Genomic DNA, 56,844 nt, shown 5'->3' with positions numbered 1-56,844 from the left:
GTGGCGCGGCTGTTCGGCCTATCGCTGGACATGCTGCTGGAACACAAGGGCCGTCGTCTGAACATCGATGACGCCCTGGCGCGCTGTGCGGATCGCTCCATCGCCACCCGCGCCGATGCCCTCGAAGCCATCGACACCCTGTGCCTGCGCCTGATGCAGGCCTTGCAGCAACACGACTTCGCGCCCGCGGCGATCGACGGCGTAATCGGCAGCGTCTTTGCTGCGCTGGAGCAAGCCAGTCCCGAGCAAAGGCCGCGCCTGCAACCGGCCATGAGCCAGGCCGCCACCAGCGTGCTGGGCGGCATGCGCGCCATGGCGCGCCCGCAAGCAGCCGCGCCGCGCCGCACTGTGCCTGCCAGCGCGCCAAGCCGCCGCGCTGCAGATACCCGCGCCGTGCGCCGCGTGCTGACCTTCGCCTGCGAAGAGCTGGTGCCGCGCCTGCACCGCACCAGCGAAGAAATCGGCAACCTGCTCAATGGCCTGCGCGGCGGCTATATCCCCGCCGGCCCCAGCGGTTCGCCCACGCGCGGCATGGCGCACATCCTGCCCACCGGACGCAACTTCTATTCGGTCGATCCGCGCAGCGTGCCTTCGCAATCGGCCTGGCGCGTGGGCCAGCAGCTGGCGCGTGAAGTGCTGCAACGCCATCACCGCGAAACCAGCCACTATCCCGAGAGCGTGGCCATCAGCATCTGGGGCACCAGCGCCATGCGCACCCACGGCGATGACGTCGCGCAGATCCTCTGGCTGATGGGGGCACGTCCCCTCTGGCGCGCCGGCAACCGGCAGGTAGCAGGGGTCGAGCTGGTGCCGCTGGAAGAATTGCAACGCCCGCGCATCGACGTCACCACGCGCATCAGCGGTTTCTTCCGCGACGCCTTCCCGCAACTGATCGAACTGATCGACGATGCCGTGCAACTGGCCATCGCCGCCGATGAACCGGAGACCATGAACTTCGTGCGCAAGCACTACCTGCGCGAGCTGGCCCAGGGCATGGGCGCCGGACTGGGTCAGGCCGAGGCGGCCGCGCAGGCCTCCTATCGCGTCTTCGGCGCCAAGCCCGGCAGCTATGGCGCCGGCATCCTGCCCCTGATCCAGGAAAAGAACTGGCAAGACCAGGCCGATTTCGCCGAGGCCTACATCAACTGGGGCGGCTTCGCCTATGGCCGCAAGGTCCAGGGCGCGGACCAGCGCGACGCGTTCCGCCAGCGCCTGGCGGGCGTGCAGGTGGCGCTGCACAACCAGGACAACCACGAGCACGACATCTTCGACAGCGACGACTACCTGCAATACCACGGCGGCATGATCGCCACCATCCGCGCCTTGTCAGGCCAGCAGCCACGGCATTACTTCGGCGACAGCCACGACCCCCAGCGCGCCGCCGTGCGCGACCTGAAGGAAGAGACCCTGCGCGTCTTCCGCGCCCGCGTGGTCAATCCCAAGTGGCTGGCCAGCATCCAGCGTCACGGCTACAAGGGCGGGCTGGAGCTGAGCGCGACTGTCGATTACCTGTTCGGCTATGACGCCACGGCGCAAGTGCTGGATGACTGGATGTACCAGCAACTGGCCGAGACCTACGGCTTTGACCCGGCCATGCGCCAGTTCCTGGAAGAGGCCAATCCCTGGGCCCAGAACGCCATCGCCGAGCGCCTGCTGGAAGCCGCCAGCCGGGGTATGTGGCAAGCGCCCGACGCCCAGACCCTGGAGCGCCTGCGCCAGCTCTACCTGCACAGTGAAACCCTGCTCGAAGCACGCGGCGAGACCGTGCGCGGCAGCGAACATACCAAGGACCTGCAATGACCGCCTCGCTCGTCTATCCCGTCTATCCCTTCTCGGCCATCGTCGGCCAGCCGCTGCTGCAGCAGGCGCTGCTGCTGTGCGCCGTCGATCCCGGCATCGGCGGCGTGCTGGTGCGCGGCGACAAGGGAACCGCCAAGAGCACCGCCGCACGCGGCCTGACCCAGGTGCTGCCACCCATTGCCCGGGTGGCTGGTTGCGCCTTCAACTGCACCCCCGGCCAGCCAGCGGCGGCTTGCGCGCTCTGCAAGGGCGACAACGCGCCCACCGCAGCGCCGGCGGAGTTGCCTTTCGTGACCCTGCCGCTGGGCGCGACCGAAGACCGCGTGCTGGGTTCGCTCGATCTGCAGCAAGCCCTGCAGGGCGGCCAGCGCGCCTTCCAGCCGGGCCTGCTGGCGGCGGCCCATCGCGGCATCCTCTATATCGACGAAGTCAACCTGCTGGCCGACCACCTGGTCGATGTGCTGCTGGACGTGGCCGCCATGGGCGTCAATGCGGTGCAGCGCGAAGGCCTGTCGGTGAGCCATCCGGCGCGCTTCACCCTGATCGGCACGATGAACCTGGAAGAGGGCGACCTGCGCCCGCAACTGCTGGACCGTTTCGGCCTGATGGTGGAGGTCAACGCACCCACCGACAAGACCGTGCGTGCCGAGGTGGTGCGCCGGCGCATTGCCTTCGAAGCCGATCCCGCCGCCTTCGCCGACCAGTGGCAAGACCGCCAGGACGCCTTGCGCAGCCAGGTGGCCCAGGCCCAGCGCCTGCTGCCCGAGGTCGTGCTGGACGACGCCATGCTGGAACTGATCAGCCATCTCTGCTGCGAATTCGAGGTGGCCAGCCTGCGCGCCGACATCGTCATGCACAAGACCGCCCGCGCCATGGCCGCGTTGCAGGCGCGTTCCCGCGTGACGCCCGACGATGTGCGCGAGGCCGCCTTGCTGGTGCTGCCGCATCGCCGCCGCCGCAAGCCCTTCGAGCAGACCGGCATGGACCAGGACAAGCTGGACGACCTGGTCGACCAGGCCCGCGCCCCCGAGCCGCCGGCCCCTGATGCCGGCCAAGGAAGTGGAGAGGCGCCACCGCAGGAAGAATCACCTGAACAAGGACAGCCGGAGCAGGGCGAGCAGGACCAGCAGGACCAGCAAAGCGAAGCAGGCGGCCAGCAGACCTTCGCCATCGCCGCCGCCGGCCAGGCCCGCAAGATCAGCGTGGCTGCGCCCGCTCAAGCCAGCGCGGCCAGCGTGGCCAGCGGCCGGCGCAGCGCGGTAGCCGACGCCAGCCGGGGCAGCGCCGTGCGCGCCGTGCCGGACGCCAATCCGGACCGCTTGGCCATTGGTGCTACACTGCGCAGCGCCGCCGTACGCAGCGCCCTCAGCGGCAATGCCGAGCCCGGCGAGCGGCTTGCCGTCAGCCGCGCCGACCTGCACCGGCAGGTGCGCAGTGGACGCGGCGCCAACCTGATCGTCTTCGTGGTCGATGCCTCGGGCTCCATGGCCGCCCAGCGGCGCATGGAAGCCGTCAAGGGCGCGGTGCTGGCCCTGCTGACCGACGCCTACCAGCGCCGCGACCAGTTGGCCGTGATCGCCTTCCGGGGCGAACAGGCGCAACTGCTGCTGGCGCCCACCCGCAGCGCCGACCTGGCCGAGCAGGGCCTGCGCGAACTGCCCACCGGTGGTCGCACGCCCTTGCCACATGCGCTGCAAATGGCCGCGCAAGTTCTGCAACAGGCCAGCCCGGAAGCGCCGCCGCTGCTGGTGATCCTGTCGGACGGCAAGGCCAATGTCAGCCTGCCCGGCAGCCACGGCGACGCCTGGGCGCAGACCCTGGAAGCGGCGGCCATGCTGGCCGCGCAGGCCGTGCCGGCGCTGGTGCTCGATACCGAATCCGGCTATCTGCGCCTGGGCCGTGCGGCCCAACTGGCCGAGGCGCTGGGTGCGCCTTGCCTGACCCTGGAACAATTGACCGGCGACGCCCTGGCGTTGACCGTGCGCGCGCAACTGGGCGCGCGCTGAAAGGAAAGAACATGATCATCTGCATCGGCGCCGGTCCTGGCGACCATTCCTACCTGACCATGCGCGGCGCGGAACTGATACGCAATGCCGATGTGGTGGCCGGCTTCAATGCCGTGGTGGACGTGGTCAAGGACCTCATCCCGGCCAGCGCCCAGGTGGTGCTGATGGGCTATCGCGACCAGGTCGCCAAGCTCGATGAAGTGGCAGCCTTGCACCACGCCGGCAAGCGCTGCGTGGTGGTCTTCATGGGCGATATCCACTTTAGCGGTTTCCAGTACCTGGAGCGCGTGGAGCGCGCCTGCGGCCATCGGGTGGAAACCCTGCCCGGCATTTCCTCGGCCCAGATCCTGGCGTCCAAGGCACGGGTGTGCTTTGATGAAACCACCTTCATCACCTTCCACCGCCGTGGCGACCTAGAACCCTTCAAGCGCCATCTGGTGCATGTGCTCAATGATGGCCGCAACGCCATCGTCATCCCCTGTCCCTGGGATGCTGCGCGCTCCTTCATGCCGCGCCACATCGCCACCTATCTGCTGCAGCAGGGCGTGAGCCCTGAGCATCCCACCGAGGTCTGGGAAAACCTGACCCGGGGCGACGCCGAGTGGCATGGCAAGCTGGCCGATTGCGCCGATGTCGAATTCAGCGACATGAGCATCATGCTCATCCGCACCCTTACACCCATGGCCAGCCAGATCGAACCGCCGCCTTCGATGGCGGCCAGCGGAGCCTCGGCATGAGCGCTCAGCGCCAGTCGGCGGTGGTCATTGCCGGGCACGGCAGCCGCGATCCGGATTCGCTGCGCGAATTCGAAGCGCTGGTCGAACTGGTGCGCGAGCGCGCCGCCGGGCGCATCGTGCGGCATGGCTATCTGGAGTTTGCCGCGCCCACCATTTCCGAAGCCGCCGCCGCCTGCGTGGCCGCAGGCGCTACCGAAGTCGCGGTGGTGCCGGGCGTGCTCTTGGGAGCGCGCCATGCCAAGAACGACATGCCCGCTGAGCTGCTGGCGCTGGCGCGGGATTATCCGCAGGTCGATTTCCATTTCGGCGCGCCCATGGACCTGCATCCGCTGTTGCTGCAACTGGTGCAGCAGCGCATCGTCGAGGCCGAGGCACAGTCGCCGGACCTCATCGCCCGCCGCGACAGCTGCCTGGTGCTGGTGGGACGCGGCACCACCGACCCCGACGCCAATGGCGAGATCGCCAAGCTGGCGCGCATGGTGCAGGAAGGCATGGGCTTTGGCGGTATCAAGGTGTGCTTCTCGGGCACGGCCACGCCGCTGGTGCGCGATGGACTGGCACAGGCCGCCGCCGAGGGCTGGCAGCGGCTGGTGGTGTTGCCGTTCTTCCTCTTCGATGGCGTGCTGGTCAAGCGCATCTATGCCGCCGCCGACGAACTGGCGCAGCGCGAAGCCGGCGTGGAAGTGCTCAAGGCGGCTTACCTGGGCGTGCACGCCCATGTCGCCGACGTCATGCTGGAGCGCGCTCGCGAGGCCGCCGAAGGCCGCGCTGCGATGAACTGCACCCTGTGCAAGTACCGCGTCCAGATCGTCGGTTTCGAGCAGCAGGTGGGCGAGCCGCAGCGGGCCCATCACCTGCAGGTGCGCGACCTTTCCGCGCGCGAGCAGAGCGCCCCGGCAATCTTGGGCACCGCACCCTACGTGCCTCATCCCATCGAAGCCGAAAGCATGGAGATCATCCAGGCCGGACGCGACTGGAGCGGCTTTCCGCCCGAACACCTGACCGTCCTGCAGCGCCTGGTGCATACCAGCGGCGACTTTGCTGTCGCCGATGAGATCTATTTTTCCGCCGGCGCGGCCCAGGCCGGCATGAAGGCGCTGTTGCGTTGCAAGCGCGTGGTCACCGATGTGACCATGGTGCAGACCGGCTTGAAGCGCGCCGTGCTGGAACAGCTGGGTGTGGAGACCTGGTGCGGCGTACACGATCCCGAATCGCACCTGATGGCGCAGAACCTGGGCATGACGCGCTCGGCGGCAGGCATTCGCCGCGCCTGGCAGAAGTTCGGCAATGACATCGTGCTGGCCATCGGTGACGCGCCCACCGCCATCACCGAAGCCGTGCGCCTGATCCGTGAGCATGGCTGGCGTCCGCAACTGGTCATCGGCCTGCCGGTCGGCTTTGTCGGCACCCGCGAGAGCAAGGACGAGCTGCGCCGCTGCCTGCAGGTGCCGCGCATCACCAACAGCGGCACCCGCGGCGGTTCGCCCTGGGCCGCCAGCGTCGTCAATGCGCTGATGATCGACGCCATCGCCTGGCTGGTGGCGCAGGAAGCGCAAACCGAAGGCGCGCAGTAATGGACGCCGCCAGCGAGCTGCAACGGGCCGAGTATGACCTGGCCGTGCTCGCCCCCAATGGCCTGCGGCGCGGGCGCAGCACCGGCAGCTGCGCCACCGCCGCCGTGCGTGCTGCCTTGTACCGGCTGCTGGCCGGCGTGACGCTGCACGAGACCGAAGTGAGCCTGCCGGACGGACGGCATTACCTCTGTGTGCCGGTGCAGGCGGTTGAGATGATCGCCCCCGACATTGCCCAGGCCGACGTGCTCAAGGATGGCGGCGACGACCCCGACAATACCCATGGCGCGACCATCTTCGCCCAGGTGCGTCGCAACCAGAGCGGTGAAGTGCGTTTCTTCGCCGGCCAGGGCGTGGGTACGGCGACCATGCCCGGCCTCCGCGTGGCGGTGGGAGAGCCGGCCATCAACCCAGTGCCGCGCGCCATGATGCGCACTGCTGTGGCCGAGGTGCTGGCCGAATTGCGGCCCGGTGAGCCGGTCTGCGGCTTCGATCTCACCATCGGTTGCCGCGAAGGCATGAGCATCGCGCCCAAGACCTTCAACCCCAAGCTGGGCATCGTCGGCGGCATCTCGATACTGGGCACTTCGGGCATCGTCGAGCCGATGTCGATGGCCTCCTGGATCGCCTCCATCGAGGTCTATATCCGCGTGGCCCTGGCCGCCTGCGCGCCGGGCGATGCGGTGGCCTACCTGCCGGGCAAGATCGGCCGCGTCTTCGTGGCGCAGGAACTGGGGCTGCCGGACAAGCGTAGCGTGCAGATCGCCAATTTCCTTGGCGATGCGCTGGACTTCACCGAGCAGGCGCTGGCCGAGGCGGGCCGTACGCTGCCGCTGTTGTGGCTGGCCGGTCATCCGGGCAAGCTGGCCAAGGTCCTCGATGGCGTCTGGGACACCCACTCCAGCAAGAGCAACATGGCCATGCAGGGCGTGGCCCGCGTGGCCGAAGAGATGAACGCGGCAGGGCAGGGCGTACTGTTTGACGCCACCCTGCTGCAGCAGATGAAGGAAGCCAACACGGTGGAAGCAATCATAGAACTGGTGCGCCAGCAGGACGCCGCACGCTCGCGCCGCCTCTGGTGCGAGATCGAAACCCGCATCGCCACGCTGGCGCAGGCGCGCGTGCCATCGGTGGCGCGCATCGAGGTGCGGCTGTTCGACCTGGAGGGACATCAGCTGGGAGCGGGCACATGAGCGGGCACATGAGCGGACGTCTTACCGGCATCGGCGTGGGGCCCGGCCCAGCAGGCTATCTGCCGCTGGCGGCCATCGCCGCGCTGCGCAGCGCCGACCTGATCTACATCCCACGTGCGCGTGGCGCTGATCTGTCGGTTGCCCTGCAATGCCTGGATGGGGTGGAGTTCGACCGCAACCGTCTGTGCGAGATCGAATTCAACATGGACCCGGACCGCCAGGTCCTGCAGGAACATTACGCCCAGCTCGGCCAGCAACTGGCAGCGCAATTGCGCCAGGGCCTGCAGGTGGTCTACCTGACCATCGGCGATGCGCTGACCTATTCGACCTACGGCTATGTGCTGGCGGCCGTGCGCGATCTCTATCCCGCGTGCGACTGCGTGACCTTCCCTGGCATCACCAGCTATGCGGCCGCGGCGGCGGCGTTGGAGTGGCCGCTGGGCGTGGGCAAGGAGCGCACGCTGATCCTGCCCTGTCCGGAAGACGCGGCGAGCCTGCGCGCCGAGATCGAGAGCCATGACATCGTCGTGCTCATGAAGGTCGGTGCGCGCCTGCCCTGGGTGCTGGCGCTGCTGCGCGAGATGGGCATCGCCCAGCATTGCGGCTTTGCCCGCCGCATCGGCCTGGAAGGCGAAGTGCTGGCCAGCGACCTCACCGCGCTGGATGCCGCAGACGCCAGCGGCTACCTGGCCGTGCTGCTGATCCGCAAGACTGCGCAGGCGCAGCGTCACCGCGCGCCGCAAGAATCATCGAAAGGAAACGCATGAAAGTCTATTTCGTCGGCGCCGGCCCCGGTGCGGCCGATCTCATCACGCTGCGCGGTGCGCGCCTGCTGGGGCAGGTGCGCATGGTGCTGTATGCCGGCTCGCTGGTGCCCACGGCCTTGCTGGAGCATTGCCATTCCGAGGCCGAGATCATCGATACCGCCGCCCTCGATCTGGAGCAGCAGCAGGCCTGCTACGTGCGTGCGCAGGAGCAGGGCATCGACGTGGTGCGCCTGCATTCGGGCGACCCCGCCATCTATGGCGCGACTGCCGAGCAGATGCGCCGACTCGATGCCCTGGGCATCGCCTATGAGGTGGTGCCGGGTGTGTCGTCCTTCACCGCTGCTGCCGCCGCCGTGTCGGCCGAGCTGACCAAGCCGGAAGTCTCGCAGAGCGTGATCCTGACCCGCGTCTCGGGCCGCGCCTCGGCGGTGCCGGAGTCTGAATCGATCGCCTCGCTGGCGGCGCATCGGGCCACCATGTGCATCTTCCTGTCCGGCCCGCACCTCAAGAAGATCGTCACCGACCTGCTGCTGCACTATCCGCCCGAGACCCCGGTCACGCTGGTCTATCGCGCCACCTGGCCGGAGCAGCGCATCTACCAGGGCCAGCTCGACAAGGTGCTGGAAGAGAACAAGCGCGGGGAATGGAATCTGACCACCATGATGCTGGTCGGTGCAGCCTTGAACAAGGAGCAGGTGGCCGAATCCAGTCTCTATTCCGAGGACTTCACGCACCTCTTCCGCGTGGTCAAGAAGAACAAGGACGCCGCATGAGCCCGCCCCTCGCCCCGGCAGAACTGGGCCTGTGGCCGGTGCGCGCCGAGGCGGCGGCGCTGGCCATGCTGCTGCAGGACAGCCTGGGCGGCGAACTCTACCAGCCCTGGCTCAATGACCAGGGCGGCCTGTCACAGCGCCAGCAGTTCGCGCTGGCCTATCGCCGCCACCGGCAGTGGATCATGATCGGCGCTGCCGGCATCGCCGTGCGCTTCCTGGACGGTCTGCCGCAGGACAAGCACAGCGATCCCGCCGTGGTGGTGGTCGATGAGGCGGGGCGCTTTGCCATCGCCTTGCTGGCCGGCCATGAGGGCGGGGCCAACAGCCTGGCCTATCGCGTGGCCCAGTGCACCGGCGCGCAGCCGGTGGTGACCACCGCTACCGAAGCCGTCAAGCCGCTGGTGCTGGGCATCGGCTGCCGCAAGCTGGCCTCGGCCGAACAGATCGGCCGCGCTGTGGCGCAGGCGCTGGCGCAATGTCCGGGCGCAACCCTGGCCCAGGTGCGCGAGGTGGCCACCATTGATATCAAGGCCGAAGAGCCCGGCCTGCTGGCCTTCTGCGCCACCCATGGCTTGCCGCTGCGGGTGATCGCGCGCGCGCAGATCGCCCAGCGCGCCTGGGTCGGCAAGCCCTCGGACTGGGTGCGCCAGAATGTGGGCGTGGAGGGCGTCTGCGAACCGGCGGCCTTGATCGCCAGTCCGCGTGGGCGGCTGCTGCTGGGCAAGACGGCGCTCGACGGCGTGACGGTGGCCATCGTGGACGATGCCGAAGGCTGGCGCAGTTTTGTAGAAAATCCGTAAATCATTTGCAGGAAACCCGATGGAAGCAGTCAAGAAAAAAGGCGTATTGAACCTGGTCTCGGTAGGCCCAGGTTTTGAAGAGATGATCATCCCGCGCGCCATCGAGGCCTTGCGCGAGAGCGAGGTCATCGTGGCCTACGAGTTGTACCTGCGCTGGATCGCCGCCCATATCGAAGGCAAGCAAATCCATACCCCGCCGCTGACGCAAGAGCGCGAGCGGGCGCTGCTGGCCATCGAGCAAGCCCGCGCCGGTCGCCGCGTGGCGCTGATCTCCAGCGGCGACATCGGCATCTACGCCATGGCCGCGCTGGCCTTCGACGACATGCGCGAGGACGATACCTATGAGGTCAACGTCATCCCCGGCGTGACCTCGGCCAATGCCTGCGCCTCGCTGCTGGGCTCGCCGCTGTCGCACGATTTCGCCACGCTGTCGCTGTCCAATCTCTTGTGTCCGTGGACCTGGATCGAGCAGCGCGCCAGCCACATCGCCCAGGCCGACCTGGCCTGCGTGCTCTACAACGTGCAGAGCGCCGGGCGGCAGGAGGGCGTCTACCGCATCCTGCAACTGATGCTGCAGCACAAGGCCCCGCATACCCTGTGTGGGGTGGTGCGCAATGCCTACCGGCCTGGCCAGCAGGTGTCCATCCACCGGCTGGATGAATTGCCGGGTCTGCAGTTCGACATGCTGACCTCCATCGTCATCGGCAACCGCTTCACCCAGCGCAAGCGCGACTGGATCTTCACGCCGCGTGGCTACAACGACTGGAGCGAAGAGTCCCAGGCCGAGGAAGTGGCGCAACTGCCGGCGCAGGCGGTCTGGGTCTTTGCCGGCACCAGCGATGGCAATGCGCTGGCCGCCGAACTGGCCGGGCAGGGGCGGCCGGTGGTCGTCTCCACCGCCACCGGCTATGGCGGCGAACTGGCGCGCGGCGACTGCCCCGGCGCCTTCGTCTGGTCGGGCCGCCAAGGGCTGGAGGCGCGCCGCCAGGCCCTGCGCGACAGCCGCGCCCGCGTGCTGGTGGATGCGACGCATCCCTTTGCGGTGCAGATGTCGCAGCAGCTGATGACGCTGTCGCAGGAACTGGGCATTCCCTACCTGCGCTACGAACGTCCCGGCGAGCTGGCCGCGGACGATCCCCATGCCTGCGCCGACATGGAAGATGCCGCCCGCAAGGCCATGGCGCTGGGAAAGCGTATCTTCCTGGCCACCGGTTCCAAGGACCTGGCCACTTTCCTGCAGGCGCCGGGCGCGCAGGAGCGGCAATGGTTCGCCCGCGTCACGGCGGACCCTGATTTCGTCAGTCGGGCCCTGGAGCTGGGGCTGCCACGCGCTCACCTGTGCGCCATGCAGGGACCATTTTCGCAAGCCTTCAATGAAGCGCTGTGGCGCGACTGGGGCATCGATTGCGTGGTCACCAAGGATTCCGGCGAAGCCGGCGGCTACCGTGCCAAGGCTGAGGCGGCGCGTGCGCTGGGCATCCCCTTGCTGACGGTGCGCCGTCCGCCGCTGGACTATCCGCAGGTGGCGCATGATTTCAGCAGCGTCCACGCACACCTGGCGGTGCTGACGGGAGGGTGAGCGTGGCGGTTTCCCTTCCCGAGCTTCCACCCGCATTGCCGCCCATCCCGGTGACGGTGGTCACGGGTTTTCTCGGCGCGGGCAAGACCACGCTCTTGCGCGGCCTGGTGCAGCGCCGCCAGTCGCGCCGGCTGGCCTTGCTGATCAATGAATTCGGCGAGGTCGCCATCGACGGCGACCTGCTGCGCGCCGAAGGCGACGCCCAGGGGCAGGTGCAGATCCAGGACTTTGCCCATGGCCTCATCGCCTATGGCGACGACGCGCATTTCGTGCCGGCCATGCTGGCGCTGGCCGCACGGCGCGCCCAGATCGACCATGTGCTGATCGAGACGTCCGGGCTGGCCCTGCCCAGTGCGGTGATGGAGGTCTTGCAGGGCGCCGAGCTGGCCCCGCACTTCGTGCTGGATGCGACCCTGGCCGTGGTCGATACGCCGCTCTTGCTGGAGGACGCCTTCGCCAGCGCCGATGCGGTGGGCGCAGCGACGGCCCAGCTGTTCCGCCAACAGCTCGAATGCGCCGACGTGGTGGTGCTCAACAAGATCGACGGCATGGAGGAAGCGCCGCTGCTGCAAGCCGAACAGGCCGTGCGCGCACTCGCGCCCAATGTGCGCTTCCTGGAACTGGCCTATGGCGCAAGGCTGGATATCCGGTTGGCGCTGGGCCTGCGCCTGCATCAGGCCGGCGCGACGGTGCATCATCATTACACGCCGGTCTCCATGCCGGGCGAACGCGCCCAGGTTGCGCCTGACCAACGCCGCTTCAACGGTCATGTGCATTCCGGCCTGGGGGCGCACAGCCACGGCCTGTCCACCCACAAGCACTTCCACGAGCAAGACCCGGGCTGGCAATCCTTCACCCTGCGCAGCCAGGCGCAGCAGGATGCAGCGCGCCTGCGCCAGGCCGTGGCCGCTGCGGCCCTGGCCGAACCCATCCTGCGCGCCAAGGGCTTCGTCCACACCGACCAGGGAGCGCGCCTGGTGCAGGCGGTGCGCGCCCGGGTGGTGGTGGCCGAGAGCGGGCAGGGCAGTGCTAGTGGCAGCAGCAGCGAGCTGGTCTTCATCGGCTATCACCCCAGCCGTGTCAAGGTCGCCCGCATCCTCTGCGAGACCACCGGGGTAGACTGGACCTGAACGAATCTTTTGGAAAGAACGACACCATGAAAACCGATCCCGAATCCCACAAGCGCATGACCCAGCGCCACAAGGAAGGCTTTGAAAAGAAGAAGGCCGCCGCCCAGAAGGAAAGGGGTCTGCTGATCGTCAACACCGGCACCGGCAAGGGCAAGTCCAGCGCCGCCTTCGGCATGGGCATGCGCATCCTCGGCCATGGCATGAAGCTGGGCGTGGTGCAGTTCATCAAGGGCGCGCTCTACAGCGCTGAGCGCGACTTCCTGGGCGGCCATGCCCACTGCGACTTCCACGTCGTCGGCGCAGGCTACACCTGGGACACCCAGGACCGCGAGGCCGACATGCGCACCGCCGCCCGCGGCTGGGCCGAGGCCGTGCGCATGATCCAGGACCCCAGCTATGACATGGTGATCCTGGATGAACTCAACATCGTGCTGAAATACCAGTACCTGGACCTGGACGAGGTGCTGCGCGTCTTTGCGGCGCGCCGCGAGATGTTGCATATCGTCGTTACAGGCCGTCATGCCCCGGAGGCGCTGATCGAGCAGGCCGACCTGGTCAGCGAGATGCGCCCCCTCAAGCATCCCTACAAGGAACAGGGCGTGAAGGCGCAGAAAGGCGTGGAATTCTGATGTCCGAACCCACCTACAGCTGCCCGGCGCTGTTCATCTCGGCGCCTGCCTCCGGTCACGGCAAGACCACCATCACGGCTGCGCTGGCGCGGCTGTACCGCCGCCAGGGCAAGCGGGTGACGGTGTTCAAGACCGGTCCCGACTTCCTCGATCCCATGGTGCTGGAGCAGGCCAGCGGCCAGCCGGTAGCCAACCTCGACCTGTGGATGGCCGGGCAAGACCATGTGCGCCGCCAGGTCGCCCTGGCTGCGGCGCAGTCCGATGTGCTGCTGGTCGAAGGCGTGATGGGCCTCTACGATGGCGAACCCAGCAGCGCCGACCTGGCGCAGTTGCTGGGCATCCCGGTGGTGGCGGTGATCAATGCGCGCGGCATGGGCCAGACCATCGGCGCGCTGGCCCAGGGCTTGCTGGCCTACCGCCCCGAACTGAAGTTCGCCGGCGTGCTGGCCAATGGCGTGGCCAGCCCGCGCCACGCGCAGATGCTGCGTCAGGGCTTGCAGCACGCCCGCCCCTCGGTGCCGCTGCTGAGCGGCCTGCAGCGCGACCTGCAGTTCGCCTTGCCGGAGCGTCACCTGGGCCTGGTGGCCGCACCCGAGATCGCCGATCTCGACGCCCGCCTGGATGCGGTGGCCGAACGCATGTCGGCCACCTCGCTGGCCAATCTACCCGCATCGGTGGACTTCGGCACGCCGCCCGAGGAACGCAGTTTCCCGCGTCTGCTGGAAGGCAAGACCATCGCAGTGGCGCGTGACCTGGCCTTCTCCTTCATCTACACCGCCAACCTCGATCTGCTGCAACAGATGGGGGCGACCCTGGCGTTCTTCTCGCCGCTGGCCGACCAGGCCTTGCCGCCCTGCGATGCGGTGTGGCTGCCGGGCGGCTATCCCGAACTCTATCTGCAGACCCTGCAGGACGCCCAGCGCACCCAGTCCAGCCTGCGCGAACACGCCGCCGCCGGCAAGCCGCTCTATGCCGAATGCGGCGGTATGCTCTTTCTGCTGGAGACCATCATCGGCATGGACGGCGCCAGCGGCCGCATGTGTGGCGTGCTGCCCGGCCAGGCTGCGGTGCAGCCGCGCCTGCAGGGACTGGGTTACCAGACCCTGTCGCTGAAGCTGCCGGGGGCGGTGGGCGAACATCTGCGCTGCCATACCTTCCACTATTCGCGCGCCGTGGTCGGGGCCGAATTCATGGCGCGCGGCGAGCGTCTGTTCGACTCCTCCGAGGGGGAAGTGGTGTACCGCCGCCAGCAGATCACCGCCAGCTACCTGCATGCCTGGTTCCGCTCGGCCCCGCGCACCGTGGCCGCGCTCTTCGGAGGCGCCGCCGCATGAATCCGCACCGCTACGCGCAGCCAGAGATCGACGCCATCTACCGCGTCATCCGCGAGCGGCGCGACATGCGTCACTTCCTGCCCGATGCGGTCGCGCCGGAGCTGCTGGAGCGCCTGCTGCAAGCAGCGCACCACGCGCCCAGCGTGGGCTTCATGCAGCCCTGGCGCTTCCTGCGCATCCGCAGCGCAGCGCTGCGGCGGCAGATCCATGCGCTGGTCGAGCAGGAACGCATCGCCACCGCGCAGGCCCTGGGCCAGCGCGAGCAGGAGTTCATGCGCCTGAAGGTGGAGGGCATCCTCGAATGCGGCGAAGTGCTGGTGGCGGCCCTGATGGACCAGCGCGAGCGCCATGTCTTTGGCCGCCGCACCATGCCGCAGATGGACCTGGCTTCGCTGTCCTGCGCGTTGCAGAACATGTGGCTGGCCGCACGGGCCGAAGGGTTGGGCATGGGCTGGGTCTCGCTGTTCGATCCGGCGGCGCTGGCGCAACTGCTGCGCATGCCCGATGGCGCCGCGCCGGTGGCGGTGCTGTGCCTGGGCCATGTGCCGGCCTTCTACGACAAGCCCATGCTGGAGCAGGAGCAATGGGCTGCGCGCCAGCCGCTGGCCGACCTGGTGTTCGACGATCATTGGCCCGCAGGTGAGGAAGGCTCAGCATGAATACCGCTCCTACCCGGCGCAGTCTCATCTTTGGCGGCGCACGTTCCGGCAAGAGCGCCCATGCCGAACGGCTGGCGCTGGCCGCGCTGGCGTCGCAGGCCCAGGCAGGCGGCGAGATCATCTATCTCGCCACCGCCAGCCGCAGCGCCAGCCGCGATGACGCCGAGATGCAACAGCGCATCGATCATCACCAGCAGCGCCGCAGCGAGCTGGGCGGACGCTGGCGCACCGTGGAAGAACCGCTGGCGCTGGGTGCGGCCTTGCGCGCCCATGCGCGGCCGGGTCAGGTGGTGCTGGTCGATTGCCTCACGGTCTGGCTGGCCAATCTGCTGTTTGCCGATGGCATCGAGTTTCCTGACGCCGGACCGATTACGCCTCCGCCGGCCTTCACCCGGCAGCGCGAGGATTTCCTGCTGGCCTTGCAGGAGGTGCGCGGCGAAGTGATCCTGGTCTCCAACGAGGTCGGCATGGGCATCGTGCCGCAGGGCGCGATCTCGCGCTGGTTCGTCGATGAGGCCGGACGCCTGAACCAGGCCGTGGCGGCCCAGTGCGAACGGGTGCAATGGGTGGCGGCAGGCTTGCCCCTGAGTTTGAAGGACTTGCCATGCTGATCGGCCTGTCGTGGCCCTGGCTGGCCGTGCTCATGGCGCTGGGCCTGGCCCTGGACCTGCGCCTGGGCGAGGCGCGGCGCTGGCATCCGCTGGTCGGTTTCGGGCGGCTGGCGCAGCGCATCGAGGCCGCGCTCAACCGGGCTCCCGGATTGCGGCTGCGCGGCGTGCTGGCCTGGGCGCTGGCGGTCTTGCCGCCGGTGCTGCTGGCGGCCTGGCTGATCGCGCAGACGCCCTGGTGGCTGGCCGCACTGCTGCATGCTGGACTGCTGTATTTCTGCATCGGCCTGCGCAGCCTGCGCGAACACACCTTGCCGATTGCCCAGGCGCTGGCGGCCGGTGAGCTGGAGCAGGCGCGCCGCCTGACTTCCTGGATCGTCAGCCGCGACACCCGCAGCGCCAGCGAAGAAGAGCTGGCCAAGGCGGGCGTGGAATCGCTGCTGGAAAACGGCAACGACGCCGTCTTCGGTACGCTGTTCTGGTTCCTCATCGCCGGCGGTCCGGGCGCCTTGCTGTTTCGGCTGTCCAATACCCTCGATGCGATGTGGGGCTACCGCAATGCGCGCTTCCTGTATTTCGGTTGGGCCGCTGCGCGCATCGACGATGCCTTGAACTGGTGTCCGGCGCGCCTGACGGCGCTGAGCTATGCCGTGCTCGGCCAGCGCCGGCAGGCCTTGGCCTGCTGGAAAGAACAGGCACCGGCCTGGAGCAGTCCCAATGCCGGCCCGGTGATGGCCGCGGGTGCAGGCGCGCTGGGCCTGGCCTTGGGTGGAGCCGCTGTCTACGACGGTGAAGTGGAGCAGCGTCCCTCGCTGGGTTGCGGCGCCGCTCCGCAAGGGGCCGACATCGTACGCGCCTGGCGGCTGGTGGCCATGAGTGCGGCGCTGTGGATGGCCGTGGTCGCCGCAATGGCCTTGCCGTGGCTGCTGGGAGGGGCGCTGCATGCTTGAACACGGCGGCAATCTCAACGACGCTGCACGGCATTATGGCCGCCCGCGTGCGCAATGGCTGGATGTCTCCACCGGCATCAATCCACAGCCCTATCCTGTGCCCGCACAACTGGCCGATGCCTGGCACCGCCTGCCCGAACCATCGGCGGCGCTGGAACAGGCTGCCTGCGACTACTATGGCGCGCCGCGCCTGCTGGCCGTGGCCGGCACCCAGGCCGCCATCCAGGCGCTGCCGCAACTGCGCCTGCGCCGCGATGGACGCCCGGCGCAGGTGGTGGTGGCCGCGCCCATCTATGCCGAGCATGCGCACTGCTGGCGGCGCTGCGGCCATGAGGTCAGCGAAGTCCCCTATGAGGCGCTGGACCAGGCCGTGCAGAGCCCGTCCTGCCAGGTGCTGGTGCTGTGCAATCCCAACAATCCCACGGGTGCGCTGGTGGAGCCGGAACGTCTGCTGCACTGGGCCGCGCAACTGGCTGAGCGCGGCGGCTGGCTGGTGGTCGATGAAGCTTTTGGCGACACGCTCACGCACTACAGCGTGGCCGCCCATACCAGCCAAGCCGGCCTGATCGTGTTGCGCTCGGTGGGCAAGTTCTTCGGACTGGCAGGCCTGCGCCTGGGCTTTGTCGCCGCTGCGCCGGAGCTGTTGGCCGAACTGGCGGACTGGCTGGGACCGTGGACCATCAGTGGCCCGGCCCAGCAGATCGGTTGCGCCGCCTTGCGCGACCGCGACTGGCAAGCGCAGACGCGCCAGCGCCTGCAGGTGCAAGGTCAGCGTCTGCAGCAGTTGCTGGCCCGGCATGGCATCGCAGCGCAGGGCACGGCCTTGTTCCAGTGGTGGCCTGAGCCACAGGCGCAGGCCTTCCACGCGTGCATGGCCGAAGCGGGCGTCTGGGTACGCCTGTTCACCCGAGGCGCAGGCGGCATCCGCATCGGCCTGCCGCCCGATGAAGCCGGCTGGCAGCGTCTGCATGAGGCCTTGACTACATGGAGCCAACGTGGCTGAGTTTCCCTTCCATACCCTGATGATCCAGGGCACCACTTCCGATGCCGGCAAGAGCACGCTGGCCGCCGCCCTGTGCCGCCTGCTGAAGAAGGACGGCGTGAGCGTGGCGCCCTTCAAGCCGCAGAACATGGCCTTGAACAGCGCCGTCACCAGTGACGGCGGCGAGATCGGTCGCGCCCAGGCCTTGCAGGCGCAGGCCGCCGGCATCGCCCCGCATACCGACATGAACCCGGTGCTGCTCAAGCCCTCCAGCGACACCGGGGCGCAGGTCATCGTGCACGGCAAGGTGCGCGCCGACATGAACGCCCGCGACTACCACCGCTACAAGACCGAAGCCATGCAGGCCGTGCTGCAATCCTATGCGCGCCTGCGGGCGCAGTACGCCTGCGTGATCGTCGAGGGCGCGGGCAGTCCGGCCGAGATCAACCTGCGCGCGCGCGATATCGCCAACATGGGCTTTGCCGAGGCGGTTGATTGCCCGGTCATCATCGTGGCCGACATCGATCGCGGCGGCGTCTTCGCGCATTTGACCGGCACGCTGGATTGTCTCTCCGAGAGCGAGCGGGCCAGGGTAATTGGCTTTGTCATCAACCGTTTCCGGGGTGATATCAGCCTCTTGCAAGCGGGACTGGACTGGCTGGAACAACGCACCGGCAAGCCGGTGCTGGCGGTACTGCCGTATCTGCATGGCCTGCATCTGGACGCCGAAGATGCGGTGGCGGCCACGCAGGAGGTCAAGGGCGATTTCCGCATCGTGGTGCCGGTCTTCCCGCGCATCAGCAACCACACCGATTTTGACGCGCTGCGCGCCCATCCCGGGGTCGATCTGCGTTTCATCGGACCGGGCCAGCCGGTGCCGCCGGCCGATCTCATCATCCTGCCCGGCAGCAAAAACACCCGCGGCGACCTGCGCTGGCTGCGGGAACACGGCTGGGAGGCGGCCATCGCGCGCCACCTGCGCTATGGCGGCAAGGTGATCGGCATCTGTGGCGGCTTCCAGATGCTGGGGGAGAGCGTGGATGACCCGCACGGCGTGGAAGGCGCGCCGGGCAGCAGCGTCGGACTCGGACTGCTGGCGATGCGCACCGAGCTCACCCGGGACAAGCGGCTCTTGCAGGTCAGCGGCCACTGCGCTGTTGGCGACAGGAGCGCGCCGGTGCGCGGCTACGAAATCCACATGGGGGTGTCATCCGGCGCGGCGCTGGAGCGCCCGGCCTTCGTCATCGAAGGCCGTGGCGAGGGCGCGCAATCGGCCGATGGACAGATACTGGGCAGCTACCTGCACGGCATGTTCGACACGCCGCAAGCCTTGGGTGCGCTGCTGGACTGGGCTGGACTGACGGGCGCCGAGCCGGTGGACCTGGATGCGCTGCGCGAGGCCAGCCTGGAACGCCTGGCCGAATCCTGCCGGCCCTTGTATGAGGCCTTGCAGCGCGTGCCTACGCGCTTTGGCCGGACGTGATACGACCTGATGCCAAAGAAAATCCCGGCCTTGCGGGCCGGGATGCGGGTGGGGGGAGGGCGGCCACTGATGAGGATCAGGCCAGGGCTTCCTTGGCGGCTTCTTCCGGGGTCAGGCCGTCGTAGAACAGGTCGGTGAACCACTCCACCTGTTCTTCGATATGCTCCTGCGCCTGGTCCAGCGTGGCGCCGCCCTTGACCAGGAATTGCTCGACTTCGGTACACCATTGGATCAGGGCTTCGGTTTCCGGGTCCAGTTTCTCTTTCTTGGGCATGATGACTCCTTGCTTCGGTGATGATGGGCGTGAGTGCCCTGTGCAAGGATAGGCCAAAGTGGCCGTGCCTGTGCACTTTTATTGCGGGTGCTTCATTGCAGCGCCTGACTGCTACTGCTACTGCTGCTGGTGTTGCCGCCGGCCAGGCTGCTGGCCAGCACCGCCGCCGCCGAGCGCGTCTCCACCCCCAGCTTGACGAAGATGTGCTCCAGGTGCTTGTTGACCGTGCGCGGGCTCATGCCGAGGATCTCGGCGATATCGCGGTTGGTCTTGCCCTTGCCCAGCCATAGCAGCACATCACTCTCGCGCGGGGTCAGGCGGCAGCCTTCCAGCGTGGGGGGGAGGCTCGCACCGTCTTCCGGGCGGGCCGCTGCACCGGTCGGTTTTTCTTCCAGCACCAGGCTGACCCCGTGTCCCTGGCCGGGGCCGGACAGGGTGATGTGCAATTCTCCCTGTGGCTGACGCACGATCAGCGGCGCGACCTGGTCCAGGCTCTCGCCCTGGCGCTGGCGCACCAGTTGTTCGTTGAGCCAGACCTGTAGCGCGGCGGGCAGCTTGTGGCTGGCGGGGGCGGTCGGGCCGTAGTACTTTTCCAGCCATTGCGAGGCCTTGCTGGTCAGCCACATCGGCAGGCCATTGCCCCCCAGCACGATCACCGCATGGGCCGCATGTTCCAGCGCACCCCGGGCTTGCACCATCATGCGCGCCGTGCGGATGTGTGCGCCGATGCGGGCCACCACTTCCTGCGGGCGGATGGGCTTGGTGACGTAATCGATGCCGCCGACCTCGAAGCCTCTGACCACATGCTCGGTCTCCGACAGGCCGGTCATGAACACCACCGGCACATGCGCCACGCGCCTGACCTGCTTGATGCGGCGGCAGGTCTCGAAGCCGTCGATGCCGGGCATCATCGCGTCCAGCAGGATCAGGTCGGGCGTGATGTGGTCCAGCCGTTCCAGCGCGCTCAGGCCATCGGTGGCCACCAGCACGATATGGCCGCTGTCGTCGAGGGCGTCGGACAACATGGCCAGGTTGTCGGGCATGTCATCGACGATCAGGACCACGTGTCTATCGAACGTCGTTGAGATCATGTCGGATCAGCTCCTTGATGCGGGAGACATATTCATTGAGGCGGAATTGCCGGACCAGTTGCCGCAGTTCGGTGGTGAAGGGCAGGTAGGCCGGGTCCTGGCGTTCGAGGGCGTCGAGCTGGCGCACAATTTCCTTGGCATAGCCGATGCTGCCCAGTTCCAGCAGGGTGGCCAGCTTCTCTTGCGTGGGCACCAGCATCAAGGCTTGCGGCGCTGGCGGATGGGCTGCTGGCGTCGGTGCGTCTGCCACCGCCACCCAATCCAGTTGCAGATGCTGACGGATCTTGCCCAGCAATTCGTGATACGAGACCGGCTTGACCACGAAGTCGTTCACCAGCGGCGGCTCGTTGCGCTCGTGCAGGTTCTCGAAGGCATTGGCCGAGACCAGCAGGATAGGCAGCTGCGTCAGTCCGCGCGCGCGGATGGCGCGCGCCACGGTCCAGCCATCCATCTGCGGCATGGCGATATCCAGCAGCACCAGGTCGGGCAGCTCGTGGCCCAGCGTCTCCATGCAGGCCAGGCCGCTGTCGGCCTCGCTCACCGTAAATCCCAGCGGCATGAGCATATCCTTGAGCAAGCGCCGTTGCGAGGCCTGGTCGTCCACCACCAGGATGTGGCGCGAAGGACCGGCATAGCCCGACATCTGGTCTTCCAGCTTGATGCGCGGACGCGGCACATGGACTTCCGGCAGGTAGATCTTGAGATGGAAACTGCTGCCCTGGCCGACCTGGCTCAGCACACTCAGTTCGCCGCCCATGATGTGCACCAGCATGCGGCTGATAGCCAGGCCCAGCCCGGTGCCGATGTCTTCGCGCAGGTTGGCCGCGCTGCTGCGTTCGAAGGGCAGGAAGATGCGTTCGAGGTCGTCGTGGGCAATGCCGATGCCGGTATCGATGACGTCGAAGTAGGCGATCTCGCGGGCGTAGCGCAGCCTGAGCGTGACACCGCCTTGGTCGGTGAACTTGACCGCATTGCCCAGCAGGTTGATGAGGATCTGGCGCAGCCGCTTCTGGTCGGCGTGGACGATCTGCGGCAGGCGGCCGGTCTTGTCGAAGCGGAAGTGCAAGCCCTTTTGCTCTGCCTGCGGGGCGAACATGCCCACGATCTGTTCCAGGAAGGCTTCCAGCGCCAGTTCGTCGGAGGCCAGGCGCATCTTGCCGGCCTCGATCTTGGCGATGTCGAGCAAGCCATCGATGAGGCTCAACAGGTGTTCGCCGCTACGGCGGATGACGCCGATGGCGTCCTTGCGCGCCGGCGGGATGGTGGCGTCCACATGCAGGATCTGGGCATAGCCGAGGATGCTGTTCAAGGGCGTGCGCAATTCATGGCTCATGCCGGCCACGAAGCGGCTCTTGGCCAGGTTGGCGGATTCGGCCGCTTCCTTGGCGCGCTGCAGTTCGGCGTCGGTCTGCTTGTGGGCTTCGATCTCTTGCAGCAGCAGGTTGGTCTGGCGTTCCGATTCTTCCTGGGCGACGGCGCGGCTCTCATTGGTCAGCACCAGCCACCAGGCGCCCACGCCGACCACCACCAGCAACAGGCAGAACAGCTTGATGAAGACGCTGCGCAGCGAAGCCGGGGCATCCAAACCGCTGCCGGAGAGGTCGGCCATCTGCTGGAAGTACAGCATCCACAGCACCACCGCCAGGCCCCCGGCCAGCAGGCCGAAGACGCTCAGGTAATGGCCGATGCGGGTATTGAGCTTGACGGCGAAGCGCGCCGGGATGAGCTGGCGCAGGGTGTGCAGGATCTGGTTGGGCAGCCGCGCGCGCGGCGTCTTGCAACGGTCCTTGCAGCGCGCATCCAGCGAGCAGCACAGGGAACAGATCGCGCCCTGGTAGGCCGGGCAATGGGCCATGTCGGGCGTTTCGAAGGCATTGCCGCAGATCACGCAGGCCAGCACCGGCTGCGCCTGGCCAGGGGTGACGGGCCGATAGTCCTGTTCGGACAGCGTATCGCGCCGCGCGATGTAGTAGCGGCTGCCGGTGGCCAGCGCGATCAGCGGGGCGCTCGCCAGCGCTGTTCCCAACGCGATGAAGGGCGCCATGGCTGCCACCGTCTTGCCCAGCACGCCCGACATGGCCAGCGTGGAGAGCAGGGTGGCGATGGCCATCGAGCCGACCCCGACCGGGTTGACGTCATACAGGTGGGCGCGCTTGAATTCGATGTGGGCGGGGCTCAAGCGCAGCGGCTTGTTGATGACCAGGTCGGCCACCACCGCGCCGATCCAGGAAATGGCGACCAGGCTGTAGAGCGCCAGCACATGTTCCAGCGCATTGAATACGCCCAGCTCCATCAGCAGCACCGCGATCAATACATTGAAGACCAGCCACACCACCCGGCCCGGATGGCTGTGTGTGAGGCGCGCAAAGAAATTGGACCAGGCCAGCGAGCCGGCATAGGCGTTGGTCACATTGATCTTGATCTGCGACACCACCACGAAGAGCACCACCGCCCCCAGCGCCAGGGCGGGGTTGCCGAACACATACTGGTAGCCCACCAGGTACATCTGGGTCGGCTCTACCGCGCGCGCCATCGGCACTTCATGCTGGATGGCCAGGAAGGCCAGCAGCGCACCGCCCAGCATCTTGGCTCCGCCCAGCAATATCCAGCCGGGGCCGGCCAGCAGCAGGGCGCTCCACCAGCGGCCCCGGTTGGCGGGCGTCTTCTGCGGCAGGAAGCGCAGGAAGTCGACCTGCTCGCCCACCTGGGCAATGAGCGAGAAGGCCACCGTGGCCGCTGCGCCGAAGAGCGTCAGGTTGAAGGAACTGCCTTCCTCGGCGCGACCGGCAAAGCTCATCAGGTTGGACAGTGCATCCGGTTCCTTGCCTTGTAGAGCACGCAGACATAGGGCAGCACCAGCAGCACCAGCCACAGCGGCTGGGTCCACATCTGCAGGCGGTTGATGAGGGTGATGCCGTAGGCCACCATGGGAATGATGATGATGGAGCACAGCACATAGCCATAGACCAGCGGCAGGCCGAAGTAGATCTCGATGGCCTGGGCCATGATGGCCGCCTCCAGCGCAAAGAAGATGAAGGTGAAGCTGGCGTAGATCAGCGAGGTGATGGTCGAGCCGATGTAGCCAAAGCCGGCGCCGCGCGTGAGCAGGTCCATGTCCACCCCGTAGCGGGCGGCGTAGTAGCAGATCGGCAGGCCCGTGAGGAAGAACAGCAGCACCACGCAGGCGATGGCCCAGAAGGCGTTGGTGAAGCCATAGCTCAGGGTGATGGCGCCGCTGATGGCTTCCAGCGCCAGGAAGGAAGTCGCCCCCAGGGCCGTATTGGCCAGGCGGAACTCCGACCAGCGGCGGAAGGACAGGGGTGTGTAGCGCAGCGCATAGTCTTCCAGGGTTTCGTTGGCGACCCAGGTGTTGTAGTCGCGCCGGACCTTGACGATGCGTTGTGTGGCGGGATGGGTCACGTTGGCTTGGGCGGATGGAGTGGCTGGGGGCAATGACTGCCCATAGGGCCAAGCAATTTTCAAACCATTGCGGCGGCAAGGGCATACGTCAAATGACGTATGCCCTTGGCCCTGCGCCGCAGGCTTTCACCACAATGCAGCACGCCGGCGCGGGCCTGTTGCGCGCAGGCCGGGGAGGTCTGCACCAAGAGCAGGCGCGCCACGTTCAAAAGCTGTGCAGTGCGCCTTCGTCCTGCGCACCGTGGCTTACGTCAATCAACGTATTGTTGCGCCGCACCGCGACTCCTATTCTGCGTCCCAGAACGACAGGCCACCGCATCCATCCAGCGGTCCCGCCGCGCCGTTCCCTGCTTTTGTTGCCGCCACGCAGCTGTCACCACGAGTCCAACAACAACGCCCGAAAGGAGTACCGCATGTCGCATTCCTCGTCTTCCCATCCGCCCTCGTTCCCACGCCGCAAGATCCTCATGGGCCTGGCTGCCGGGGCGGCAGCAGCGGCCCTGCCGGGCATGGCCTCGGCGCAGCAGTATCCGACCGCCAAGGTCAACACCACCAAGCTGGCCATCACCGATACCGAAGTCACGGTCGGCCAGCTGCACTCGGCCACCGGCACCATGGCCATCAGCGAGACCGGTTCGATCCAGGCCGAGCGCCTGGCCATCGACCAGATCAATGCCATGGGCGGCATCCTGGGGCGCAAGATCAAGATCATCCAGGAAGACGGCGCCAGCGACTGGCCGACCTTCGCCGAAAAGGCCAAGAAGTTGCTGGAAAACGACCGCGTGGCGGCCGTCTTCGGCTGCTGGACCTCGGCCTCGCGCAAGGCGGTGCTGCCGGTGTTCGAGAAGGACAACGGCCTCTTGTACTACCCGACCTTCTACGAAGGCCTGGAGCAATCCAAGAACGTGTTCTATACCGGGCAGGAGGCGACGCAACAGGTGCTGGCCGGCCTGAACTGGGTGGCCAAGGAAAAGAAGGCCAAGACCTTCTTCCTGGTCGGCTCCGACTACATCTGGCCGCGCACCTCCAACAAGATCGCCCGCAAGCACATCGAGAACGTGCTCAAGGGTTCGGTGGTGGGCGAGGAATACTACCCGCTGGGCAATACGCAATTCGGTTCGCTGATCAACAAGATCAAGCTGAAGAAGCCGGACGTGATCTTCGCCGATGTGGTCGGTGGCTCCAACGTCGCCTTCTACAAGCAGTTGAAGGCCGCCGGCGTGACCGCCAAGACCCAGAACCTGCTGACCATCTCGGTGACCGAGGATGAAATGCTGGGCATCGGTGGCGAGAACGTGGAAGGCTTCTTTGCCTCGATGAAGTATTTCCAGAGCCTGGACAACGCCAACAACAAGAAATTCGTCGCCGAGTTCAAGGCCAAGTTCGGCGCTAATTCCGTCATCGGTGACGTGACGCAAGCCGCCTATCTCGGTCCCTGGCTGTGGAAGGCCGCCGTGGAAAAGGCCGGCAGCTTCGACGTTGACAAGGTGGTGGCGGCGTCGCCCGGCATCGAACTCAAGACTGCGCCGGAAGGCTACGTCAAGGTCCACGAGAACCATCACCTGTGGAGCAAGACCCGCATCGGCGAGGCGCAGAAGGATGGCCAGTTCAAGGTGGTCTACGAGTCCGAGCTGATCGAGCCGAATCCCTTCCCCAAGGGCTACCAGTAAGGCGGTCCGGCCGGTGCCGCACCGGCCCTTCGTGCAGCAAAGCGGCGGCGCCTGTAGTGACATGCGGGCGCTGCCGCCCTTCCTCCAATCTGCAACTCTGCCCCGTCGGGAGTCAACATGGTTTCTCTATCCGAATTCGGCGCCATCTTCGCCATGCAGGGCTTCAATGGCCTCTCGGTCTTCTGCGTGCTGCTGCTCATGGCGCTGGGCCTGGCCATCATCTTCGGGCAGATGGGCGTGATCAACATGGCCCACGGTGAATTCCTCACCATCGGCGCCTACATCACCTACCTGCTGTCGCACCTGACCACCACCTATACGCCGGCCTTGCAGCCGTTCTATTTCTTCGTGGCCATCGTGCTGTCCTTCGCCGTGGCCTATGGCGTCGGTTATCTCACCGAACTGCTGCTCATCAGCCGCCTCTACAAGCGTCCGCTCGATACGCTCCTGGCGACCTGGGGCCTGTCGCTGGCGATGCAGCAGACCTTCCGTTCCATCTTCGGCGCCAAGGAGGTCAGCGCCACCTTGCCGGATTGGCTCATGGGTTCCTTCAAGCCGACCGACGACATCGACATCCCCTTGAATGGCCTCTTCATGATGGGACTGACGGTGCTGCTCACCGGGGCCATCTTCGTGCTGCTGTTCCGTTCGCGCTGGGGCCTGCAGGTGCGCGCCACCATGCAGAACCGGGTCATGAGCGGGGCGGTGGGCATCAACACCCGCAAGGTCGATCGCACCACCTTTGCACTGGGCTGCGGCGTGGCGGGAGTGGCTGGTGCCGCTTTCACCACCATCGGTTCCACCGGCCCCACCAGCGGTTCGCTCTACATCGTCGATACCTTCCTGGTGGTGGTCTTCGGCGGCGCGCAAAGCCTGATCGGCACCATCGCCTCGGCCTTCTCGATTGCCCAGACCCAGTCCACGGCGGAATTCTTCCTGACCGGTTCCATGGCCAAGGTGCTTACGCTCTCGGCGGTGATCCTGATCCTGATGCTGCGTCCGCAAGGGCTGTTCTCGGTGAAGGTGCGCAAGTGATCAGCGCTTCCTACAGATCAAACAATTCGTGCGAGGTCCGATGATGAATGCAGCCTATGAAAAACTGCTGGGCGGGCGCTCCGGTGCGCTTGGCCTCCTGGTGATGGCGGCGCTGCTGCTGGTGGTGTTCCCGCTGACGATGGACATGTTCCGTCTCAATCTGGTGGGCAAATACCTGTCCTACGCTTTCGTGGCTGTCGGCCTGGTGCTGTGCTGGGGCTATGGCGGCATCCTCAGCCTGGGGCAGGGCGTGTTCTTCGGTCTGGGCGGCTATTGCATGGCCATGTTCCTCAAGCTCGAAGCCTCCGACCCCATCAGCACCAAGATCCAGTCCACGCCGGGCATTCCCGACTTCATGGACTGGAACCAGATCACCGCCTTGCCGGCCATGTGGGAGCCGTTCCACAGCTTTGCCTTTACCGTCTTTGCGGTGCTGGCGGTGCCGACCGTGCTGGCCATGCTGATCGGCATGGCGATGTTCAAGCGCCGCGTGGGGGACGTGTATTTCTCCATCGTCACGCAGGCCATTGCGGCCATCCTGTCCATCCTCATCATCGGCCAGCAAGGCCTGACCGGGGGTGTGAACGGCATCACCGACCTGAAGACCCTGATGGGCTGGGATATCCGCACCGACCACGCCAAGCTGGTGCTGTATTTCGTCAATGCCGGATTGCTGTTTGGCTGCATCCTGTTCGGTCGCTACGTGCTGGGCTCCAAGCTGGGCCGCTTGCTGGTGGCCATGCGCGACAAGGAAGAGCGGGTGCGTTTCTCGGGCTATGACGTGGCCAGTTTCAAGGTCTTCGTGTTCTGCGCGGCGGCCATGTTCTCGGCCATCGGCGGGGCCATGTTCACGCTGCAGGTCGGCTTCATGTCGCCCTCCTTCGTGGGCATCGTGCCTTCCATCGAAATGGTGATCTTTGCGGCAGTGGGTGGGCGCATGTCGCTGCTGGGTGCGGTGTATGGAACGCTGCTGGTGAACTTCGGCAAGACCTATTTCTCCGAGACCTTCCCCGAACTGTGGCTGTTCCTGATGGGCGGACTCTTCATCGCGGTGGTGATGTATTTCCCCAATGGCCTGGCCGGACTCTGGCAGACCCAGGGCAAGCGCCTGATGGACAAGCTGCGCGGCGAACCCAAAAAAACGGCTCTGGCCGCCACCGAGCCAGTCAAGCCTGCATCCCGCCCGAGCATCCCTGAAACCAAGCGCGACGGCATCGAGCCCGGCGCCACCCTGGAGGCCAGCAAATGAGCGAGAACCCCATCGGTTTCGAATCGGACGCCCATCCGGTCCTGGCCATCGAAGACCTGACCGTGTCCTTCGACGGTTTCAAGGCCGTGGACAAGCTCAATCTCTACGTGCAGCGCAATGAGGTGCGCGTGGTGATCGGCCCCAACGGTGCGGGCAAGACCACGGTGCTGGATCTGATCTGCGGCAAGACCCGCGCTACCTCCGGCAGCATCAAGTTCAACAACCACGAACTGACCAAGATGAGCGAGCACGCCATCGTGCGGGTAGGCGTCGGACGCAAGTTCCAGACCCCTTCCATCTACGAGAACCTCTCCGTGTTCGAGAACCTGGAGATGTCCTTCCCGCGTGGCCGCAAGGTGTTCGGTGCGCTGACCTTCAAGCGCTCGCCGGATGTGGTGGCGCGGGTGGAGGCGGTGGCCGCCGAGATCTTCCTGCAAGAGCAACTGCACACCCAGGCCGACCTGCTCTCGCACGGCCAGAAGCAGTGGCTGGAGATCGGCATGCTGCTGATGCAGGAGCCGGAGCTCTTGATGCTGGATGAACCGGTGGCCGGCATGAGCGTGTCCGAACGCGAAAAGACCGCCGAGCTGCTGGGCCGTATCAGCCAGGGCCGCTCGGTGGTGGTGATCGAGCACGACATGGATTTCGTCAAGAGCATCGCCCACAAGGTCACCGTGCTGCACCAGGGCAAGATCCTGGCCGAAGGCAGCATGGAGAAGGTGCAGTCCGATCCCAAGGTGATCGATGTCTATCTCGGTCACTGAACGTTCATTGATCCCGTCCATCCCGGAGCCTGCCGTGTTCAAAGTCTCGCAACTCGCTTCCGGCTACGGCCAGAGCAAGGTCATCCACGACGTCGATCTGTCGGTGGCCAAGGAAGAAATCGTCGCCGTCATGGGCCGCAACGGCATGGGCAAGACCACGCTGTTCAAGACCCTGATGGGCATCCTGCCGCTGCGCGGCGGCAGCATCAGCATCGATGGCGTGGAACTCGGTGGCCTGGAAAGCCACCAGCGCGTCGAGCGCGGCGTGGCCTATGTGCCGCAGGGGCGCATGATCTTTTCGCACATGACGGTGCTGGAAAACATCCAGACCGGCTTGCCTGCGGCGGCCAAGGGCAAGGTGCCCGATGAACTGTATTCGCTGTTCCCGGTGCTCTATGACATGCGCACCCGCAAGGGCGGCAATCTCTCCGGTGGCCAGCAGCAACAACTGGCCATTGCGCGCGCGCTGGCGACCAATCCGCGCGTGCTGTTGCTGGATGAGCCGACCGAGGGCATCCAGCCTTCCATCATCAAGGACATCGCCCGGAGCCTCAAGGAAATCCGCAAGATCCGCGCGCTCACCATCGTGGTCTCGGAGCAGGTGCTGAGCTTCACGCTGGAGATTGCGGACCGCTTCCTGGTGATCGACAAGGGCCGCTTCGTCTACGAAGACACGCGCGAGAACGTCGATGCACCCACCATCAGCAAGTATCTGTCGGTCTGATCCGACCGTCTTTTCAGAGGAGCAAGCTCATGCGACATGGAGACATTTCAAGCAGTAAAGATGCCGTCGGTGTGGCCGTGGTGAACTACAAGATGCCACGCCTGCATACGCGCAGCGAGGTGCTGGAGAACGCGCAGAAGATCGCCGCCATGCTGGTCGGCATGAAGCAGGGACTGCCGGGGCTGGACCTGGTGGTGTTCCCCGAGTACTCGACCCACGGCATCATGTATGACCGTGAAGAGATGTTCGAGACCGCCGCCGCCATCCCCGGTGACGAGACCCGCATCTTTTCCGAGGCCTGCCGCATCGCCGGGGTGTGGGGCGTGTTTTCGCTGACCGGCGAGCGCCATGAAGAGCATCCGCGCAAGGTCCCTTACAACACCCTGATCCTCATCAACGACCAGGGCGAGATCGTGCAGAAGTATCGCAAGATCATGCCGTGGACGCCCATCGAGGGCTGGTATCCGGGCGACACCACCTATGTCTGTGATGGCCCCAAGGGCTTGAAGATCAGCCTCATCATCTGCGACGACGGCAACTACCCCGAGATCTGGCGCGACTGTGCCATGAAGGGCGCGGAACTGGTGGTGCGCTGCCAGGGCTACATGTATCCGGCCAAGGAACAGCAGATCATGGTCTCCAAGGCCATGGCCTGGATGAACAACCTCTATGTGGCCGTGGTCAATGCGGCCGGGTTCGATGGCGTCTATTCCTACTTCGGCCATTCGGCCATCGTCGGCTTCGATGGCCGCACACTGGGCGAGTGCGGTACCGAGGAAATGGGTATCCAGTATGCCGAGCTGTCGATCTCGGCCATCCGCGATGCGCGCCGCAACTGGCAGTCGCAGAACCATCTCTACAAGCTGCTGCATCGCGGCTACACCGGCAAGATCAATTCGGGCGAGTCGCCGGCCGGTGTGGCCGAGTGTCCCTTCGACTTCTATCGCACCTGGGTCAATGACCCGCAGGCTGCACGCGCCCAGGTCGAGGCATTGACGCGCAACAGTGCCGGCACGCCCGAATGCCCGATGCCGGGAATCCCCATCGAGCCGGCGGCCTGAGGCTCAGGCTCCCAAGGTCGTCATCACACACCCACCACCAAGGAGATCGCATGCAACACTTCAAGATCAAGCCCGGCGTCCCGCTGGCAGAGCAGGCCGAACTGGGGCACAACCGCTGGCACCCCGACCTGCCTTTCCTGGCCTCGGTCAAGCCGGGCGAATCCATCCTGATCGAGTCGCTGGACTTCCTCGATGCGCAGATCCAGGACACCGACGATGTCGCCGACGTCAAGAACGTCGATCTGACCCGCGCCCATCCGCTGACCGGTCCCTTCCACGTCGAAGGTGCAGAGCCGGGCGACCTGCTGGTGATCGACCTGCTGGACATCAAACCGGTCACGCCGGTCGGTTTCTCGGGCGTGTTCGCCAAGGAAAACGGCGGCGGCTTCCTGGCTGATTACTTCCCCGAAGCCGACAAGGCGATCTGGGACCTGAAGGGCTTGTATGCTACTTCGCGCCATATTCCGGGCGTGCGCATCGCTGGCCTGACCCACCCTGGCCTGATGGGTTGCCTGCCTTCGCATGACCTGCTGGCCGAATGGAACCGGCGCGAAGCCCCGCTGGCCGCCAAGGGCCTGGCGCAGCCGCCCAACCCCAGCACTGCCGTGCTGCGCGGCCTGACCGGGGCCAAGTTCGACGAGATGGCCAAGGTGGCCGCCCGCACCGTGCCGCCGCGCGAGCATGGGGGCAACACCGACATCAAGGACTTGTCGGCGGGCACCCGCATCTTCTTCCCGGTGTACGTGAAGGGCGCGGGCTTCTCGATGGGAGATTTGCACTTCTCGCAGGGCGACGGCGAGATCGGCTTCTGCGGCGCCATCGAGATGGATGGCGTGAGTCACGTCGGCTTCGACCTCATCAAGGGCGGCATGGCCAAGTACAACATCACCTCGCCCATCTTCATGCCCAGCATCGTCAAGCCACATTACGAGCAGTGGCTGACCTTCGAGGGCATCAGCGTGGAAAACGGCGTGAACTACTATCTCGACGCCACCGTGGCCTATCGCCAGGCCTGCCTGAAGGCCATCGACTACCTGACCCACTTCGGCTACACCGGCAGCCAGGCCTACATGCTGCTGACCGCCGCGCCGGTGGAAGGGCGCATCGGCGGCATCGTCGATATTCCCAACTGCGCCTGCACGGTGGCCTTGCCGACCTCGATCTTCGATCAGGACATCACGCCCAAGGGCATGCTGAACGACAAGTCGTATTGGGGACGCAAAGGCTAGTGCTTTTCGCTGTTCGCAGTGACGTGTGTGTTCCCGGCCGGGCGCAGGCCTGGCCGGTTTTTTTGATGTGATGCTGGATTGATGAAGGAGGCGCCATGCCCTTGTACGACATTCGTTGCAGCCATTGCGAAGGCATCTTCGAACGCCTGATCTCCTTGCAGGCACTGCATGGCGAGACAGTTTGCCCTTACTGCCAAGAGCGTACCGCCGCTTCGCCCATGTCCACGGGCGGCCACGTCGGTTTGCAGGTCAAGTATCGCTGGCAGCCGCGCAATGGCGCCGAGCAACTGGCCGGGCAGGGCGCGACCGGACCAGGGACGCACGCGGGCGCAGGGCGCAGCAGTGTGCTGCACAACTGCAAGGGGCACAGCTGCAGCATCTGCGCGACCTGAGCCTGCGCAGGCTCAGCCCAGCAGGCGCGCGCCCAGCACCAGCAGGGCCACGCTGGCGAGCAATCCGAACAGCGCCACCAGTTCGTAGTCCTGCGCCTGCTGGCGCCAGTGGCCGTTGCCCAGCGGCAGCCAGCGCGGATAACGGCCCAGCGTGATGAGCTTGAGCAGGCCGCAGCCGAGCAGGTAGAACAAGGTATTGAAGGCAAGATAGCGCAGCAGACCCAGCAGCAGGCTGATGATGGTTTCCATCCGCGTCCTCTTATTCGAGCATCGCATCCAGCCCTGCAGCGAGCTCGCCCAGGGAGGGCATGGCCCGTTCGGCCTTGTCGGGATCGTGCTTGACCAGCAGCGGCATCCACGCCGGGTCCACGCCCAGCTTCTTGCCGACCGCAGCCGGGTAAGTGGCCCGCGCGCTTTCATCATCCTGCGACAGGATCGCCACCCGCGCCGCCCAGCCGCCCAGGTGCACCCAGGCGGCGGCGCGATCGAACCGGCCTGCGCCCAGCGGATCGGGCACCGAACGCAGCGCTGTCACCAGCGCATCGGGGAAGTGCCAGATCGCGGCCAGCTCGGCCGAGACATCGGCGTAGTGGAAACCCCAGGCCTCTTTCTCCCGCTCGGCGCGGTCGCTGTCGAGCACATTGCTGTGCTGGTCCAGGGGCGCTACTGCATTGGCGGCCACGGCGTGCAATTGCAACTGGCCGATGCCATGCATCATCCCCACCGTGAAGACGGCGTCGCCATTGTCTTCACCTGCCATGCCGGCGTGCATGGCCAGCCAGCGCGCGGCCACGGCGGTGTAGAGGGTGTGCCGCCAGAACTGGTGCAGGTCCATGCCCCGGGTGTTCTTGAAGGCGGCCACCATGCCATTGCCCAGCACCAGGTTGCGCACCATGATGAAACCCAGGATGCGCAGCGCGTCATCGACCGTGCCAATGGTGCGCGAGGCATGGAAGAAGGCCGAGTTCGCCAGCCGCAGCACCTTGGCGCTCAGGGCAGGGTCGGTGGCGATCTGCTGGGCGATCTCGTGGGCAGAGATGTCCTCGGCGTTGAAACTGGCCATCAATTGCTGTACCACCTTGGGAACGGTCGGCAATTTGCCAGGCTGGTCCACCAGGCTCTTGAGCTCCATGAAAATTCCTCCGTGCAATGTTTGTGTCGCTTCTCAAAGGCAATACCGCGAATTGCGGCTCCATTGTGGCAGAGATCGGCCGATTTGCCCTGGCCTTTGTCCGTATCATGACGCTATCCAATGCTCCGGAGTGCAGTCATGATCAACCGCAAGAAACCGGTATCCACCCTGCCCAATGATGTGCATGGGCAGCCAGACGACAACCAGCCTGTGGCGGCCAGCGCCTCCTGGGGCGACGTGCCAGCCTATCTGCAGGACTGCCTGCAGCGCAGTTTCCTGTTCCTGGATACGCTGCTCGACCGTGGCAACGACTACCTGGAACACCTGGAACAGGGCACGCCGCCGCTGCTGAAGTTTGCCCATGAAGTGGTGCTGGACGGTCACGACCTGCCGCAACCCTGCAACTACGCCTTGCTGAGGCTGCAGCCGCCTGTCGGCCTGCCGGTCGATCCGCAGGCGCGGCCGGTGGTGGTGGTCGATCCGCGCGCCGGACATGGGCCGGGCATTGGCGGGTTCAAGTTCGATTCAGAAGTGGGCATGGCCATGAAGGCCGGCCATACGGTGTATTTCGTCACCTTCCGTCCCGAGCCCGAGGACGGACAGACGCTGGTGACGGTGATGGATGCCGAGGCGCGCTTCCTGGAAGAGGTGATCCGCCGCCATCCGCAATGTGCGGCCAAGCCGGTGGTGATCGGCAACTGCCAGGCCGGTTGGGCCATGATGACGCTGGACGCGGTGCGGCCGGAGCTGTTCGGGCCGCTGATGATGGTGGGCGCGCCGGCCTCCTACTGGGCCGGCAGCTCGACCTTGAACCCGATGCGCTACAGCGGCGCGAACCTGGGCGGCACCTGGCTGGCGTCGCTGGCCGCTGATCTGGGCGCGGACCGCTTCGATGGGGCCTATCTGGTGGAGAACTTCGAGAAGCTCAATCCGGCCAATACCTTCTGGAACAAGTACTACAACCTGTGGGCCGGCGTGGACCAGGAGGCGGCGCGCTTCCTGGAGTTCGAACGCTGGTGGGGCGGCTTCTTCCGCATGACCGGGGCCGAGATCGAGGCCATCACCGAAAACCTCTTCGTGGGCAACAAGCTGGCGCGGGGCGAACTGCAGGTGCGGGGCAAGCCGGTGAACCTGCGCGAGATCAGCGCGCCCATCGTGGTCTTTGCTTCCTGGGGCGACAACATCACCCCGCCGCCGCAGGCGCTGAACTGGATCATCGATACCTGGGGCGACGAGCGCGCCATCGCGGCGGCGGGCCGCACCATCATCTATGTGCTGCATGAGAGCGTGGGCCACCTGGGCATCTTCGTGGGCGGCTCGGTGGCGCTGAAGGAACATGACCAGCTGGTCAGTTCGCTGGACGTGATCGAAAGCCTGCCGCCTGGCCTCTACGAGATGAAGCTGGAACGCAAGGATGGCCGTCCCACCCAGCGCTGGGACGCCCTGGAACCGGGCGACTATACGGTGCACTACGAGCACCGCACCATGGAAGACCTGCGCAAGCTCAATCCGGAGGGACGCGAGGAAGAGGCGATCTTCTCGACCATCAGCCAGTGGTCGCAGATGAATGCACAGCTCTACAAGACCTGGGTGCGCCCCTGGGTGCGCATGACGGCCACCCGCGACAGCGCCAACGCCTTGATGCGCATGAATCCCTTGCGCATGCAGCGGCAACTGTTCTCGGACACCCATCCGGCAGCCGCCTTCATCCGCCAGCAGGCCGCCCAGGCGCGTGCGCAACGGGTGCAGCTGGACCCGCAGCATCCGCTGAAGCAGTACGAAGCCCGCATGGCGCAGAAGATCACCGATGAGCTCAACGCCTGGCGCGATGAGCGCGATGCCCGCACCGTGCGCATGACGCGCCAGATGTTCGGTCCGACCGGCCTGGGCGCCTGGCTGCCGCCGCGCGAGCCCGATGCCGAGCTGGCCCAGCGCTGGGCGCAGCAGGAGCTGGGCCGGTATCGCGAGACCGTGATCGGCCAGATCACCGAGGGCGGTTTTGCCGAGGCGGTCTGCCGCATCGTCATCGCCGGCATGATTTCGATTGGCGTGTTCGAACGGCGCAGCCTGCGCCTGGCGCGCCTGCTGGCGCAATTGCCGAACATGCATGCCAGTGTCTCGGCGCAGACCAACTGGGTGCAACTGCTCAAGGAACAGGCGCGCATCACCGCCGTGGCGCCCGTGGAGGCGCTCAATGCGCTGGGACAGATGCTGCCCGATGCGGCCAGCCGCGAGCGGGCGCTGGCCTTGTCGGCGGCGGTCATGATGATCGAGCCGACGCTGGCCAATCCGCGCTCGGAAATCATCGAGCTGCTCATCGGCACGCTCGATGTCAATCCCGACAAGGTGATTGCGCTGGCGCGCAAGCTGACCTCGGCCATCGGTGCGGGCAGCGATGAGGTCACGGTGCCGGCCGGCGAGCTGGAGACTGCGCCCGTCAAACGGCCACGCTCGCCTTCGCCTCGGCGCGCCGAGGCCAAGCCTGCGCCGACGCCGGCAAGGACGCAGCGCAAGACGGCGGCTCCCGCGCAACCGAGCAAGCCGGCCAAGGCAGCCACATCAGCCAAGCCGCTGAAGCCCGCCAAGTCCGCCAAGCCGTCCAGCGCTGCCACGACCAAGCGCAGCGCCCGCAGCCGAAGCAACTGAGTCGCGCCAGGGCGGGCAGGGCGGGCCGGGCTTCAGGGCCGCTCGCCGCGCGCCAGGCGCGCGCGGATATGCGCCACCACCTCGGGCAATGCGGCGACGGTGTCGATGACGTAATGGGCGCCGGCCTGGCGCAGACGGTCCTGCGCCTGCCGGTTCAGGGCGTTGGCCTCAGCCGTCGGCAGGCTGTCCAGTTCGCTGCGGGTGAGTCCGACTTCATTGCCGGACAGCGACACGCCCACGCTCCACATGCCTGCACGCAGGCCTTCCTCTATCCCCGGGACGGTATCGTCCACCTTGACGCAGGCCGCCACGTCGTCGATCCGCAGGGCCAGCACGTTGGCCAGCGCCATGTAGGGACCGGGCCGGCCGCCCGCGGCCAGTTCATCACCGGCCACTACGTGGTCGGGGCGGATGCCGGCGGCGGCCGCCAGCGGCAGCAGCACGTCCAGCACCTGGCGCGGATAGCCGGAGCAGGAACCGATCTTCAGGCCCTGGCCGCGCAGCCAGGCCAGCACCTGCGCGGCGCCGTCGATGGGCTGGGAGTACTGGCCGACCTTGGCGATCTGCATCGGCATGAAGCGCTCATAGAGGGCATCGACATCGCTGTCGGCGGGCGCCCTGCCGGTGCGCGCTTGCCATTGCGCGGCGATGGCGGGCTCATCCAGCAAGAGGCGGATGTGCTGCCACTTCGACAGCCCCATGGGGCCGCGCGCCTGGGCCAGGCTGATCTCGATATCGAAGCTCTTGAAGGCATCGACGAAGATCTGGGTCGGCGCCAGCGAGCCGAAATCGACCAGCGTACCGGCCCAATCGAAGATGACGGCTTGCAGGGTGGGACAGCCGCGGGAGGCGGGGACGGTGTTCACGGGATTCTCCTGGGGTAGGCGTGGCAGCGTCGTCATTGACGCTGCCATCGACAGTGAACAGCTTAAAGCGACATTGTGACGGGCCTGTTATCGATATAATCGCCAAAATCGGCAGAAGCTATTGACAGGATCTATAGATGACCCCCTCGCAACTGCGCGCTTTCCTGGCGGTAGCGCGCCATCGCGGCTTTTCGGCGGCAGCGCGCGCCCTGGGCGTGAGCCAGCCCACCCTGACCACCCAGGTGCAATCGCTGGAGCGCGAGCACAATGTCGAACTGTTCTTCCGCCGGGGCCGGCGGGTGGACTTGTCGGAGACTGCACAACGGCTCTTGCCGATCGCGCAGAACATCGCCGAACTGGAACTGGACGCCCTGAACCTGCTGGTCAATTCCGGGGCCTTGCATGTGGGGCATCTGCGCATCGGCGCGGTCGGCCCTTTCCACGTCATCGAGATGGTCGATGCCTATCGCGCCCGCTATCCCCGGGTGGAGCTGTCGATCCGCCTGGGCAATTCGGCGCAGACCCTGGCGGACCTGGAAAACTACGTGACCGACGTGGCCGTGCTGGCCAGCTTCACCGACGATGCGCGCTTTCACGCCGTGCCTTACGCCGACCATGCGGTGGTGCTGTTCGCCCACCGCAGCCATCCGTTCTACCAGCGCGAGTCGGTCACCTTGGCCGAGCTGGATCAGCAGCCCATGCTCATGCGCGAGCAGGGTTCCACCACCCGCTTAGCGCTGGAAAAGGCCCTGCAGCAGGCCGGCGTGAAAGTGCAGGTGGTCATGGAAATCGGCAGTCGCGAGGCGCTGCGCGAGGCAGTGGCGCGGGGGCTGGGCCTGGGTGCGGTGTCGGAGGCCGAATTCGTGCCCGATGAGCGTTTTCGCATGGTGCGCATCGAGGGCGATCCGGTCAGCACCCATACCTATGTCTATTGCCTGGCCGAGCGCCGTGAGGGGCGGCTGGTCGGTTCCTTCATGAAGATCGCTGCGCGCAGCTGAGCCAGGGCGCGGCCGAGGCCGGCGCTTTGGCTTATCATGTCGGTTTGCCCATTTTCCAGGAATCAGGGAGAACCAACGTGATCAAGCACATCGTGATGTGGAAGCTGAAGGACCATGCGGAAGGCGCCGACAAGGCCACCAACCTGCGCAAGATGAAGGCACTGCTGGACAGCTGTGCCAACGTGGTGCCGGGCATCCTGAAGTTCGAGGCCGTGGTGGCCCAGCCGGGTCTGGAAGCGACCTATGACGTGGTGCTCTATTCCGAGTTCGCCTCGCGCGCGGCGCTGGACGCCTACCAGGAACATCCCGACCACGTGGCCATCAAGCCTTTCATCGGCGCGGTGCGCGAAGCGCGCCAGTGCATGGACTACGAAGTCTGAGGACGGCACCATGAGTCTGGCGCTGACCGAGGTCTTCCCGCAGGGCAATCCCTATCTGCAAGCCCTGGGCGTGGAGGTGCTGGAATACGGCGACGACCGCGCAGTGATGTCGCTGCTGTTGAAGCCGGAGTTCATGAACAGCTGGCAGGTGGCCCAGGGCGGCATCTCGATGACGCTGATGGACGTGGCCATGGGCCTGTCGGCGCGCGCGGGCGTGCCGGACGCCAAGTCCGCGGCCACGGTGGAGATGAGCTCGAGCTTCCTGCAACCCGCGGGCCGCGCTGGCGACACCATCGTGGCGCGCGGCCATACCTATCACCGTTCCACCACCATGTGCTTCTGCCAGGCCGAACTGTGGCAGGGCGAGCGGCTAGTGGCCAAGGCCATGGGCAGCTTCAAGCTGATTCGCCGCCTCGATATCTCGCGCAAGCTGGAGCATGACTGAATCCATGGCCGGCTTGCCAGACCTCGTGATTCCTGATTTCCAGTTCTTTCCGTTCTTATTTCAATGCAGGGTACCCGCATGAACATCATCACCGGCAGCTGGGACGCCATGCGCGCCCACGCCCAGCCTATCCGTTTCGAAGTCTTCGTGGACGAGCAGCAGGTTCCGGCCGAGATCGAGCTCGACGAGATGGATGCCCATTGCATCCACGCCGTGGCCTATGACGAAGCAGGCCAGCCGCTGGCCACCGGCCGTCTGCTGCCTGACGGCCACATCGGCCGCATGGCCGTGCGCAAGGCCGGACGCGGCAAGGGCGTGGGCGGGGCGGTGCTGCAGGCGCTGATGCAGGCGGCCCGCGCGCGCGGTGACCGCGAAGTGGTGCTCAATGCGCAGACGCATGCAGCGCCTTTCTATGCCGCCCACGGTTTCGTGCAGGAAGGCGAGATCTTCCTTGAGGCCGGCATCGAACACATCACCATGCGCGCTTCGCTGGCGCCGCGTTAAGCGGCTGCAGGACGCTGGCCGGGCTGGCCTTGCTGGCTCTGCTCGAGACGGAAGTAGGCCAGTTGGGCGTTGAGCTCGCGCGCCCGTTCCGTCATCGCCTCGGCCGTGATGGCCAGTTCCTCGGAGACGGCTGCATTGCGCTGGGTGGTGTCGTTCAACTGCGTGACGGCCACGCCGATTTCGGCCACGCCTTCTTCCTGCATGCGCGAGGACAGCGTGATCTGGTTGATCTGCTGGGAGGCCTGGCGTATCCCCTGCAGGGTGCCTTCCACCAGCCGCTGGCTGGTCTGCTCGGCCAGCTCCACGCTTTGCTGGGCGATCACGCTGATCTCGTGGGCGCTGCTCTGGCTGCGCTCGGCCAGCTTGCGCACCTCCGCCGCCACCACCGAAAAGCCGCGTCCATGCTCGCCGGCGCGAGCCGCTTCGATGGCCGCATTGAGCGCCAGCAAATTGGTCTGGTAGGCAATGTCGTCGATCACGCCGACCTGGCGCGCAATGCCGCGCATGGCGTCGACCGTGGTCTGCACGGCCGCGCCGCTCTTGTCGGCGTCGCTGGCGGCGGCGACCGCGATCTGGTTGGTGCGGCGGGCATGTTCTCCGGTCTGCTGGATGGCCTCATTCATGCTGGCGATGGCCCCATGGACTTCTTCCACCGCCGCAGCCTGCTCGCTGGAGGCCTGCGCCAGTGCATGGGCGGTGGCGTTGAGCTGGCGTGAGGACACGCCCAGCGCTTGGGTCGAGAGGGTGACATTGCGCATGATCTCGGTCAGGCGTGCGCGCATGGTGTGCATGGCGTAGAGCAGGCTGCTGCGGTCGTTGCTGCGCAGATTGACTTCCACGCACAGGTTGCCATCGGCGATCTGGCGCACGATATGGGCGGCATAGGCCGGCTCGCCGCCCAGTTCGCGGCGCACGCCGGCGATGATCCAGAGCGCCAGCGCCAGGCCCAGCGCCAGCGTCAGCCCGGCGATCTCCAGGTTGTGGGTGCGCAGGCGCTGGTATTCGTTGCGGGCCTCTTCGTAGGCGCTGCCGGTGAGGCTTTCCTGCAGCCGGCCCAGGTTCGACAGCAGGGTGGCCAGATCGGCCAGTTGCGTGGTCAGCGCGGTCCAGCGGCGATTGGCTTGCAGCGGTTCGCCATTGGCGATGAGCGTGATGATCTGGTCACGTTCGCTCAGGTAGGTCTGCCAGCGCTCTTCGAAGCGCCCGGCCAGGGTGGTTTCTTCCGGAGTGAGGCGGGTGTCGCGGTAGGCCTTCCATCCTTCCCGGAAACTGGCGTCCAGCGCGGTCATACCCCCCAGGTTCTGCTTGATGCGCGCCGCCGAGACGCTGTCCTCGGCATTGGGGTCGGTGCGCAGGTTGGCCATCATCAGGGCGCGCCCCATCAGGTCGCGGTTCTGGTAGAGCGCATCGCGCACCCGGGCGATGTGGATGAGCGCCATCGTGCGGTCTTCATAGACATATTTCAGCTTGTCATTGCTGGAGGCCATGCCCAGCATGTCGCGCCAGGCCAGCAGGATGACGCTGGCGCACAGCAGCGCCAGCAGCAGCCCCAGGCGGGCGGTGACCGACAGTTTTCCTTGCACGATGTTTTTCCTTGTTGTTGGCGGGAACTACCCCAGCATTCACTATAACGAACTTTGTTGCAGCGCAGAATGAAGAAAAGAGCCGCTTGCAGCCCTGTTTCCTGAGCTTATGTGGTTTCCCACAATACCGGCACGGGGATGACTGCGCGATACTTGCGCCCGAACCGGGGAGGGGGAGTTCTCCCGGACAAATAACAAGCCTGAACGGACGACGGATCCGAGAATGGCAGGAGGCAGGTCCAGGCGGGCCGGCTGATAATCGATGTTTAAGGAGAAAGACTATGACGGCGCAAAAACCGCCCCTCTACAAATCGCTGTATTTCCAGGTCCTGGTTGCCATCGTGATCGGCATCACACTGGGCCATTTCTACCCATCCACGGGTGAAGCCATGAAGCCGCTGGGCGATGGCTTCGTCAAGCTGATCAAGATGATCATCGCACCGGTCATCTTCTGTACCGTCGTCATCGGCATCGCCGGCATGGAAGACATGAAGAAGGTCGGCAAGACCGGCGGCCTGGCGCTGCTGTACTTCGAAGTCGTCAGCACCGTGGCGCTGATCATCGGCCTGTTGCTGGTGAACTTCCTGCAACCGGGTGTGGGCATGAACGTCGATCCGGCTTCGCTGGACACCAAGAGCATCGCCGCCTATACCGCTCCCGGCAAGATGGGTTCGGTGACCGATTTCGTGCTGGGTATCATCCCCACCAGCATGGTGGATGCGTTTGCCAAGGGTGACGTGCTGCAGGTGCTGCTGGTGGCGGTGCTGTTCGGCTTCGCCCTGCACAAGTTCGGTGGCCGTGGCACGCTGGTGTTCGACTTCATCGAGAAGATCTCGCACGTGCTGTTCTCGGTGGTGGGCGCGATCATGAAGGTGGCCCCGATCGGCGCCTTCGGTGCGATGTCCTTCACCATCGGCAAGTACGGCGTGGGTTCGCTGTTCTCGCTGGCCAAGTTGATGGGCACCTTCTACCTGACCTGCCTGCTGTTCATCTTCGTGGTGCTGGGCATCATCACTCGCCTGCACGGCTTCTCGATCTGGAAGTTCGTCAAGTACATCAAGGAAGAACTGCTGATCGTGCTGGGCACCTCGTCCTCGGAATCGGTGCTGCCGCGCATGCTGGCCAAGATGGAAAACGCTGGTGCCAAGAAGACCGTGGTCGGTCTGGTGATCCCCACGGGTTACTCCTTCAACCTGGACGGCACTGCGATCTACCTGACCATGGCCGCCGTGTTCATCGCCCAAGCCACCAATACGCCCATGACCTTCGTGCAGGAACTGACGCTCTTGGGCGTGCTGCTGCTGACTTCCAAGGGCGCAGCTGGCATCACCGGTTCGGGCTTCATCGTGCTGGCGGCTACGCTGTCGGCGGTGGGTCACGTGCCGGTGGCCGGCCTGGCGCTGATCCTGGGCATCGACCGTTTCATGTCCGAAGCCCGCGCGCTGACCAATACCATCGGCAACGGCGTGGCGACCCTGGTGGTGGCCAAGTGGAGCGGCGAGCTCGACAGCGAGCGCCTGACCAAGGTCTTGAACAACGAGACCGTGGAAGACGCGCAAGCGCCGGAATCCATCCTGGATCGTACTGACGCCAAGATGCATCACTAAGCAGATAAGCAGAGGCGGGAGCTGCTCCCGCCGCGCTTGCTTCATCGGCCCCATCCCTGCGCCAACTGGCGCGGTGATGGGGCCGATGTGTTTTGGGGAGGTGTTGCTAAGGGCTGGCCACGGCTTGTCGCAGGAATTCTACAAACGCCCGCACCCGCGCCGACAGATGCCGGTTGTGCGGATACAGGATGGAAAAGCGGCGGGTGCGATAGCCGGCCTGCTGCAGCACTTCGACCAGCTCTCCCCGACGCACGGCGGCCTCGGCGATGAAATGATAGATCTGGAACAGGCCACCGCCTGCGATGGCCCAGTTCACGCAGCCCAGCACGTCATCATGGATGCGCTGGCGGCTCTTGAAGTGGAAATCCATGTCGCGCCCCTGGGCGTCCTTGAAGATCCAGGGCATGGCGCGTCCGCTGCTGGGCAGGATGAACTGGATGCAATCATGCTGTTCCAGCTCGGCAATGCTGCGCGGCTGGCCGCGCCGGGCCAGGTAGGCGGGGGCGGCGAAGAGGCCCAGGGTGGCCTCTTCCAGCGTATGGGCGATCAGGCGGGAATCGGGCGGCACCCCCAGGCGGATGGCCAGGTCATAGCCTTCCTCGACGAAATCCACCACGCGGTTGGCAATGCTCAGTTCCACCTCGATCTGCGGATAGGCCTGCTGGAAGCGCGGCAGCAAGGGCAGCAAACGGTAATGGGCGTAGGGCGTTCCTACGCTGATGCGCAAGAGCCCGCTGGGGACCTTCTGCTGGCCGGTGAGGATGCGCTCGGCGTCGGCGATCTGTTCCAGCGCCTGCTGGCATTGGTCGCGGTACAGCTCGCCTTCGCGGGTGAGGCGGATCTGCCGCGTGGTGCGGGCAAACAGACGCACGCCCAGGCGGGATTCCAGGCGGCTGATGGAGCGGCTCACCGAGGCCGGGGTCAGGCCCAGCGCTTCGGCGGCGGCGGTGAAGCTGCCCAGTTCGGCGGCCTTGCAGAACAATTCGATACTGCCTAGCTGGACGGGGTCGAAACTGCGCATTTGTTCACTGATGTAATAAATGAATTGATGGGAAGGCAGTTTATCTGCTTGAGCGAAGTGAATAAAGTGTCACTCATGCTGCCGACGTCTTGCCAAGGCAAGTCTTTCGGCCTCCCGATCTCCCTTTCTGAAAGGAAACAACATGAGTCAAGCCAAGATCCTGATGATCGTCACCTCCAGCAGCCGCATGGGGGACACCGACAAGCCCACGGGCCTGTGGGCCGAGGAACTGGCCGCCCCCTATTACGCCCTGGTCGATGCCGGCGCCGAGGTGGTGGTGGCCTCTACCGCAGGCGGCCGGGCGCCGATCGATCCGGGCAGCGTCAAGCCGCGTGGCGAAAACGACGCCATCGTCGAACGCATGCTGGCCGATGCCCAACTGCAGGAAGTCATCGCCAACACCCGCCCGCTGGGCGAACTGACGGTGGAGGGCTTCGATGCGGTGTTCTTCCCCGGCGGCCACGGCACCATGTGGGATCTGCCGGGCGACGCCAATGTGAAGGCCATCGTCGAGGCAGCCTATGCCGGCGGCAAGTTCGTCGCTTCGGTCTGCCACGGAGCGGCTGGTCTGGTCTCGGCGGTGCGCGCCGATGGCAAGCCCATGGTGCAGGGGCTGCGGGTCAATTCCTTCACCGATGCCGAAGAGCGCGAAGTCGGCCTGGCCAGCGTGGTGCCGTTCCTGTTGGAGAGCCGCTTGCGTGAACTGGGTGGCGTGTTCGAAGGGACCGACAACTGGCAGGTCTTCGCCATTCGCGACGGCCAGTTGATCACCGGGCAGAATCCGCAGTCGTCCGAGCGCGTCGCCGAGATGCTGCTGGAAGCACTGGAACTGCGCGCCTGATCCCCGCTGGCGCTGACGTGAAGAAGGGCCCGTCCTTGCCGGACGGGCCTTTATCATTTTTCGGTGCCGACGATGCCCTTGACGAACCAGCGCTGCGCCGCCACCACGAACACGGCGGGAACGGCGATGGCGGCCAGGGCGGCGGCCATGAGCAGGTTCCATTGCGGCATCTGGCCGGATTCGACCGGCAGGAAGCTGGCCATGGCCAGGGTGATGGTGCGCATCTGCTCGTGGCTGGTGATGACCAGGGGCCACATATAGTCTTTCCAGGTGCTGATGAAGACGATGGCGCCCAGGGCCGCGAAATTGGTCTTCGACAGCGGCAGCAGGATGTCGACGTAGAAGCGCCAAGGACCGGCGCCGTCGATGCGCGCCGCTTCCACCAGTTCGGGCGGGATGGTGCGGTAGAACTGCAGGAACAGGAAGGTGCCGGTGGCCGAGGCCACCAGCGGCAGCGACAACCCTGCATAGGTGTTGACCAGGCTGATGGAGGGCACTGCCTGCTGGCCGGACAGGTCCAGCGCTCGCAGCAGGCTGCGCAGTGGTTCCAGCAGATCCGAGGCGGCGGCGTAGGTCGGCACGATGCGCACCTCCAGCGGCAGCAGCAGGGCGCTGAACAACAGGACCAGGATCAGTCCCCGGCAGCGTGGCCTGAAATACGATACTGCGAAGGCCGTCACGGAAGACAGCAGCAGCTTGCCGCTCACGACCAGGCTGGCCACCAGGAGGCTGTTGAAGAGATAGCGCCACAGGTCGATGCGCTGCGTCACCTCGCGCAGGTTCTCCAGCAGCGCGGTACCGGGCGTGAGCGGCATGCCCTGGCTGATCCACGCCTGGCTGGTGACGCTGGCCGAGCACAGGATCAGGTACATCGGCCCCAGGGCCAGCAGCAGACCCAGCCCCAGCACGCAGTAGGCCAGCGCGGTCATGCGCGGGTGACGTTCTACCATCGTCCTTCTCCCTGACGGAAAAAGCGCAGCTGCAACAGCGTCAGCGCAACGATGAACAGCATCAGCACGACCGACAACGCCGAGGAACCCGACAGGTCCAGCCCGATGAATCCATCCGAATAGATCTGATAGGCGAGGATGGCCGTGCTGCGGCCAGGGCCGCCCTGCGTGAGGGCATCGACCAGGCCAAAGCCGTGGGTAAATGCTTCGATCACGTTGATGACGCCGGCCAGCAGCAGGGCCGGTGCGATCATCGGCAACTGAATGTCGATAAAGCGTCGCCATGGACCGGCGCCGTCGATGGCGGCTGCGCCCATCAGATCGACCGGAATGCGCTGCAAGGCCGCCGAGAACAGGATGAAATTCAAGGGCACTTGCGTCCACGCAAAGGCGGCAATGAGCGCCAGCATAGCCTGCGTGCCGATCAGATGCGGCGCCCATACGCCCGGCCAGAGCTGGTTGAGGAAGGCCAAGAGGCCCGTGACCGGATTGATCAGCACCTTCAGCACGATCCCCACCACCACCCCGGCCACCGCATAGGGCCAGATGAAGATGCTGCGCAACAGGCGCTTGGCGCGCACGTCCAGTTCCAGGCAAGCGGCCAGCGCCAGGGCAATGGTCACGGCCAGCAAGGTGCTGCCGGCGGTGAAGACCAGGGTGGCGCGCAGGGAGGCATAGAAACTGTCATCGGTGAGGATGCGCAGGTAATTGTCCAGCCCGACGAAGCGCGACCCATTGCCGAACGGACGCACCAGATAGAAGGACCAGGCGATGGCCTTGACCGCTGGCCACAGGAAGAACAGGAACACGATCAGCATCTGCGGCGTGGCCAGCAGCAGCGGAAACCAGCGGGCAGGGAAGGCAGGGCGGGCGTCCATGTTCTCGGTTGTCAACGTGATGGAGCCGGGTCGGGCCCCGCATAGGTCAGGCGAAACCGCTGCAGCAATGCGTCGCCGCGCTGGCGCGCCCTGGACAGGGCCTGGGCCATGTCCTGCTGGCCGGACAGCGCCATCTGCACCTGCTCGGTCCAGGCCAGGCGCAGCTGCGGAAAGAAGCCCAGGCGCGGCCCGACGCCGGGCTGGCTGGCGGCGTCCAGGGAATGGATGCCGGCCACGACCGCGGCTGGATAGTGGTCAGGATCGTCCATGATCTGCGCCGCCACCTGGCGCGTGACGGGCAGGTAGCCGGTCTGCCGGGCCAGCAGGCGCTGGTTCTGCGGCTGCTGCAGATAGGCGATGAAGGCGGCCACGGCGGCATAGACCTGGCGGTCGAATCCCTTCATCACCCACAGCGAGGCGCCGCCCGGCACGCTGTTGTGGCGCTGGCCGTCGGCATGGATAGGCAGGGGCCGGACCGCCACGTGCGGCAAGCCGCTGCGGGCGATGGCGTGCCAGGCGCTGGTGGAATCGAACAGCATGGCGCATTCGCCAGTGGTGAAGGCCAGCGTATGGCGCCCGGTGCGCGTGGCGGCGGCTTCCACCAGCAGGTGCTGCTGGTGCCAGCGCTGGAGCTGCTGCATGAAGCGCAGGTGCAATCCCTGGTCGAACAGGTAGTGCGCGGCCAGACCCTGGTGGCCGTTGTCATGGTCGGCAAGGGGCGCGCCTTCGATGGTGCTGACCTGTTCCAGCAGGATCCAGGGATTGAAGTCGCTCACCAGCGGGCAGGTCTGGCCGGCGGCGCGCAGTTGCCGCGCGGTCTGCTCCAGCTCGCGCCAGGTGGCGGGCAGGGTGCGGATACCGGCCTGGCGCAGTTTGTCGGTATTGAGATAGAGCACGGCGGTGGACACATTGAAGGGCAGGGAATCGAACTGCCCCTGGGCATCGGTGTAATAGCCGCGGATGGCGGGCAGATAATCGTGCCAGTCCACGCGATAGCCGTGGTCGGCCATCAACTGGTGCACCGGCACGATGGCGCCGCTCAGCATCATGTCCAGCGTACCGACATCGTAGATCTCCACCAGCGCCGGCTGTTGCGCGGCGCGATAGGTGGCGATGGTCTTCTGCATGGTCTGCTCGTAGGTGCCGGGGACGACGCATCGCACCTGATGCTGCTGCTGGGCCGCATTGAAGCCCGCACATAATTGCCTGACGGCTTGCGCCATGGCGCCGGCGTGACTGCTCCAGAACTCGAAGCTGGCCGCCTGCGCGCGCGGGATGGCCAGCAGCAGGAGCAGCCCGAGTATCAGACTGATCAAGCCCGGTGGTGTGGAGCGGCTGCGCGGGCGGCCGTGGTGGCGATGATTCTTCACATGACCGGGCGCGTGCTGTCGCGGATCACCAGATGCGTGGAAAACATCTTCTGCACCAGCGCCGCCTGGGTGGAGGCCGGATCGGTGGGCTGGCTGCGCTGTTCCTGGCGCTGCTCGATGCGTTCGAGCAGCAGCTTCACGGCGAACTCGCACATCTCCAGCATGGGCGCATCCACGCTGGTGAGCGCGGGGATGCTGAAGTCGTCATAGCGCATGTTGTCGAACCCGACCACGCTGATCTCATGCGGCACCTTCACGCCCAGGTCGTAGAGCGCCTTGAGCGCGCCCAGGGCCATGCGGTCGTTGCCCAGGAAGATGGCGTCCGGGCGCTCGGCCTGATGGCACAGTTGGGCGGCGGCGCGGTAGCCGCTCTCCAGCGACCAGTCGCCGGTGACCACCCATTCGGGGCGTGGCGTCAGGCCGCATTTTTCCAGCCCATCCAGATAGCCGAAATAGCGCGCCTCGCTGGAGGTGGGGACGCCTTCCTCACGCGACTTGCCGGGCTGGTGATCCTTTTGCGGCCCGGTGACCAGGGCGATGCGGCGGCAGCCGCTGCGATAGAGATGTTCCACTACCGCCAGTCCAGCCTGGCGGTCCGACTGCACGACGTGATGGCAGGCCGGATCGGCCATGCCGTAGACCACGCAGGGATAGCCCAGCCGATGCAGTTCGCTCACCACCGGATTGCCGGCCCGGTTGACCATGGCGATCATGCCGTCGATGCGCCCGGCCAGGAACAGGTCGCGCACATAGACCAGCGAGGCCTCGTCTTCGCGCATCAGGTTGCGCTGCAAGAGCGTATAGCCGGCGCGGTCGGCGGCGCGGGTGAGGGTCTGCACGACGTTGTGATAGTGGGTGTCCTGGGTGCGTTCGGAGCGCTCGTCGTAGGAAGAGCCGTTGAACATCACGCAGGCCAGGGTGCGCGTGGAGATATTGCGCAGCGAACGGGCGGCGACATTGGGAATGAAGTTGAGCGCGTCAATGGCCGCTTGCACCAGCTCGCGGGTTCTGGGAGCGACTTTCTCGGGGTGGTTCAGCACCAGCGAGACCGTCTGGAAACTGACGCCGGCGGCCTTGGCGACGTCCTTGATGGTGAGGCGGCTCATGGCTGGAACAGACGAAGCGGTGAAGACGAGGTCAAGGGTGATCGGTGCAGGTGGGGCAGGGTCGGGGTCATGGCAGGTCGGCGTCGAAATGCCCCGGCCAAGAGAGCAGGCCGGGCTGCGCAATCATATATGAGGCCAGGCGCTACCGGACCGGATCGCGGCCAAATATGTTTTTTGCGACAGGGGGCTGGATGTAATCACGGGGTCATAAATCTTGGAGAAAATACGAGTCTATTAGAACGTTCCAATGTAAAGCAACGAAGGAAAAGTTGCATAAAAAGAATAATGGCAGAGACTTCTTGTAAAGACTGCCATTTTTTTCTTTCTGAAATTAGAACGTTCTATTCATGATAACCGGCGTCGCATCCGGTCGCCATAGCCGGTCCGGCTGCGCATGCCTTCTTGCCACGATTCGTTTTCAGGGGAAATACCATGTCTTACCGTAGTGGGAGTCAGCATTACCGACGTTTGTCATTGACATTGATGAGCCTGGCGATCCTGTCGGTGCTGCCGCTGCTGGCGCAGGCCGCCGATGAGACGCCGGCGGGGGAGGCCACCCCGGGCAGTGCGACGCAGGAGGGCAGCGTCAAGCGCCTCGACAGCGTGGTCGTCACGCGCAAGCGCAGCCAGACCAGTGCGGCGGTGGCGGGCAAGCAGGTGGAAGACCGCGTCATGGACAGCGTGACCCGGGAACAGGTGGAGCGCCTGCCCGATTCCACGGTGACCGATGTGGTTCGGCGCGTGGCTGGGGTATCGGTCACCTTCAATCCGGACAACGTGAACGGACGTGACAAGGCCCAGTTCATCGCCATCCGCGGCCTGGATGGCAGCTACAACAACGTCACCATCAACGGCGCGCCCATGGCGTCGGTCGACCAGACCACCCGCAGCGCCCGCACCAACATGCTGCCGGCGTCGATGGTCAAGGAAGTCCAGGTATTCAAGACCTGGACGCCCGACATGGACCCCAATGCCGTGGGCGGCTCGGTCAATATTGTCAGCCGTAGCGCCTTCGACAATGGCGGCAAGCCCACCTTCAGCGCCACCGGCGCAGTCGGTCATGCCGCCGGCACGGGCAAGGTGGCCTCGGGCGCGGAAGGGCTGGCCAAGAAATCGGATGTGACCTTCAGCAATACCTTTGGTCCGGACCAGCGCTTCGGCTATGTGATCTCGGCCAACTTCGAGAAGGAAAACACGGTCTCCATCGGTCACATGACCACCGACAACATCTTCTACAACTACTACAACGCCAACGGCAGCATCGCCAATCCGGCCTCCTCGGGCGGCCCCAATACCGGCAATGGTTTCCCGGTGCCGCAGCAGTTCAAGTACTGGCAACACCTGAAGAACAGCGAGACCAGTGGTTTCAATGCCAAGCTGGAAGGGCGCTTCACGCCGGATCTGAACGGCTTCGTGGGCTTTGGCTACAACAGCGACTCCACCCACATCCTGCGCAACGAGACCTTCATCGATGACAGCCGCAGCACTGGCAACAACCCGGTCCAGAACCAGACGCCCACCAGCGGACAGTTCGCGCTCGGCGAGGCCGAGGCCGGCTATGCCGCCTCGACCATCAAGCGCACCACCTCGGTGCTGCAGGGCGGACTGGACTGGAAGCTGGACGACAGTCAGGTGCTGTCGCTGCGCTCGTCCTTCTCGCAAGCCAAGCATCGCGAGCCGCGCGAACTGGCCAAGTACATCTTCGCCAACTTTGCCTATCCCGGCGCCGGTTCCGCGCCTGTACTCAGCGGCACCAATGCGTTGGGCATGAGCTACAACACCTCCGGTTTCGAGCCGTCGGTGGCGCTGAACAATCCTTCCAACTTCACCAACCTGAACAACTGGCAGGCCTATTACTGGCGCAAGGAAATGGTCAAGATCGATGACCAGGTCGGCGACGTGAAGCTGGATTACCGCTGGAACATGGACCAGGATGCACGCGGCCTGGGCGCCGGCGTGGGCGTGGATTACCGGCGTCTTGAGCATAGCTATGACTACGTCAACAACCAGTATTTCCCGACTTCCGGCGGCCTGACGCTGGCTGGCAACGGGTCGGTCTCCAGCACCATCATGCCCTACAGCGGCGGCTTGCCCTTCATCCTGGTCAACGGCGGCCAGGCCTGGCAGCAGTTCGCGGCCAACCAGGGCCAGATTGCGGCCAGCAGCGGCAACAGCGTCAACAGCCTGCAAAGCAATTATTCGCATAGCGAACAGACCGCCGCGCTCTATGCGATGGCGTCCTACCGCACGGATCAATGGAGCGGGCTGTTCGGTCTGCGCCAGGACAATACCAACCATTCCACCACTGGCAATGTGCGCAATGTCAGTAATGGCACCACCACCTGGGCGTCACAGACCAAGGACTCCAGCTACAAGTATCTGTTGCCGGCGGCCTCCCTGATCTTCAGTGCCACCGATGACGTCAAGCTCAAGCTGGCCGCCAGCAAGACCATTGGCCGTCCCAACTTCGACGCCTATGCGCCCAACACCACCATCAACCAGAACACCGATGGTTCGGTCACCGTGACCCAGGGCAATCCGGACATCAAGCCGCGTGAATCGACCAACCTCGATGCCTCTGCCGAGTGGTACCTGCCGCGTTCCAGCCTGCTGTCGGTCGCGCTGTTCAACAAGAAGATCAAGAACGAGATCTATACCCTGTCCAGCCAAGGCAGCCTGTTCTACAACGGCGCCACGCGTGCGGCCTCGATCAGCCAGCCGGTCAATGCCTCCAGCTCCCGCATCAACGGGGTGGAACTGAGCTACGTGCAGGGTTCGCTGGGCTGGATCAGTCCGGCCCTGCAAGGTCTGGGCTTCAGCGCCAACCTGAGCTTCTTCGATGGACGCTTGAATGCCGCTGCCAGTAACGGCGGCACCCGCACCATCCAGAACCTGGTCAACCAGCCGGACCAGATCCGCAACCTGACGGTCTTCTACAACTACCAGAAGCTGGATGTCTCGGCGGCCTACAACTGGACCGGCCGCAGCCTGCGCCTGGTCGATTCCAGCCTGGCCAGCCGCGACGTCTACTGGCAGGCGCGCAAGCAGATCGACCTGCAGGCGCGCTATGACCTGGGCCATGGATGGCGCGCCTTTGCCGAGGTGGCCAACCTGACCAATTCGCCCGTGACCAGCGTGACCGGTCCCAACAAGGACCTGCTCAAGGACACCTTCTCCATGGGCCGGATGATCTGGGTGGGGCTGAACTACAGCCCCAAGGACCTATGACCTGTGACGCGTTATGCGCCCCTGTTTTGTTTGACTCACCCTTCGTACCTCCCCCTGTAAGGAACTGCCATGTCCAATCTTGAACAACTCCTGGAACTGAGCCGCCAATCGATGGGCATCATTCCCGTCCTGGCCCTGCTATTGCTGGTGGTGCTGGCCGTCTCGGTCGAGCGCTTCATCTTCTTTGCCCGCTGCCTGCCGTCGGGCAAGCAGATCGACCAGGCGCTCATGCGCGCTGATCATCGCAACGATGCCGCCCTGCAGGACATCGCCCAGCGCTACCGCGCAACCGTGTTCGGGCCGACCCTGCATGCGGCGGTCGAGTCGCGTGCGCTGGCCACGGGCGAGGCCATGGACCGCTACATTGACGAAGCCATCGTGCGCACCATGCCGGAACTGGACCGGGCCTTGTGGCTGCTGGGCGCAGCCATCACGCTGGGGCCGCTGATTGGTCTCTTGGGCACCATCATCGGCATCACCGAATCCTTCAACGTCCTGGGCACCGCCGGCAGCAGCAGCGGGGCGGTCACCAACGGCATCGGCCATTCCCTGCTGGCGACGGGTTGCGGCTTGCTGGTGGCCATCGCCGGCGTGGCGGCCAACAGCTATTTCTCCAAGCGGGTGCGCCTGGCCCTGCTGGAGCTGGACCTGATCAAGCTGGTCTTCATCAAGCAGCACTGCCTGCTGGAAGAGGCCGTCGTGCTGCGCCACAACGCCGAGGCGCATCCTGCCGGGCAGGGCAAGCCCGCGCCCAAGCGTACCGCCGACGTGGCCTATGCGGGAGCCGCATCATGAGCCGCACCCGCTACCTGCAGTCCGATGAGCCGCATATCGAGATCATCCCGATGATCGACATCATGATGTTCCTGCTGATCTTCTTCATGGTGACGATGCTCAAGATGATCGATGTGAGCGGGCTCAAGATCAACGTGCCGCAAGCCGCCAGCGCCGCTACGCTGCCCAGCAAGTCGTTGACCATCGTGGTCGACAAGACCGGTGCGATGTTCTTCGAAGGCAAGCCGCTCGAGCATGATGCGCTGGTAGCCCAGTTGAAGGAACGCGCCCAGACCGCCAAGCTGGAAGTGCTGGTGGCCGGCGACAAGGACGTGTCGCTGGAAAACCTGCTGCACGTGATGGATGTGGCGCGCGCTGCCGGCGTCGAAGACATCGGCATCGCTGCCAAGCATTGAGGTCGATATGCGTCATTCCCTGACTCTGCCGCTGTCTGGCCCGTCGTCTTCTTCCTGGCAGGAGCCGCCGCCCGCCGTTCCTGCCGGCAGCGCGCTGCGCTGGCCGCTGGCCGTTGGCGTGGCGCTGGCGGTGGAGTGCGCCATCGTGCTGCTGGCCTGGCCGAAGGCGCAGCCGCCTGAGCCGGTGCCGGAACCGGTCAAGGTGATGAAGCTGGTGACCATCGCCGAGGCTCCGCCCTTGCCGGCGCCGCCAGCGCCCACGCCGCCGACACCCAAGCCGCCGCCGAAGCCCACGCCGCCCAAACCGTCGCCGACACCCAAGCCGACGCCGGTAACGGCGGCCCCGAACGTCCCTGCCCAGGATGCCCCTGCGCCGGTGGTGCCGAGCCCGCCGTCGCCGCCTGCTCCCGCCGCCAGCGCGCCGCCGGTGGCGGCCACGCCTGCTCCCAAGGCCCAACCCGGCGAGATCCGGCGCGGTCTGGTGCCGCTGCGGCGGGTCGAGCCGGAGTATCCGCCCAAGGCGCTGGCCAGCAATACCGAGGGCGTGGTGGTGGCGCACCTGACCATCGAGAAAGATGGATCGGTCAGCGCCGTACAGATCGTGCGCGCCCAGCCGGCCAAGCTGTTCGACCAGGCCGCGACCAAGGCGCTGATGCAATGGAAGTTCTCGCGCACCGATGAGCCGGTGCTGGGCGAGGTCGAACTGCGCTTCAGCCTGAACTGAGATTGAGACAACAAGGATTGCGAGATTCGCCCATGAAAAGAAAATCCCAGGACCGCCGTCATTTCCTTAAAAGCGCCGCCCGCACAGGTAGCGCGGCGCTGGCGCTGACGGCCTTGCCGGCCAGCATCCGCAAGGCGCTGGCGGTAGCACCCTCGTCGCCCACGGGCACGATCAAGGACGTGAAGCATGTGGTCATCCTGATGCAGGAAAACCGCTCCTTCGATCACTATTTCGGCTGCCTGAAGGGGGTGCGCGGCTTTGCCGATCCCATCCCGCGTCCCTTGCCCGACGGCAGCCCGGTGTTTCATCAGCGCGATGGGCAGGGGCGGCTGGTGCTCCCGTACCGCATGGAGATGGCCACCACCAGCGCCGGTCGCGCCGGCGGCAACCTGCCGCATGCCTGGAAGGACCAGCACGCCGCCTGGAACCGCGGCAACTACGACAAGTGGATCGAGGCCAAGAAGGATACGGTGACCATGGCCTACTTCACCCGCGAGGATTTGCCTTTCCATTACGCCCTGGCCGATGCCTTCACCATCTGCGACGCCTACCATTGCTCGGTGCTGGGGTCGACCAATCCGAACCGCTTCCACCTGATGAGCGGCGGCATCGACTTGCAGGGCAGGGCGGGCGGCCCGATGACCTTCCAGCCGCGCACCGGCAACTGGTCGGGCGTGCCGGGCGAACGCCGCAGTGGGGCCGATAGCTTCGGCTGGACCACCTATCCGGAACGGCTGGAGCAGCATGGCGTCTCGTGGAAGGTCTACCAGGGGACCGAGGAGCTGCACAAGGACCACGGCGACTACCCCAGCGACTTCAATGTGCTGCAGTATTTCTTTGCCCAGTATCAGAACGCCGCTCCCGATTCGCCGCTGTGGCAGAAGGCCTGCAGCAAGTTCACGCTGGCCGACCTGGCGCGCGACGTCAACAGTGGCAGCCTGCCGCAGGTGTCCTGGCTGATGCCGCCCAAGCTCAGTTGCGAGCATCCCGATCGCACGCCGGGCTATGGCGCGCATTACATCAGCCAGGTGCTCGACGTGCTCACCGCCAATCCCACGCTCTGGAGCAGCACGGTGCTGCTGGTGAACTACGACGAGAACGATGGTTTCTTCGACCACGTCGTGCCGCCCACGCCGCCGCTGCATGCCGGACAGGGCTTGTCGACCGTGGAGACGAGTGCTGAATTCCACCGCAAGGGCGACTACGTCAATCCGGCCGATGACCTGCCCGCGGGCCTGGGGGCGCGGGTGCCGATGATGGTGATCTCGCCTTGGTCCAAGGGCGGCTATGTTTGTTCGGAGGTGTTCGACCATACCTCGGTGATCCGTTTCCTGGAGCAGGTCTTCGACGTCCATGAACCCAACATCAGCCCTTGGCGGCGCGCGGTGTGCGGCGACCTCACCTCGGCCTTCGACTTCAGCCGCCGCGATGCAGCCAGCCCGGTGTTGCCGGATACCTCGGCCTACCGCGCCCTGTCGGATGCACAGGCACGCTTGCCGGCGCCGGTCGCCCCGTCCAGCCCGACGATGCCGCAGCAGGAGCGCGGCATGCGGCCGGCGCGGGCCTTGCCCTACGTGCTGGCGGTGGATGACCGGGCCGTGCCGGATCAGGAGGCGCTGCAACTCGATTTCCTCAATCCCGGCAAGGCTGGCGTGGTCTACCAGGTCTATGCGCGGCAGGAGAGCGAGCGTTACCAGACCTTCACGGTGCAACCCGGCAAGTCGCTCACGGCGCAATGGCGCGGCGTCGGGCCTGTGGGTGGCTATGACCTCAAGGTGTACGGCCCCAACGGCTTCCTGCGGGAGCTGCGCGGCAGCCTGGAGCGTGGGGGCGGGGTGGAGCCGGTGGTGCAGGCGCGCCATGACGGCGAACGCGGCGAACTGGTGCTGGCCTTGCTCAATCCGGGCCGGCAGGCGCTGCGCCTGGTGCTGCGCGATCAGGCGCACGGCCAGGCCACGCGCACCGTGACGCTCGCACCGGGGCAGTCGGCCACAGAACGCTGGCCGCTGGCCAGCAGCCACCACTGGTACGACCTGCTGGTCCAGGCCGAGGACCGGCCCGCTTTTGCGCGCCGCCTGGCGGGCCATGTGGAAACGGGTCGTCCATCCTTCTTTGCCAGCTAGACCTTGCTGCGCGGGCTGCGGGAGTGCAGCCCGTGTCTACCCTCCTTCATCTACCAGGAAGATCTCATGCCTTCTCTTGGACGCTTTTTCGCCATTTTCCCCATTGTCGCCACCTGCACCTTTTGCCTGCTCATGGACCCAGCCCACGCCGATTCCCTCACCTGGCGCCAATCGGCGCTGACCACGCCCACCGGCCCCGTGCTGGTGTCTTCGCACCGTAGCTGCTGGACCGAGACCTCGGAGAATTCGTTGGACGGCATCCGGCGCTGCATCGCCGAAGGTATCGACATCGGCGAGATCGACGTGCGCACCACCCGCGACGGTGCGCTGGTGCTGATGCATGACCGGACCGTGGACCGCACCACAAATGGACGCGGCGCGGTGGCCGAGCTCACGCTGGCGCAGATCCAGGACCTGCGGCTGTACACGCGCGGCGGCGGCCAGGGTGCGATGCTGACATCGCGCCGGGTGCCGACGCTGCAGCAAGCGCTGGCCGTGGCGCGCGGCCGCATCGTGCTCAATCTGGATGTGAAGCTTGCCGATATCGGCGCGATGGTCGCGGCCATCCTGGAGACCGATACTGCGCGCGACGTGCTGCTCAATATCAATGCCGGGGTTGACCCGCAACAGGTGGCCTGGGCGCGTTCCCTGGGCATTGCGGTGCAGACGCTGTATTTCGACGAAAAGACGGGGGCGTCGTCGCGTAGCACCCAGCTGCAGGCCATGGCGCAGCAGGAACCGACGGTTTTGCAGTTGATCTTCCGTGATCCGACCGTGGTCGGGACAGCTGGTCAGGCTGTGGAGGGCAGGCCGGTGCGGATGCTGGTCAATACCATGGCGCTGGATATCGACAGCGGCCGCCCCATGGACCTGGCGGGGCCGTACCTCGATACGGTGGCCGTGGATCATCCGGAACAGGTGTGGGGCCAGCTCATTGCGCAAGGTGTGAGCATCATCCAGACCGATGAGCCGCAGCGCTTGCTGGCGTGGTTGAGGCGCAGGAAGTTGCGTTGATAGCGCAGCGGGCAAGGGGCGAGGAGGGGCGCAGACCCCTCAGCCGGCTACGCATGGATAGGGACGAAAAAAAAGCCCACAACCTTGCGGTGTGGGCTTGAATCCAATTCTTTAGGAGGAAATTGGAGGAGACAGGTGCTACTTTACTGCTCCGCATCAAATCAGGCCAATTTATCTTCTAAATATCAGGTATACGGTTTGGTTATTTCACACTGGAAACAACTGAACCGCCCAGCTCAGGCGCGGCGGGGCTGTCAGCCCTCCTGCCCAGCCTCGGGTGAAGCTTCCTGCAGCCTGGGCTTGCAGGGTATCCGGCAGGCCTTGTCGG

At 65.7% G+C, this 56,844-nt stretch carries 50 protein-coding genes and 1 pseudogene (2 of these 51 cut by a window edge); 38 read left to right on the top strand and 13 right to left on the bottom strand.

Annotated elements, in window-relative coordinates:
* The 17 genes in view from BGK68_RS20920 to BGK68_RS20840 are tightly spaced (at most 26 nt apart) and all read left to right on the top strand, a layout consistent with a single transcriptional unit that may run on beyond the window.
* A protein-coding gene (locus tag BGK68_RS20920) for a cobaltochelatase subunit CobN (RefSeq protein WP_075258664.1) crosses the window boundary here: on the top strand, positions 1 to 1,800 show its 3' end. 2,376 nt of this gene lie to the left of the window's left edge; 1,800 of the gene's 4,176 nt are visible here — the last part of the coding sequence; its start codon lies off the left edge, out of view; it ends in the stop codon at positions 1,798 to 1,800.
* The gene (locus tag BGK68_RS20915) at positions 1,797 to 3,806 is read left to right on the top strand and encodes a putative cobaltochelatase (RefSeq protein WP_075258663.1); all 2,010 of its coding nucleotides are present in this window, start codon (positions 1,797 to 1,799) and stop codon (positions 3,804 to 3,806) included. Before BGK68_RS20920 ends, BGK68_RS20915 begins: the two co-directional genes overlap by 4 nt.
* Positions 3,734 to 4,543: a cobalt-precorrin-7 (C(5))-methyltransferase gene (locus BGK68_RS20910; RefSeq protein WP_233149373.1), complete on the top strand. Its 810-nt coding sequence runs from the start codon at positions 3,734 to 3,736 to the stop codon at positions 4,541 to 4,543. Before BGK68_RS20915 ends, BGK68_RS20910 begins: the two co-directional genes overlap by 73 nt.
* The gene (locus tag BGK68_RS20905; protein WP_075258662.1) at positions 4,540 to 6,117 is read left to right on the top strand and encodes a precorrin-8X methylmutase; all 1,578 of its coding nucleotides are present in this window, start codon (positions 4,540 to 4,542) and stop codon (positions 6,115 to 6,117) included. Before BGK68_RS20910 ends, BGK68_RS20905 begins: the two co-directional genes overlap by 4 nt.
* Positions 6,117 to 7,307 (top strand): cobalt-precorrin-5B (C(1))-methyltransferase CbiD, encoded by a 1,191-nt coding sequence (gene cbiD / locus BGK68_RS20900; RefSeq protein ID WP_075258661.1) that lies wholly within the window; start codon positions 6,117 to 6,119, stop codon positions 7,305 to 7,307. The genes BGK68_RS20905 and cbiD overlap by 1 nt, the downstream gene beginning before the upstream one ends.
* A gap of 8 nt (positions 7,308 to 7,315) precedes the next feature.
* Complete coding sequence (gene cobI / locus BGK68_RS20895; protein WP_075258660.1) at positions 7,316 to 8,074, top strand: precorrin-2 C(20)-methyltransferase; 759 nt, start codon at positions 7,316 to 7,318, stop codon at positions 8,072 to 8,074.
* Positions 8,071 to 8,847 (top strand): precorrin-4 C(11)-methyltransferase, encoded by a 777-nt coding sequence (gene cobM / locus BGK68_RS20890; RefSeq protein WP_075258659.1) that lies wholly within the window; start codon positions 8,071 to 8,073, stop codon positions 8,845 to 8,847. The genes cobI and cobM overlap by 4 nt, the downstream gene beginning before the upstream one ends.
* Positions 8,844 to 9,647 (top strand): cobalamin biosynthesis protein, encoded by an 804-nt coding sequence (locus BGK68_RS20885; protein WP_075258658.1) that lies wholly within the window; start codon positions 8,844 to 8,846, stop codon positions 9,645 to 9,647. Before cobM ends, BGK68_RS20885 begins: the two co-directional genes overlap by 4 nt.
* 19 nt (positions 9,648 to 9,666) lie before the next feature.
* Positions 9,667 to 11,226, top strand: a complete 1,560-nt coding sequence (gene cobJ, locus BGK68_RS20880) for a precorrin-3B C(17)-methyltransferase (RefSeq protein ID WP_075258657.1) — start codon at positions 9,667 to 9,669, stop codon at positions 11,224 to 11,226.
* Positions 11,223 to 12,356 (top strand): CobW family GTP-binding protein, encoded by a 1,134-nt coding sequence (locus BGK68_RS20875; RefSeq protein ID WP_075258656.1) that lies wholly within the window; start codon positions 11,223 to 11,225, stop codon positions 12,354 to 12,356. Before cobJ ends, BGK68_RS20875 begins: the two co-directional genes overlap by 4 nt.
* Positions 12,357 to 12,382: 26 nt before the next feature.
* Positions 12,383 to 12,985, top strand: coding sequence for a cob(I)yrinic acid a,c-diamide adenosyltransferase (gene cobO, locus BGK68_RS20870; protein WP_075258655.1), 603 nt, complete (start codon positions 12,383 to 12,385; stop codon positions 12,983 to 12,985).
* Positions 12,985 to 14,319, top strand: coding sequence for a cobyrinate a,c-diamide synthase (locus BGK68_RS20865; RefSeq protein WP_075258654.1), 1,335 nt, complete (start codon positions 12,985 to 12,987; stop codon positions 14,317 to 14,319). The genes cobO and BGK68_RS20865 overlap by 1 nt, the downstream gene beginning before the upstream one ends.
* Positions 14,316 to 14,978: a 5,6-dimethylbenzimidazole synthase gene (gene bluB / locus BGK68_RS20860; protein WP_075258653.1), complete on the top strand. Its 663-nt coding sequence runs from the start codon at positions 14,316 to 14,318 to the stop codon at positions 14,976 to 14,978. The genes BGK68_RS20865 and bluB overlap by 4 nt, the downstream gene beginning before the upstream one ends.
* Positions 14,975 to 15,589, top strand: coding sequence for a bifunctional adenosylcobinamide kinase/adenosylcobinamide-phosphate guanylyltransferase (cobU, locus tag BGK68_RS20855; RefSeq protein WP_075258652.1), 615 nt, complete (start codon positions 14,975 to 14,977; stop codon positions 15,587 to 15,589). Before bluB ends, cobU begins: the two co-directional genes overlap by 4 nt.
* A complete protein-coding gene (gene cbiB / locus BGK68_RS20850; RefSeq protein ID WP_075258651.1) occupies positions 15,583 to 16,536 on the top strand; it encodes an adenosylcobinamide-phosphate synthase CbiB in 954 nt (317 codons plus the stop codon). Before cobU ends, cbiB begins: the two co-directional genes overlap by 7 nt.
* Positions 16,529 to 17,539 (top strand): threonine-phosphate decarboxylase CobD, encoded by a 1,011-nt coding sequence (cobD, locus tag BGK68_RS20845; RefSeq protein ID WP_075258650.1) that lies wholly within the window; start codon positions 16,529 to 16,531, stop codon positions 17,537 to 17,539. The genes cbiB and cobD overlap by 8 nt, the downstream gene beginning before the upstream one ends.
* Entirely contained in the window at positions 17,532 to 19,001 is a 1,470-nt protein-coding gene (locus BGK68_RS20840; RefSeq protein WP_075258649.1) for a cobyric acid synthase, read from the top strand. The genes cobD and BGK68_RS20840 overlap by 8 nt, the downstream gene beginning before the upstream one ends.
* A 76-nt stretch (positions 19,002 to 19,077) precedes the next feature.
* On the opposite strand, the gene BGK68_RS20835 is transcribed toward BGK68_RS20840, so the two are convergent.
* From BGK68_RS20835 to BGK68_RS20825, 3 genes and pseudogenes are all read right to left on the bottom strand, one after another.
* On the bottom strand, positions 19,078 to 19,275 hold the full coding sequence (locus tag BGK68_RS20835) for a hypothetical protein (protein ID WP_006713029.1): 198 nt from the start codon (positions 19,273 to 19,275) through the stop codon (positions 19,078 to 19,080).
* Positions 19,276 to 19,367: 92 nt separating this feature from the next.
* Positions 19,368 to 20,366, bottom strand: a complete 999-nt coding sequence (locus BGK68_RS20830; RefSeq protein ID WP_075258648.1) for a response regulator transcription factor — start codon at positions 20,364 to 20,366, stop codon at positions 19,368 to 19,370.
* Positions 20,344 to 23,786 (bottom strand): annotated as a pseudogene (locus BGK68_RS20825) (ATP-binding protein). The gene BGK68_RS20830 and the pseudogene BGK68_RS20825 overlap by 23 nt, the downstream one beginning before the upstream one ends.
* Positions 23,787 to 24,199: 413 nt before the next feature.
* Between BGK68_RS20825 and urtA the strand changes: the two are divergent.
* From urtA to BGK68_RS20785, 8 genes are all read left to right on the top strand, one after another.
* Positions 24,200 to 25,456, top strand: a complete 1,257-nt coding sequence (gene urtA / locus BGK68_RS20820) for an urea ABC transporter substrate-binding protein (protein WP_013234609.1) — start codon at positions 24,200 to 24,202, stop codon at positions 25,454 to 25,456.
* Positions 25,457 to 25,573: 117 nt separating this feature from the next.
* A complete protein-coding gene (gene urtB, locus BGK68_RS20815) occupies positions 25,574 to 26,491 on the top strand; it encodes an urea ABC transporter permease subunit UrtB (protein WP_075258647.1) in 918 nt (305 codons plus the stop codon).
* A gap of 43 nt (positions 26,492 to 26,534) precedes the next feature.
* On the top strand, positions 26,535 to 27,740 hold the full coding sequence (gene urtC, locus BGK68_RS20810) for an urea ABC transporter permease subunit UrtC (protein WP_075258646.1): 1,206 nt from the start codon (positions 26,535 to 26,537) through the stop codon (positions 27,738 to 27,740).
* Positions 27,737 to 28,504: an urea ABC transporter ATP-binding protein UrtD gene (gene urtD / locus BGK68_RS20805; RefSeq protein WP_075258645.1), complete on the top strand. Its 768-nt coding sequence runs from the start codon at positions 27,737 to 27,739 to the stop codon at positions 28,502 to 28,504. Before urtC ends, urtD begins: the two co-directional genes overlap by 4 nt.
* Before the next feature lie 34 nt (positions 28,505 to 28,538).
* A complete protein-coding gene (gene urtE, locus BGK68_RS20800) occupies positions 28,539 to 29,228 on the top strand; it encodes an urea ABC transporter ATP-binding subunit UrtE (protein WP_069374143.1) in 690 nt (229 codons plus the stop codon).
* Positions 29,229 to 29,257: 29 nt separating this feature from the next.
* A complete protein-coding gene (locus tag BGK68_RS20795; RefSeq protein ID WP_075258644.1) occupies positions 29,258 to 30,289 on the top strand; it encodes an aliphatic amidase in 1,032 nt (343 codons plus the stop codon).
* A gap of 50 nt (positions 30,290 to 30,339) precedes the next feature.
* Entirely contained in the window at positions 30,340 to 31,518 is a 1,179-nt protein-coding gene (gene fmdA / locus BGK68_RS20790) for a formamidase (protein WP_075258643.1), read from the top strand.
* A 95-nt stretch (positions 31,519 to 31,613) separates the two neighbouring features.
* On the top strand, positions 31,614 to 31,910 hold the full coding sequence (locus BGK68_RS20785; protein ID WP_075258642.1) for an FmdB family zinc ribbon protein: 297 nt from the start codon (positions 31,614 to 31,616) through the stop codon (positions 31,908 to 31,910).
* A 12-nt stretch (positions 31,911 to 31,922) separates the two neighbouring features.
* On the opposite strand, the gene BGK68_RS20780 is transcribed toward BGK68_RS20785, so the two are convergent.
* Complete coding sequence (locus tag BGK68_RS20780) at positions 31,923 to 32,159, bottom strand: hypothetical protein (protein WP_075258641.1); 237 nt, start codon at positions 32,157 to 32,159, stop codon at positions 31,923 to 31,925.
* Between the two features lie 10 nt (positions 32,160 to 32,169).
* The gene (locus tag BGK68_RS20775) at positions 32,170 to 33,042 is read right to left on the bottom strand and encodes an HDOD domain-containing protein (RefSeq protein WP_075258640.1); all 873 of its coding nucleotides are present in this window, start codon (positions 33,040 to 33,042) and stop codon (positions 32,170 to 32,172) included.
* 138 nt (positions 33,043 to 33,180) lie between these two features.
* Here BGK68_RS20775 and BGK68_RS20770 point away from each other — a divergent pair, with 138 nt between their 5' ends.
* Positions 33,181 to 35,688 (top strand): DUF3141 domain-containing protein, encoded by a 2,508-nt coding sequence (locus tag BGK68_RS20770; RefSeq protein WP_075258639.1) that lies wholly within the window; start codon positions 33,181 to 33,183, stop codon positions 35,686 to 35,688.
* Positions 35,689 to 35,720: 32 nt separating this feature from the next.
* Here the strand turns inward: BGK68_RS20770 and phnX are convergent, their stop codons facing one another.
* Positions 35,721 to 36,554: a phosphonoacetaldehyde hydrolase gene (gene phnX / locus BGK68_RS20765; RefSeq protein WP_075258638.1), complete on the bottom strand. Its 834-nt coding sequence runs from the start codon at positions 36,552 to 36,554 to the stop codon at positions 35,721 to 35,723.
* A gap of 137 nt (positions 36,555 to 36,691) precedes the next feature.
* Here phnX and BGK68_RS20760 point away from each other — a divergent pair, with 137 nt between their 5' ends.
* From BGK68_RS20760 to BGK68_RS20745, 4 genes are all read left to right on the top strand, one after another.
* Entirely contained in the window at positions 36,692 to 37,552 is an 861-nt protein-coding gene (locus BGK68_RS20760) for a LysR substrate-binding domain-containing protein (RefSeq protein ID WP_075258637.1), read from the top strand.
* Positions 37,553 to 37,629: 77 nt separating this feature from the next.
* A complete protein-coding gene (locus tag BGK68_RS20755) occupies positions 37,630 to 37,932 on the top strand; it encodes a Dabb family protein (protein ID WP_013234596.1) in 303 nt (100 codons plus the stop codon).
* 10 nt (positions 37,933 to 37,942) lie between these two features.
* Positions 37,943 to 38,377 carry a PaaI family thioesterase gene (locus BGK68_RS20750; protein WP_075258636.1) on the top strand — a complete coding sequence of 145 codons (435 nt, stop codon included), beginning with the start codon at positions 37,943 to 37,945 and terminating at the stop codon, positions 38,375 to 38,377.
* Positions 38,378 to 38,455: 78 nt separating this feature from the next.
* Entirely contained in the window at positions 38,456 to 38,881 is a 426-nt protein-coding gene (locus BGK68_RS20745) for a GNAT family N-acetyltransferase (protein ID WP_075258635.1), read from the top strand.
* On the opposite strand, the gene BGK68_RS20740 is transcribed toward BGK68_RS20745, so the two are convergent.
* Positions 38,878 to 40,464 carry a methyl-accepting chemotaxis protein gene (locus tag BGK68_RS20740; protein WP_075258634.1) on the bottom strand — a complete coding sequence of 529 codons (1,587 nt, stop codon included), beginning with the start codon at positions 40,462 to 40,464 and terminating at the stop codon, positions 38,878 to 38,880. The two genes, BGK68_RS20745 and BGK68_RS20740, sit on opposite strands and share 4 nt — an antisense overlap.
* A gap of 281 nt (positions 40,465 to 40,745) precedes the next feature.
* On the opposite strand from BGK68_RS20740, the gene BGK68_RS20735 reads away from it, so the two are divergent.
* On the top strand, positions 40,746 to 42,071 hold the full coding sequence (locus BGK68_RS20735; RefSeq protein ID WP_075258633.1) for a dicarboxylate/amino acid:cation symporter: 1,326 nt from the start codon (positions 40,746 to 40,748) through the stop codon (positions 42,069 to 42,071).
* A 106-nt stretch (positions 42,072 to 42,177) separates the two neighbouring features.
* Here BGK68_RS20735 and BGK68_RS20730 read toward each other — a convergent pair whose 3' ends face one another.
* The gene (locus BGK68_RS20730) at positions 42,178 to 43,092 is read right to left on the bottom strand and encodes a LysR family transcriptional regulator (protein WP_069374137.1); all 915 of its coding nucleotides are present in this window, start codon (positions 43,090 to 43,092) and stop codon (positions 42,178 to 42,180) included.
* Between the two features lie 142 nt (positions 43,093 to 43,234).
* On the opposite strand from BGK68_RS20730, the gene BGK68_RS20725 reads away from it, so the two are divergent.
* Entirely contained in the window at positions 43,235 to 43,933 is a 699-nt protein-coding gene (locus BGK68_RS20725; protein ID WP_075258632.1) for a type 1 glutamine amidotransferase domain-containing protein, read from the top strand.
* A gap of 53 nt (positions 43,934 to 43,986) precedes the next feature.
* On the opposite strand, the gene BGK68_RS20720 is transcribed toward BGK68_RS20725, so the two are convergent.
* Genes BGK68_RS20720 through BGK68_RS20705 form a run of 4 tightly spaced genes read right to left on the bottom strand, consistent with a single transcriptional unit; the run spans position 43,987 to position 48,237 of the window.
* Complete coding sequence (locus tag BGK68_RS20720) at positions 43,987 to 44,883, bottom strand: ABC transporter permease subunit (protein WP_075258631.1); 897 nt, start codon at positions 44,881 to 44,883, stop codon at positions 43,987 to 43,989.
* Complete coding sequence (locus tag BGK68_RS20715) at positions 44,877 to 45,761, bottom strand: carbohydrate ABC transporter permease (protein WP_075258630.1); 885 nt, start codon at positions 45,759 to 45,761, stop codon at positions 44,877 to 44,879. The genes BGK68_RS20720 and BGK68_RS20715 overlap by 7 nt, the downstream gene beginning before the upstream one ends.
* 11 nt (positions 45,762 to 45,772) lie before the next feature.
* Positions 45,773 to 47,077, bottom strand: a complete 1,305-nt coding sequence (locus tag BGK68_RS20710) for an extracellular solute-binding protein (RefSeq protein WP_233149372.1) — start codon at positions 47,075 to 47,077, stop codon at positions 45,773 to 45,775.
* A 50-nt stretch (positions 47,078 to 47,127) separates the two neighbouring features.
* The gene (locus BGK68_RS20705) at positions 47,128 to 48,237 is read right to left on the bottom strand and encodes a LacI family DNA-binding transcriptional regulator (protein WP_075258628.1); all 1,110 of its coding nucleotides are present in this window, start codon (positions 48,235 to 48,237) and stop codon (positions 47,128 to 47,130) included.
* A gap of 483 nt (positions 48,238 to 48,720) precedes the next feature.
* Here BGK68_RS20705 and BGK68_RS20700 point away from each other — a divergent pair, with 483 nt between their 5' ends.
* The 6 genes from BGK68_RS20700 to BGK68_RS20675 all read left to right on the top strand — a co-directional run bounded on the left by BGK68_RS20700 (position 48,721) and on the right by BGK68_RS20675 (position 56,516).
* On the top strand, positions 48,721 to 51,465 hold the full coding sequence (locus tag BGK68_RS20700) for a TonB-dependent receptor (RefSeq protein WP_233149371.1): 2,745 nt from the start codon (positions 48,721 to 48,723) through the stop codon (positions 51,463 to 51,465).
* A gap of 69 nt (positions 51,466 to 51,534) precedes the next feature.
* A complete protein-coding gene (locus tag BGK68_RS20695; protein WP_075258626.1) occupies positions 51,535 to 52,260 on the top strand; it encodes a MotA/TolQ/ExbB proton channel family protein in 726 nt (241 codons plus the stop codon).
* A complete protein-coding gene (locus BGK68_RS20690; protein WP_069374130.1) occupies positions 52,257 to 52,655 on the top strand; it encodes an ExbD/TolR family protein in 399 nt (132 codons plus the stop codon). Before BGK68_RS20695 ends, BGK68_RS20690 begins: the two co-directional genes overlap by 4 nt.
* 7 nt (positions 52,656 to 52,662) lie before the next feature.
* Complete coding sequence (locus tag BGK68_RS20685) at positions 52,663 to 53,379, top strand: energy transducer TonB (RefSeq protein WP_198937239.1); 717 nt, start codon at positions 52,663 to 52,665, stop codon at positions 53,377 to 53,379.
* 32 nt (positions 53,380 to 53,411) lie between these two features.
* Positions 53,412 to 55,502 (top strand): phosphocholine-specific phospholipase C, encoded by a 2,091-nt coding sequence (locus BGK68_RS20680; RefSeq protein WP_075258625.1) that lies wholly within the window; start codon positions 53,412 to 53,414, stop codon positions 55,500 to 55,502.
* Positions 55,503 to 55,568: 66 nt separating this feature from the next.
* Positions 55,569 to 56,516: a glycerophosphodiester phosphodiesterase family protein gene (locus tag BGK68_RS20675; protein WP_233149370.1), complete on the top strand. Its 948-nt coding sequence runs from the start codon at positions 55,569 to 55,571 to the stop codon at positions 56,514 to 56,516.
* A 254-nt stretch (positions 56,517 to 56,770) separates the two neighbouring features.
* Here BGK68_RS20675 and BGK68_RS20670 read toward each other — a convergent pair whose 3' ends face one another.
* Positions 56,771 to 56,844 carry the 3' portion of an NRDE family protein gene (locus BGK68_RS20670; protein ID WP_075258624.1) on the bottom strand. 757 nt of this gene lie beyond the right edge of the window, so the window shows 74 of its 831 coding nt (coding positions 758-831); the start codon falls outside the window, past its right edge; its stop codon occupies positions 56,771 to 56,773.

Origin of the sequence: Herbaspirillum camelliae, assembly GCF_001929405.1 — a bacterium.
GTDB classification, from domain to species: domain Bacteria; phylum Pseudomonadota; class Gammaproteobacteria; order Burkholderiales; family Burkholderiaceae_D; genus Herbaspirillum; species Herbaspirillum seropedicae.
Note: the sequence above shows the minus strand (reverse complement) of the source record. Positions and strands in the feature narration are given on the sequence as shown.

What these genes read in the sequence shown, in the direction of transcription:
- cobU (WP_075258652.1), top strand. Translation starts at nt 14,975, where the DNA reads ATGAATACCGCTCCTACCCGGCGCAGTCTCATCTTTGGCGGCGCACGT.
- cbiB (WP_075258651.1), top strand. Translation starts at nt 15,583, where the DNA reads ATGCTGATCGGCCTGTCGTGGCCCTGGCTGGCCGTGCTCATGGCGCTG.
- BGK68_RS20725 (WP_075258632.1), top strand. Translation starts at nt 43,235, where the DNA reads ATGAGTCAAGCCAAGATCCTGATGATCGTCACCTCCAGCAGCCGCATG.
- cbiD (WP_075258661.1), top strand. Translation starts at nt 6,117, where the DNA reads ATGGACGCCGCCAGCGAGCTGCAACGGGCCGAGTATGACCTGGCCGTG.
- BGK68_RS20835 (WP_006713029.1), bottom strand. Translation starts at nt 19,275, where the DNA reads ATGCCCAAGAAAGAGAAACTGGACCCGGAAACCGAAGCCCTGATCCAA.
- BGK68_RS20675 (WP_233149370.1), top strand. Translation starts at nt 55,569, where the DNA reads ATGCCTTCTCTTGGACGCTTTTTCGCCATTTTCCCCATTGTCGCCACC.
- BGK68_RS20775 (WP_075258640.1), bottom strand. Translation starts at nt 33,042, where the DNA reads ATGGAGCTCAAGAGCCTGGTGGACCAGCCTGGCAAATTGCCGACCGTT.
- BGK68_RS20785 (WP_075258642.1), top strand. Translation starts at nt 31,614, where the DNA reads ATGCCCTTGTACGACATTCGTTGCAGCCATTGCGAAGGCATCTTCGAA.
- cobM (WP_075258659.1), top strand. Translation starts at nt 8,071, where the DNA reads ATGAAAGTCTATTTCGTCGGCGCCGGCCCCGGTGCGGCCGATCTCATC.
- urtA (WP_013234609.1), top strand. Translation starts at nt 24,200, where the DNA reads ATGTCGCATTCCTCGTCTTCCCATCCGCCCTCGTTCCCACGCCGCAAG.
- BGK68_RS20830 (WP_075258648.1), bottom strand. Translation starts at nt 20,366, where the DNA reads ATGATCTCAACGACGTTCGATAGACACGTGGTCCTGATCGTCGATGAC.
- urtC (WP_075258646.1), top strand. Translation starts at nt 26,535, where the DNA reads ATGAATGCAGCCTATGAAAAACTGCTGGGCGGGCGCTCCGGTGCGCTT.
- BGK68_RS20780 (WP_075258641.1), bottom strand. Translation starts at nt 32,159, where the DNA reads ATGGAAACCATCATCAGCCTGCTGCTGGGTCTGCTGCGCTATCTTGCC.
- BGK68_RS20865 (WP_075258654.1), top strand. Translation starts at nt 12,985, where the DNA reads ATGTCCGAACCCACCTACAGCTGCCCGGCGCTGTTCATCTCGGCGCCT.
- BGK68_RS20905 (WP_075258662.1), top strand. Translation starts at nt 4,540, where the DNA reads ATGAGCGCTCAGCGCCAGTCGGCGGTGGTCATTGCCGGGCACGGCAGC.
- cobI (WP_075258660.1), top strand. Translation starts at nt 7,316, where the DNA reads ATGAGCGGACGTCTTACCGGCATCGGCGTGGGGCCCGGCCCAGCAGGC.
- cobD (WP_075258650.1), top strand. Translation starts at nt 16,529, where the DNA reads ATGCTTGAACACGGCGGCAATCTCAACGACGCTGCACGGCATTATGGC.
- urtD (WP_075258645.1), top strand. Translation starts at nt 27,737, where the DNA reads ATGAGCGAGAACCCCATCGGTTTCGAATCGGACGCCCATCCGGTCCTG.
- BGK68_RS20690 (WP_069374130.1), top strand. Translation starts at nt 52,257, where the DNA reads ATGAGCCGCACCCGCTACCTGCAGTCCGATGAGCCGCATATCGAGATC.
- BGK68_RS20760 (WP_075258637.1), top strand. Translation starts at nt 36,692, where the DNA reads ATGACCCCCTCGCAACTGCGCGCTTTCCTGGCGGTAGCGCGCCATCGC.
- BGK68_RS20680 (WP_075258625.1), top strand. Translation starts at nt 53,412, where the DNA reads ATGAAAAGAAAATCCCAGGACCGCCGTCATTTCCTTAAAAGCGCCGCC.
- BGK68_RS20720 (WP_075258631.1), bottom strand. Translation starts at nt 44,883, where the DNA reads ATGGTAGAACGTCACCCGCGCATGACCGCGCTGGCCTACTGCGTGCTG.
- cobJ (WP_075258657.1), top strand. Translation starts at nt 9,667, where the DNA reads ATGGAAGCAGTCAAGAAAAAAGGCGTATTGAACCTGGTCTCGGTAGGC.
- BGK68_RS20915 (WP_075258663.1), top strand. Translation starts at nt 1,797, where the DNA reads ATGACCGCCTCGCTCGTCTATCCCGTCTATCCCTTCTCGGCCATCGTC.
- BGK68_RS20750 (WP_075258636.1), top strand. Translation starts at nt 37,943, where the DNA reads ATGAGTCTGGCGCTGACCGAGGTCTTCCCGCAGGGCAATCCCTATCTG.
- BGK68_RS20795 (WP_075258644.1), top strand. Translation starts at nt 29,258, where the DNA reads ATGCGACATGGAGACATTTCAAGCAGTAAAGATGCCGTCGGTGTGGCC.
- BGK68_RS20695 (WP_075258626.1), top strand. Translation starts at nt 51,535, where the DNA reads ATGTCCAATCTTGAACAACTCCTGGAACTGAGCCGCCAATCGATGGGC.
- BGK68_RS20770 (WP_075258639.1), top strand. Translation starts at nt 33,181, where the DNA reads ATGATCAACCGCAAGAAACCGGTATCCACCCTGCCCAATGATGTGCAT.
- BGK68_RS20700 (WP_233149371.1), top strand. Translation starts at nt 48,721, where the DNA reads ATGAGCCTGGCGATCCTGTCGGTGCTGCCGCTGCTGGCGCAGGCCGCC.
- fmdA (WP_075258643.1), top strand. Translation starts at nt 30,340, where the DNA reads ATGCAACACTTCAAGATCAAGCCCGGCGTCCCGCTGGCAGAGCAGGCC.
- BGK68_RS20730 (WP_069374137.1), bottom strand. Translation starts at nt 43,092, where the DNA reads ATGCGCAGTTTCGACCCCGTCCAGCTAGGCAGTATCGAATTGTTCTGC.
- BGK68_RS20735 (WP_075258633.1), top strand. Translation starts at nt 40,746, where the DNA reads ATGACGGCGCAAAAACCGCCCCTCTACAAATCGCTGTATTTCCAGGTC.
- BGK68_RS20685 (WP_198937239.1), top strand. Translation starts at nt 52,663, where the DNA reads ATGCGTCATTCCCTGACTCTGCCGCTGTCTGGCCCGTCGTCTTCTTCC.
- BGK68_RS20885 (WP_075258658.1), top strand. Translation starts at nt 8,844, where the DNA reads ATGAGCCCGCCCCTCGCCCCGGCAGAACTGGGCCTGTGGCCGGTGCGC.
- BGK68_RS20745 (WP_075258635.1), top strand. Translation starts at nt 38,456, where the DNA reads ATGAACATCATCACCGGCAGCTGGGACGCCATGCGCGCCCACGCCCAG.
- bluB (WP_075258653.1), top strand. Translation starts at nt 14,316, where the DNA reads ATGAATCCGCACCGCTACGCGCAGCCAGAGATCGACGCCATCTACCGC.
- BGK68_RS20715 (WP_075258630.1), bottom strand. Translation starts at nt 45,761, where the DNA reads ATGGACGCCCGCCCTGCCTTCCCTGCCCGCTGGTTTCCGCTGCTGCTG.
- BGK68_RS20705 (WP_075258628.1), bottom strand. Translation starts at nt 48,237, where the DNA reads ATGAGCCGCCTCACCATCAAGGACGTCGCCAAGGCCGCCGGCGTCAGT.
- cobO (WP_075258655.1), top strand. Translation starts at nt 12,383, where the DNA reads ATGAAAACCGATCCCGAATCCCACAAGCGCATGACCCAGCGCCACAAG.
- urtB (WP_075258647.1), top strand. Translation starts at nt 25,574, where the DNA reads ATGGTTTCTCTATCCGAATTCGGCGCCATCTTCGCCATGCAGGGCTTC.